This window comes from Desulfosarcina cetonica JCM 12296, from assembly GCF_001311845.1.
Lineage (GTDB): Bacteria > Desulfobacterota > Desulfobacteria > Desulfobacterales > Desulfosarcinaceae > Desulfosarcina > Desulfosarcina cetonica.
Window position 1 is genome coordinate 1 of sequence record NZ_BBCC01000037.1, and the last position, 41200, is coordinate 41200.

Here is a 41200-nt window from a genome sequence, read left to right on the forward strand (position 1 = left end):
TTCTCGGATACCGGTGTGGCCACCGGTATCCACGTGGCCCGCGGTGAGCCGGCCAGCGGCATCGCCGCACGCGCCGATGCCGTCGATGCCGATCTGATCGTCATCGGTACCCATGGTCGGATGGGCCCCGAAGGGTTTTGGTCGCACAGCATTGGTGCCCGGCTGTTGGCGCGAACCGCGCGGCCGGTATTGTTGGTGCCGGTTTGAAACCCTTTCTTTTTTCAATTTTTGGAGAATCGTGATGATGCCGCATCTCTTGTTACCGGCCATGGGGGGGTGCTTTTGCTCATGGGCCGACGACTGTTCTGGCTGTTCGTCGGCGTGTGCGGATTCGCCGTCGGTATCCAGGCGGCGCCACTGCTGTTCGGCCCCCAGCCATTCGCGGTGATTTGGGCCATTGGACTGGGCTGCGGCATTCTCGGCGCGCTGCTGGCCCTCTTTGCCCAACAATTGGCCGTGGTTGTGGGCGGCTTTCTGGCCGGCGCCACCCTTGCCCTGAACCTTCTGCCGCCGGCCGGCGCACAGACCTTCCCCTGGGTGGTCCTTGTCTGCGCAGTGGTTGGTGCCGTGGCCACCTTTCTGCTTTTCGACTGGGCCCTGATTGTGCTTTCGGCCATGCTGGGCGCCGCCCTGATCGTCGACGGCATGGGCTTGCAATGGTCCGTTGCCGTAGCGATCTACTTGGTATTGATCCTCATCGGCGTGGTTGTGCAGGCCGGATGGATGCGCCGCCACAGACGGGTGCCCTGACAAGTTTCCGCTGATGATTCCCGGGGATCGGATTTGTTCGCTTCTTCTTCGATTGGGCCTTGAAAAAAATAAGAAACAATAAATAAGACGCAAAAAACAGCCTTGCTTGTATTGGCCCGGACAGGAGTATCGATGAAAAGCGAACATGCGTCGTTTAAGATGGTGGTCCGGCTGGTGGTCGGCCTGACGATTGTTTTTGCGCTGCCGCGGCCTCGGTAGCGGCCCAGCCCGTATCCTCTTTTTCCAATCTGGTGAAGAAAGTCGGACCCGGCGTGGTCAATATCGTGGTGGTCAAAAAAGTCCAGGCCGCCGATCCGGAGCAGACGCCCTTTGGGCCGGACGATCCCTTCAAGGATTTTTTCGAACACTATTTCGGCAACCGCATGCCCAAGGATTACAGCCAGGGGACCCTGGGCACCGGGTTCATCATCGATGCCGATGGGCTGATTCTGACCAACAATCACGTGGTCGAGGATGCCTCCGACCTGAAGGTGAAACTTGCCGATGACCGGGAGTTCCCGGCGGATGTGGTCGGCCGGGATCCCAAAACCGACGTGGCCCTGATCCGCATCAAAACCGATGATGCGCTCACGCCGCTGCGTCTGGGCGATTCGGATAAATTGGAGGTCGGGGACTGGGTCGTGGCCATCGGCAACCCCTTCGGCCTGGGCAACACCGTGACCTCGGGGATCGTCAGCGCCAAGTACCGGCAGATCGGCGCCGGTGCCTATGACAATTTCATTCAGACCGATACCCCCATCAACCCGGGCAACAGCGGGGGGCCGCTGATCAACATGGATGGGGACGTCATCGGCATCAACTCGGCGATTTTCTCACAGTCAGGGGGCAGTGTGGGAATCGGGTTCGCCATTCCCATCAACATGGTCAAGGATCTTCTCCCTCAACTGCGCCAGGGCAAGGTCCGGCGGGCCTACCTGGGCGTGATGGTCCAGGACGTCACCCCGGACCTCAGGCGCAAACTGGGGCTTGAAACAGACCGCGGCGCGCTGGTCTCCGATGTGCCCACGGACAGCCCCGCCGCTGCCGCCGGCATTCAGCGCGGTGACGTGATTCTGTCCGTGGATGGCAAGTCGGTGAAAAATTCGCGGGAACTGCCCCTGATCATCGCCACCAAGCCCATCGGCAAATCCATCGAGATCAACGTGCTGCGTCGGGGAAAAACCATCGCCCTGACCGCAGTGACCCGTGAGTTGGAGGAAGAGATTCCCAGCGCCGACCCGGAAGAAGCGGCCGGTGCCCGGCTGGGCCTGTCCATGCAGACCATGACCGCCGAAGTGGCCAATACCTATGGCCTCAACCGTGTCACGGGGGTGTTGGTCCTGCAGGTGGAAGCGGGCTCTCCCGGCGCCGATGCCGGTTTGGAACCGGGCGATGTAATCATCGAGGTCGAGCAGCAGCCGGTCAATGATGTGGCGGCCTTTCAGCGCATTGTCGGCCAATCGGTTAAGGACAAGATTCTTCTGATACTGGTCGATCGCGGCGGCAGTACGTTTTTTCTTACCCTGACTTTACCTTGAGTCTATACCGTCGACAACGCGGCACGGTACTCAGCCACCGGCAGCACGCGCCACTTTTCCCCGCCGCGCAGCTCCAGAACCCGATCGTGGTAGTCGAGCAGGGTCTCGCGGTGGCCCACGCTGATGTAGCGGATTCCCGTTTGCGCAAAAGGTCGTAGAGGTGGGCCTCGTTCTCCCGGTCGAGGGCGCTGGTGGCTTCGTCCAGCACGGCAAACCCCGGCCGGTGGACCAACAAGCGGGCGAAGGCCAGCCGTTGCTGCTCGCCCAGGGAGAGCACATCGGCCCAATCCGTTGTCGCGTCGAAGCCGCCCATGCGCTCGGCCAAATCTTCCAAGTGTACCTGTTCCAACATCCACTGCAATTCGGTGTCCTGCATGATTTTTTTAAGCTGTGGGTAGCACAACTGATCGCGCAGGCTGCCCAGGAGCATGTACGGTTTCTGGGGCAGAAAAAAGATTTCCCCCAGGGGGGGGCGACGAACGATGCCGCTGCCACGGGTCCACAGACCGGCGATGGCCCGCAGCAGGCTGCTTTTGCCCACGCCACTGGGGCCCACGACCACAAGGCTGTCGTTGGGGGCCAAGGCCACCGACAGGTCGCGGATCAGATTGCGCCGATTGTCCGGCGTCATCAGGGTCATCGCCTGCATGGCGAAGCCACCACTTCTCTCCGAGAAGATGCCTTGGGGAGGCGTCCGCTCGGCGGGAATCGCCTCGGCAAAGGTGGAGAGACGCTTGATCCCGGCGGCAAAGTTGGTGATGGATTCGATCTGGGAGACGATCAGGGAGAGTGCGCCGTACACCTGGGAAAAAGCGAAATTGGCCTGCACCATGTCGCCATATTCGATCTTACCCTTGAAGTAGGGACCGAAGAGCACCAGGAAAGGCAAAACCAGGGGCAGGTAGCTATAGGCCGTGGTGAAGAAGGAGAGGTTCCGCTGCCAGCCGATGAGCAGACTGAAATTTCTCAGTACGTTTTTGAAACGACCGCGGATCTGGGCTGTTTCCGGATCCTCACCCTGGTAGAAGGCGATCGATTCGGCATTGTCACGCACATGCACCAAGCCGTAGCGGAAATCGGCCTCGTAGCGCAGCTGGTTGAAATTGAGGCGTACCAGGCGCCGTCCGATGAGGGCGGTGAGCAGGGTGCCGACCACCGAATAGATCAGAACCACGCCCACCAATAGGTGTGACTTGGACCACAGGATCCCGGTGAACGAAACCAGATCCATCAGCGATCCGAGGATGATGAGCAAAAATGCCAGAGAGGTCCGCGTGAAGGAGCGGATATCCTCGCTGATTCGCTGGTCGGGGTTGTCGATGCCGCCGTCGGCCTCGATTTCATAGTAATTGCGGTTCTTGAAGTAGTTGCCGAGAAATTCACCGGTCATCCACTCCCGCCAGTGCATGCCCAGATAATCGCGAACGTACCCGTAAAAGGCAACGATGGGAATGCCGACCAAAAAACCGCAGAAATAGACGGCGACGTAGATATACGCCATCTCCTGATTTTTCTTGACCAGGGCATTGGTGAAGTAATTGCCGATATAGCTGAAGGCCACATTGATGCCGGTCACCGAGAGAGACAGCAAGAGCACCATCGCCAACAGCATCCAGGCCTTCCGGCGGGCCTTCAGGTGTCTGCGATAGCCACCGAAGACCAGCAGCGGAACGGCCAGGGCCGATGCGATCAGCAGCCATCCGCCGGAGGAGAAGAGGTCCTTGACCAAGGCCACCATGCCACCGGCGATCTTTCCCACCAGCGTCGGTGCCAGGGCGTTGCCCACGGCAACCGCACCGGCCACCACCACGCTGAGGATCCCGAAGAGAAAGATCATCAACACGGCCATGAGCAGGAGCGTGATCCACCCCCCACCGGGAATGCGCGGGAAGAAATAGGGCTGGGCGATACTGGCGAAGCGTCTCCACAGGGAAGGGGGCTTGGCGGCCATGGGCGCTGTTTCCTTTCCGGGCGTGATGAAAGATAGGGGCCTGAAACCAAATCGTCGCCAACCGTTGACCGGTTATGCGGCGACACGGAAATAATATAGCCCGCTATGAGGAATTGTCGAGCGTGATGTGCCGGAACAACCGTTGGTTAACCAAACGGTAATCGCTGGGAAAAGGATGGATGGCAGGCGACGGAGCAACAAAGACGGCCCCCGGGCAGCCCATGATTGATGACCTCGTCAAAAAGAAGCGCCACGCGTTTCAGCCGGCATTCTCCTGCAGGCCGACCAGGGCCTTGTCGGGTCCCAACAGGACGAGAATGTCACTGTCCTTGACCACGAAACGGCCGGTGGGGATCATGACCACGTTCTCGGGAACCAGTTCCTTGATGGCGATCACCTGGATGCCGAAGCGGTTGATCAGGTCCAGCTCGATGAGGGACTTGCCGATGAACGATGCCGGCGGGGCCAGTTGGACGATGCTGTAGCCCTCCATGAAGGGCAGGTAGTCGAGGACATTGGGGTTGTCCAGGCGCTGGGCGGCGGTCAGGGCCAGGTCCTTTTCCGGGAAGTAGATCTCATCGGCACCGATTTTTCTCAGGATGCGGCCATGGGCCTCGCTGACCGCCTTGGCGACCACGCGCTTGGCGCCCAGATCCTTGATATTCAAGGTGGCCAGAATGCTGTTGTTGAGGATGGAACCGATGCTGACCACCACGGCGTCCATCTTGGAGAGTTCCAGCTCTTTCATGGCCTGGGGATCGGTGGCGTCAGCGATTACCGCCCGGCTGACCCGGTCGCGAATCTCCTGGACCAGTTTGGGTTTGATGTCGATGCCCAGGACCTCGTGGCCCTTTTGAAACAGGGCGGTGGCCAGATAAAATCCGAAATTACCGAGTCCGATGACGGCAAACTGCTTTTTCATGGGATTATCCAATCATGATATTTTCTTCGGCGTAATGAAACCGACTGACCCGCTCGCGGCTGACCGCCAGGCCAATCACCATGGGTCCCAGGCGTCCGATGAACATGAGCAGCACGATGGTGATGCGGCCGACTGCCGACAGGCTGCCGGTCATGCCCGTGGAGAGGCCCACGGTACCAAAGGCGCTGATCGTCTCAAAGAAAAGCTCCAGAAAGCGGCCACGGGTCTGCGCATGGGAGAGTCCGCCCAACTCGCTCATCATCAGGACCATGATGGAAAGGGTGATCAGGGCCGCGCTGACCATCACCACGCTGGTGGCCTTGGACATGCTGGCTTCGGTCAGGGTGCGGCGGAATACCTGGGGATGGCTGTGGCCGCGCAGGCGTGAAATTCCCTGGATGACCAATCCGGCAATGGTGGTGGTCTTGACGCCGCCGCCGCAGGAGCCGGGGCAGGCGCCGATGAACATGAGGATGCAGAGAAAAAAGAGGGTCTCATTGGCCATGGCGCCGATGTTCAGGGTATTGAACCCGGCTGTGCGGGCCGTGATCGACTGGAACAGGGCCGCCAGGACGCGGCCGGGGATGCTCAGGGTCGCCAGGGTGTTGCCCCACTCCATGCAGAGGATCGCGACGGTGCCGATCAGGATCAGGATGGCGCTGGCCGACAGGGCCAGACGGCTGTGCAGGCTGAGTCGGCGTACCTGCTTGTGACGGTCCAGGAAGCGGCTCTTCACATCGGCGATCACCACGAAGCCGATGCCGCCGATGACGATCAGCATGGCCAGGGTGGTACTGACGATCCAATCCTCGCGATAGCCGATGAAACTGTCCGCGTAAAGGGAGAAACCGGCATTGCAGAAGGCGCTGATCGAATGGAAGATGGCCGGATAGGCGGCCGCCGACCATCCGCTTTGGGGGGCCATGCGCAGGTAGAGCAACAGGGCCCCCGCCGCCTCGATGGTGAAGGCCGTCAGAAAGATGGACCGGAGCACCGAAGCCACGGTCTGTTTGCCTTCGCCGTAGGTGAAGGTGTCCTTGATGATGGCCTGCCCGGAGAGCGTCGGGCGGCCCTTCATCATCATCAGGAGCAGGGTCGATAGGGTCAGGATGCCCAGCCCGCCCACCTGGATCAACGCCAGAACAACCAACTGGCCGAACTGGGTCAGCTGACTGCCGATATCCATCACCGACAAGCCGGTTACGCAACTGGCCGAGGTGGACATGAAAAGCGCATTCACGAAGCCGAGGGGCGCCGCGGTGCTGGCCGCCGGCAACATGAGCAATGCCGTGCCGGCGCTGATCAAAAGACCGAACCCCATAATTGACAAGCGTGCCGGGGAACGCAGCAGTCGTGCGGACAGGCGTGCGAAGGGTCTAAAACGATTCATGGCGTGGATTGATCGGACGATCCATGGAAACGGTTTTCCTCCATGGTGACGGATTGACCGGTATCGGTGCGGACCGCTTGTTCCGGATCCTCCCGCAGCCCCATGGGGCATCGGGTGGATCCCGCGTCTTTGCACTGATGACATCGGCTGGTATCGATACGCGCCATCAGCCGGGCGATGGCCTCCCGGTGGGTGGTGAAAACGTGTTCGGCACCGATTATTTTCATGGCGCCGCTACGGGTGAGCACGTCCCTTATTTCAGGTTTGATCTCGCAAAGGGAGAGACTCCCCCGTTGGGCCCGACGCCGTTGGGCTTCGCGGGATAGCATTTCCGCGCCGGCCACGTCAACCAGATTGATGCCGCACCCGACGATCAGGACATGCCGTTTATGCGTCAGACGCTTGTCGATGTTATGCAGGAATTCGTCCACATGGTTGACCGATCCGAAAAACAGTGGCCCGTCGATGCGGATGATTTTCAGGTTGGAACACTCCTTGTCCGTCTCTATCAGCGGCGGGCCGGTCGGCTCGGGGTTGGGTGCCAGGTTGGCGATGCGCGGATGGGCGGTGCGGTTCAGGTAGAGGATCAGGGAGAGCAGGACGCCGGCATAGATGGCGAACTCCAGGTCAAGAAAGAGGGTCGCCAGAAAAGTGGCCAGCATGACCGCCGTCTCCTCGCCACTGGTGCGGACGATCGTGCGTACATGGTTGAGGTCGATCAGGTTGTAGGCCACCAGTAAAATGATGCCGCCCATGGCCGCGATGGGCAGATAGGCGGTCAGGGGGGCGATGAGCAGGAGCAAGAGGGCCAGGAGACCGGCCGAGAAAACCGCCGACAGGGGGGTGATCGCCCCGATCTGATAGTTCATGCCCGAGCGGGTGAACGAGCCGGAACCGGCATAACTGGAGAAGAAACTGCCCACGATGTTGGACAATCCCTGCCCGATAAACTCCTGGTTGCCATCGATGGGCTGGCGCGAGCGGGAAGCGATCGACCGTCCGATGGAAAGGGCTTCGATCAACCCCAAGAGGGCCACGGCCAGTGCCTTGGGGGCCAGCACCTGGATGGTCTCGAAGGAAAAGTCCGGCAGTGACGGTGGCGGCAGACGGGCGGGCATCTGGCCAATCAATGGGACGCCGTGGTGGTCGCCGCCGATGAAGAGGCAGACGAGGCTGCCGATCAGCATGGCAAAAAGCATTCCCGGCCAGCGGGGAAGGGTGATGCGGAAAAAGATCGCCGCCGCCAGGGTGAGGGCCGCGACCACCAGAACATACGGGTTGATCTGAGTCGCCTGCCGGATCACCTCCAGCCAGGCATTCAAAAATGAATGGCCGCGGGGGATGACGATGCCCAGGACATGTTTCATCTGGCTGGTGGCAATCAGAATCGCCGCACCGGTGGTGAACCCGACCACGACCGAGTGGGAGACAAAGTTGACCAGGGCCCCCAGCCGGGCGAGGCCAAAGGCCAGCTGATAGATCCCGGCCAGGCAGGTGAGGGTCAACACGGCCTGAATGTAGGCCGCCGATCCCGGTTCGGCCAGGGGGCTGACCGTGGTGAAAACGACGATCGAGATGGCCGTCGTGGGGCCGGAGATAAGATGCAGCGAGGAGCCGAACAGGGCCGCCACGATGGGTGTCACAATGGCCGTGTAAAGACCATACTCGGGCGGCAGCCCGGCGATCATGGCAAAGGCCACCCCCTGGGGCAGCACCAGCACCGCGCCGGTCAGTCCGGCCAGAAAATCGGCCCTTAAGGTATCCCACCCGATGAAGTTCCACCAGCGCAGGAAGGGAAAGATGCGGCGCCACCAAGAGCGGGTTACAGGCGTGTATTCACCTTGATGATATCGGCTCATCCCCGCCTGCCCACCTGCCTTTGGACCCATTCAAATCGGCTGCGCATTACTCCTCCACCACAAAGGGGACGACATTGACCTGCAGGGATTCCACATCCGCCACCTTTTCAACCAGGCGTCGGACCTTTTCGGTAATGCTCTGTTCATCCACCAACGATCCGCGCACGTTGACAAAGACGTCGCCCGTGGCGGCATCGGCCGTCACGCGGGGATAGTCCTTGACCAGGGCGGCTTCCACCCGGGCGGCGAGGGCCAGGTCGTCGAGCTGCTGCCGGCTATTCGGCGTGCTCTGAAAACAGGGCAGGGACAAAGCGTTCAGGATGATGGCCACGGCGTCGTCCACCTGCATGTTCTGAAGGTGTAAAATCATGTCGTAGAGCAGCGGATTCCAGCTATCCTCGCCGAACAGGTGCATGCTCCATTTACGGCGCTCGGCATCGTCGTTCATCAGCATCGTGCGCGCCTCGTCGGCGGTGATGCCCTCGTGTTGCATTTCTTCATGCACCCGGTCTTCCAGGTCGGCACTGATGCGGATTTTCAGCACGTGGGGGATGCCTTGCAGGAAAAAATGGCTGGCCAGACCATGGAAAACAACGTTATCACGCTGTAGATGGGTAAGCAAGGCAGCCCTGAAAAAGGCCACGAAACGCTCTTTCCCCGAAGTGAAACGGTCCAGGATGGTTGGTGCGTCGTGGATCGCACGGCTCAGCTTGAGTTCGGGAATGTTGAACAGTTCCGATGCCTCGAGAATGATCTCCCGGGAGATGCACTCGTAACCGAGCGCTTGGGCCAGCTTTTCGGCCACATCCTTGCCCCGACTGTAGGAACCCCGTGAAATGGTGACGATGGACATGCTTGAATTTCCCGTTTTCCGGTGAAACCGTTTTTATGGTGATCGTTATAGCGCATCTTCCGGATCTCGGCAAACCCCGAGGGTGGGAACCCAGGGCAACCGTATTTGGATTTCATCCTTGCTGTTGGTGTAATGAGAAATCCGGGGTTTGGGATCAATCAATGCCAAATGCCAAAATCAAAATGCCAATTGAAGGCTGATATCGATTATAAATCGTCAGAATACCACCATTTTTCATTGGACATTTGATATTCCTACACGTCACCAACATCAAAAAAAATGACAATAAACCAAATACAGTTGCCCTGGCGGTCGATCCAGACAGCATGCCAAACCAAAATGGTATTGATTTAATTGATGGTGAATACTACTAACGTAAACTAACTGTAACTGTCATTGGATTCGCCATGCTGCGTCGTGTATTTCTGTGACTCAGTGTATCTGTCCAGTATCATTTATAAAATTACCCCCACTGCGGGGCGTGTTGACGATAAGTCCTGGCCTTGAATAAGCGTTTACCGCCACTTTTTCTCGCCATTCCCTGCTTTCTGCCGCTCTTGTGGCGACTGCTGCAAAAAGGCGCCTCCGAGCCGGCCGGCCTGGTTTCCGATGCTGCCTTCGGGCTGCTCGTCTTTTGCCTGGCCCTTTACCTGCCCCGGCTGATGCGCATCGCCCTGGTCGGCTTCTGGGCGCTGTTCCAGGCCGGTTCCCAGGAACTGCTGGCCTCCATGCAGCGCCTGCCCTCCTGGCAGGATCTGCACTATCTGGCCGACCCCAGCTTCATAAAGAACAGCACCCAGGGACTGCATTTGGCGTCGCCTGTGTTGAGCGGGGTATTACTGGTTTCGGCGCTACTTTCCGGTTTCTTTACCATCCGGCCGCCGGCAAAGCGTTTTTTTTTCATCGGCCTGACCTTGGCTGGCGTGCTCCTGGCCATTCAGGCACCGCTCGACCGGCATTTGGGGGAGGCCAGCATCGCCGCCCGTTACAACCCCCTGCATTGGTTCGTGGCCGACGCCATCGCCACCCCTTCCAAACAGGCCGACCCGGATTTGCCGATGACGGTCTTGCCAGCCAGCCTGAGAACCCTCGATCTTTCCGGCCGGTCCTTGTTGTCGGGCAAGGGGCGGGCAAAAAACGTGCTGATCATCACGCTGGAGGGCATACCCGGTCTCTACTATCCCCAGATCCGCCAGGCCATGGGCGTGCCCGCCGGTCCTTTTGAAATGCAGGAGTTGGCGCAAAATACACCGGATGCGACCCTGGTGCCCGATTTCGTCACCCACAGCCACCAGACCATCCGGGGGCTGTACGCCATGCTGTGCGGCGACTTCAGCAAATTTTCCTACGAGATGTCCAAGGCCTTCGAGGTGCAGACCAATGCGGCGCGGGCCGGCGCCTGCCTACCGGCCCAGATGGCCGAAAACGGTTGGGAGACCCATTACCTGCAGGGGGCGGGACTGGCCTTCATGAACAAGGACAAGGTCATGCCCGCCATCGGTTTCCAGCATGTGCACGGCAGCGAATGGTTCACCGAACCCGATCCCTATCCGTTCATGTGGGGCAAGACCGATCCGGTCTTTTTCCGGGGCGCGCGCCGCTATATTGCCGACCTGCAGGCCAAACACAGACCGTGGCTGTTGACCTTGCTCACGGTCGGCACCCATCAACCCTATGCGGCGCCGGACGCGATCGTGGCCCGCTACCCCAACCGCATGATCGCCACCAGTGCCATCCTCGACGATGCCGTGGGTGAATTTCTGCGCGGCATCCGCGAGGATGGCGTTCTGGAGGATACATTGGTGATCATCACCTCGGACGAGTCCCATGGCGATGCGATCGCCGATTGGATCAGCAGCTGGGGCTTGATGGTGATCCTCGCGCCGGAAGGAAAGGCTTTGCCGCGCATCAAAACCGGGAGTTACGGGATGCTCGACATCACCGCCTCGGTGCTCGACTACCTGGGCCTGCCGCCGCCGGCATCCATCATCGGCCGGAGTTTCTTCCGGGACTACACCACCCCCCGAGAGATGATCTCCTACACCACCAGCAAGCTGCGCTGGCACACGGCGGACAACCGGCGTTTTGAATGCACGGCCGGCGGGCCTTGCAACGTTGGCACGGCACCGAGCCTGATCGGGATTCCGCCTGCCGATTTCGGACCGGATCGCAAGGACCACGCACCGCAGCTTTTCGCCATGGCCGCGACCCTGGATCACAAACTGACCAGTCGGGCACGGATCCAGCGGCTCCATTTTGGCGATGGCAAGATCATCGATCTGCCGGAGACCCTCACCAACGAGTGGACCGACAACCTTGTCGGTGCCCAATACCTGGATTTCCCGGATCATTCAAAAGTTCACGTGTCGATCCGGGTCAAGGCCCTTGACGCCCCGTCCGAGGGGATCCAGCTTAAACTGACCCTACGGCAGTTCGAGAAGTTGGTCCAAGGTGTCGACCCGCCGGCCTTTCCGCGCCTGCATGCCGGCGAGGAGAGCCGCATCGCCTTCGACATCGACAATCCCACGCGCGCCAATCCTTCTCCTTTCACCTGACCGGGGCGGGCAAGGATGCCCGCATTCAGCTGGAGACCTTCGACGTCATCATCCATCGCGGTTGAGCGGGCAGCGTCGGCCTGCCTTTATTGCGAAGTGAACAGATCCTTCACGGTGGCCGGGATGTCGCCCTTGGGCGCCAGGGTGCCGTCCGCATCCACGGCGTAGATGCCGAACCACTCCTCGGGGTCATCGGCCTCATGCCGGCGGCAATCCGTGGGGTCCTCGCCGCTTTTCCACCATTCGTCCTGAAATTCGAAAAAGGTCAGACCGCAGAATTTTTCATGGCCGCGCGCCGTGCGGATATCGTTCCAGATCGCGCGTAACATCGCGGGGACATCCGTCACCCGATGGCCGCCAAAGCCCGGCACCCAGGCCTTGGGTTCGATCGGCGACGTGGACAGCCCCACCTGGGTCACCAGAATGGGCTTGTCCATCTCGCGAGCGAGTTGCTCCAGGTAGCCCTGGTAGGTCGTGCCGCTCACCGATCCCGGCGGCGAGGTCATCACCCCGCGCGCGTAGGTGTAGACGTTGAGGCAGATCAGATCCCCCATGTCGGCACGAGCACGCTTTTTTGCTCCACCTCGAGGTCCGGCCGATCGGCCAGCGGCCCGATGTGCGTCCAGCTGGTATGACAATAAAGATGGCGCCGGCCGTAGCGGGCCAGTTCATAGTCCATGGCCCCATCCACCAGCATGGCCATGGCGATTTCCGATGGCGTGCGCCGGGTCAGGGTCAGGTGTTTGCCATGGTAGTCGCGGACCAGCGGGTGGGCCGCATCGGTTTGGATTACCGAGGAGGCCTGCAGCTCGTCGCCGATGGAAAAAAGCACCAGCCGGTCGGGGCGGCCCGTGGTATAGGTGTGGTCGATGACCATGCGGATATCGGCAAGCGTCTTGGCCTGATAGGCCGGATCGAGCAGGTCTCCCTGATAGGGCCAGATCCAGACATCCTGGCCGTAGGCCATCCCGGTTTCATCCAGGGCGGTGAAGAAGTTGGCCGGCATCCGTTGGGGAAAGACATGCAGATAATTGACCCCCATCGCCTGCATGATCGCCAGATCCCGCGCATAGCGGCCGTCGTTGCCCGGCGGATCGCCGTAAAGGGGCGTCTCGCCCGGATGATAGGGCGAATATCCCATCCCGCGAAAGAAGACCGCCTGCCCGGCCTGACGGAGATCGACCAGAACGCCATCGCGGACCACGAATCGGGTTGGCGCCGGCGTGTGGGCGTCAATCCGCATGGTTTTCGTTTTACCTGTCACGGCGCCGAAAAAACAACTCGTCAAAAGCGCGCTGACCACCAGCAGGCCTGCCCATTGCACCCTTTTTTGGATGTTTCGCATGATTGCTGCTCCGTTGATCAAGCTTCCGGCTTGAGCACCTGTTCGACGGCCTGGGCGAGATCCTCGATGGGCACGATCGTCAGGTCGGCCTGGATATCCTCGGGAATTTCGGTCAGATCGACGAGGTTGCGGGCCGGCAGGACCACCGTGCGGACGCCGGCCCGGTGGGCGGCCAGCAGCTTTTCGCGGATACCGCCCACCGGCAGAATCCGTCCGGTCAGGGTCAGCTCGCCGGTCATGGCCGCATCGCGTCGGCAGGCGCGATGGGTGATCATGGAGAGCAGGGCCACGGCGATGGTCACCCCGGCCGAAGTGCCGTCCTTGGGGATCGCCCCGGCCGGGATATGAATGTGGATGTCATGCCGGTCGAAAAATCCTCGGCAATGGCGAATTCCGTCAGGTGGCTGCGGACGTAGCTCATTGCGCCTGGGCCGACTCCTTCATCACCGTGCCCAGCGACCCGGTCAGGGTGAGGCGGCTGTTGCCGCGCATGTGGGTGGCCTCTACGAAGACGATTTCGCCGCCGGTGCGGGTCCAGGCCAGACCGGTCGCCACCCCGACGCGGTCCTTGGCCTGGGTGACTTCATGGGCATACCGGCGGGGGCCCAGAAACGCGGTGACGGCTTCGGTGTCGATGGTCAGCGGGTCGTGGCCGCTGCCCTTGTCGACCTGTTCCAGGGCGATCTTGCGGCACAGGCTGGCGATCTGCCGCTGGAGACCGCGCAGCCCGGCCTCACGGGTGTAGTCGCGGATCAAATGCGTCACCGCCGCCGGCTCGAAACCGATCGCGCGGCCCTCGAGCCCGTTGGCCGCGATTTCCCTGGGGATGAGATGATTGAAGGTGATGCGGACCTTCTCCTGCTCGGTGTAGCCGGAGAGTTCGATGACCTCCAGACGGTCCAAGAGGGCCTCCGGAATGGTGTCGACGGTATTGGCCGTGGCGATGAACATCACCTTGGAGAGATCGAAGGGCAGATCCAGGTAGTAATCCATGAAATGGGTGTTCTGCTGCGGGTCCAACACCTCCAGGAGGGCCGCCGCCGGGTCGCCCTTGAACTCCTGGCTGATCTTGTCCAGCTCGTCCAGCATGAAGACCGGATTGATGGCTTCCACACGCCTCAGTTCCTGGATGATGCGGCCGGGCAGGGCGCCCACATAGCTGCGCCGGTGGCCGCGCAGCTGGGCCTCGTCCTTCATGCCGGCCAGGGAGATGCGCACGAAGCGGCGCTGCATGCTTTTGGCGATGGCCTGGCCCAGGGAGGTTTTGCCCGTGCCCGGGGGGCCCACGAAACAGAGCACCGGCCCATGGTGGTCCAGGCGGGTGCGTTTGTTCTGCAGGGCTTTGTCGACCGTGGTGCGGATCTCGTCGAGTTTAAGCGGCTTGGCCAGGAAATGGTAGGAGCCTTTTTGCATGGCTGACACGGCCGTGGCCACGGTCGCATAGCCGGTGATGATGATCACCTCGGTGTCGGGATTTTTCTGCTTGGCTTTTTCCAGCACCTGCATGCCGTCGGCCTGTTCCATCTTCAGATCGGTGATCACCACATCGAAGTCCTGCTCGTCCAAGAGGCGAATCGCCTCCAGGCCGTCCGCGGCGGTCTCCACCGGGTAGCCTTCCTTGCTGAGTACGTGCATGAGGTTCATGCGCGTGACCTTTTCGTCATCCACCACCAGCATGCGGTGGCGGCTTTCGGATTGCAGGATCCTGACCGCCAGATATTCCAGCACCCGCGTTTTGATCTCGCCGAGGCCTTCGTGGTGGTCGTCCAGAACCTGTTTGGCCGCCTTGAGATCGAGACGGTCCTTGGTCATACGGTTCCAGGGCAGGTGGGTCAGGTAATCGACGTAATTGATGCCGATGGTGTGCTCGGCGCTGCCGGAAGGCATCTTGGCGATGCGGTCGATCTCCTTCAGGGTGGTTTCGGCGGCCTCGGGGGGCATCCCGGCCTCGCGTACCGCCTGGCGATACTGGTCCATCTCGCTTTTCGGCGATTCCGGGGTCAACACGGGCGCTTCCTTCTTGAAAATCCGCATGGGGGGAACTCCTTGCCATAGGGTTGAACGGGCAGGTTGAAAAAATCGACCCTTCGTTTTCATCCGCATTTTCCAATACGCCAAAAACGCCCTGCAAGAAATGTTCACGTGGACGCCAGATCTTGGCATAAAAAACCGCTGGCCGATTTCCATTGGCGGCAGGCGATGGAAACGCCCGACGGTATGGGGCGCAGCACCGTTTCTGAATAATGCCCAGGCGGCGGATGCGGAGCGGCCAACCCCGGCGGCGGATGGTCAAACAGTGCTTGAAATTCGCTTTCGTTGCGATGTGCAACGCCTTCCCGCTTTTTCTGTAACACAGTTTAATATGCTGAAAAAACAAATATTATTTTTATCCCAAAATATTACGTTGCAAATAGCAACGGCTGCCTTTTTCTTTTCCCATGGCTTTAATTGATAACATTTCTTTTTAATCTTGGGGCGTTATATTTCATCCCGATGCATGGCACGTGAATTGATAAAGCTACTATCACGAAACCGATGCGGATCGCATCAGCACAATGGGATGATCCTATGAAAACCATTCTTTTTGCCACCGATCACCTGCCCCCGGATCCAAAGGCGTTGGATTATGCCTTGCTCTTGTGTCGCCGGATCACGGCCCGCTTGGATGTGTTGCATATCCTGCCCCTCGGTGGCGGGATTTCCGCTCCGCAGAAGCGGCAAAAAGCCATGGCCACGGACCGGTTCGCGCAGTTGCTGGGCGATCGGTCGCCAGCCCGGGTCAACTACCATTGCGAGGTCACCGGCGAAGCACCCGGAACCATTGTCGAACGCTACGTCAGAACGCATCGCAATATCGTCTTGACGGTCGTTGACCCGCGAGCACCCCAGGGTCGGGCCGGCAGAAAGGGAAAAACCATCCGCCCGGCGGGCAACTGGTCCATCCGCAAGCTGGCCATCCCGCTGGTGCTGGTGAAAAAGGCACCGTGAAATCCAAACCAATAGATCCCAATCAATAAACCAGAATCAATCAGGAGGCGTTACGACATGCGAAATCCATTCAGAAGAAGAGCAAAAAAGAACACCCTGAAAGATCAACCGGCGGCGGAACAACAACTCACCGCAAAGGCCCTGGATGCGGCCGTACCCGCAAATGAGCTCGCCGGGGGGGTCGAAGGCCGCCTGGTGGTGATGGGAAACGAAAGCCAGTTCTCCGATGAAGTCGTCGACTATGCCATCGATATGGCCCGCCGCATGTCCTACGAAATCGTGGCCCTGAACAGCGCGCCGCTTTCCTGCGACTCCTTTGGCCTGTTTTCGACATCCCGCAGCAAACTCTGTGATGAGTTTCAGTCCATTTGCAGCGTCAACGGCCAGACCTTTCGCCAGGCTGCCGAGGCGGCCGGGATCCCCTTTGTGCAGGTCGTCAAGTTCGACGAGCCGGAACAGGCCCTGTCCAGCCTCCAGCACGAATTCAGCAATATCGAGTTTGTGATTGCCGATTCCCAGCCCCAGGCGGAAACCACCGACCGGATTGCCCAGACCAACTCCCTGCGCAATGAGGTGCTGGTCTATTCAATGATCTAAGACTGCATTGGGCGATGTCCGAGCCAGCCTGCGGATATCCCCAATCCCTGGAGAACGATCGCGATGACTGGTCACTTCTATCTTTCCATCGGGTTGATCCTGGTTGCGTTCAGCCTGTGTTATTGGTTCCGTAATGAGAAGTAAGTCGCGGGCCTTTGAAAAACCCGCCGCCGGATCGATCCGCGGCACTTTGTTCGTATCGAAGAAGCGAGAGGAGTTTCCTGGATGACCCCCGAGATGATTCTGACCATGCTGATGCTGTCGTTTGCCGTGGTGCTGTTTGTTTTCGAATGGGTACGGGTCGATGTGGTGGGCATCATCATGATGGTGATGTTGCCGCTCACCGGCCTGATCTCGGCCAAGGAGGCCTTTGTGGGCCTGAGCAGTAACGCGGTTTGCTCGATTATCGCCGTGATCATCATCGGTGCCGGCCTGGACAAGACCGGCGTGATGAATCAGGTCGCCGGACCGATCATCCGGATGGCCGGTAACAGCGAAAGCCGCGTGATCGCTCTGATTTCCGGCGCCGTGGGAATCATCTCCAGCATGATGCAGAACATCGGCGCGGCGGCCTTGTTCATGCCGGCCACCCAGCGCATTGCCAAACGCATGGAAATTCCCGTATCGCGGCTGCTCATGCCCATGGGGTTCTGCGCCATCATTGGGGGAACCCTCACCCTGGTGGGCGCCAGCCCGACAATCCTACTTAACGACCTGATGACCCTGGGGGGAGAAAAGCTGGCGCCCTTTGGCCTTTTTACCCAAACGCCGATCGGTATCTGTCTTCTCGCCACGGCCATCATCTATTTTATCGTCTTCGGCAAGTTTATTCTGCCGGCGGCCAAGGGCGAAACCGACCGTGGGGTGACGGCGGCCCTCATGGAAGAGTACAAAGCCCTGGGAAACACCTTCGAACTGCTCTTGCCCCAGGATTTTGCCGGCCCCCAGACCCTGCAGGATCTGCATGTGCGCTCCAAATTTTTGCTCACCGTGGTGGCGATCAAACACGCCGGTGAAAAGCATATCAACATGACACCCAGAAGCCATAACGAGATCGATGCCGGTGACAGTGTTGCCGTGGTGGGCAAGGAGAAGAACGTCCGCAAGATGGCTGCCGAGCTGGGCTGGACCTTGAAGGACGGACTCGAGGCTTTTGCCGAAAGCCTGGCCCGGACCAGTGCCGGCATGGCCGAAACCGTGGTCTCGCCGCGTTCCGAGTTGATCGGCAAGACCATGAACCAGGTCAACTTCAAGGAACTGTACAATCTCAACCCCATCGCCCTGTTCAAGGGCAATCGCATCTACTACACCGGGCTGACCCAGATCGCCCTTTCCATGGGCGATACGCTCTTGTTGCAGGGCCCCTGGGAGCGTTTTCATCTGCTCAAGAACCAACCGCAACCGCGGGCCTTGACCTTCGCCACGCCCCTGGAAGGGGAGATCCTCAGGCCCCAGAAAGCCAAACTGGCCGTCTTCTGGCTGGCGTTGGCGCTCTTGCAGATCATCGCCTTCAAGATCCAGCTCTCCGTGGCGCTGATGTCCGGCGCCCTGGGCATGATCATCACCGGCGTCTTGAGTGTTGACGAAGCCTATCGCTCCGTGGATTGGATGACGGTCTTTCTTTTGGCCGGTTTGATTCCCCTGGGCATGGCCTTTGAGAAGACCGGCACGGCGGCCTTTATCGCCACCAAGATGCTGGGACTGCTGGGAAACCCGTCTCCCATCGTTCTCCTGGCGGCCGTGGGGGTGATGACCTCATGCTTCACCCTGTTCATCTCCAATGTCGGCGCGACGGTACTGCTCGTGCCCTGTGCATGAACATGGCGGTGATGGCCGGGGCCGATCCGCGCATGGCGGCGCTGGTGGTGGGATTGTCCGCTTCCAACACCTTCGTGCTGCCGACCCACCAGGTCAACGCCCTGATCATGCGTCCGGGCGGCTACCGCACCATCGATTACGCCAAGGCCGGTCTCGTCATGACCGCGCTCTTCCTGGTGGTGGAGTTGACCATTCTCTATTTCTTCTACGGCATCTGAGCAAAGGAGTTCACCGCTATGGCCATTATCACCATATCCCGGGGATGTTTCAGCCACGGCAAGCAACTGGCCGAGTGCGTCGCCGAGCGACTGGGCTACGAATGCATCAGCCAGGAAGTGCTGCTGGAGGCATCCAAAGCCTTTGACATCCCCGAAACCCGATTGTTCGACGCCCTCCACGATGCGCCCGGTTTTTTCGAACGCATCACCCATGTGCGCGAAGGGGTGATCGACCGGATTCAGGCGGCCTTGCTGGAGCATGTGGCCAGGGACAACGTGGTCTATCACGGTTTCGCCGGCCAGATGCTGCTCGAAGGCATTGCCCACGTGCTCAAGGTGCGCGTCATTGCCGACCCGGACGCGCATCAAGCTCGTGCAACGTCGCCAGCAGATTTCGCGGGAGGAAGCCGAGCGGCTGATCGGCCGCGAGGACCAGGAACGGGCCGAATGGTATCGCAGCATCTACCGCATCGACATGAACGATCCGCGACTCTACGACGTCTTGCTGCATATCGGGCGACTGACCATCGACGATGCCTGCGATACGCTTTGCCGCCTGACGGAAAGTCCGAGTTTCCAAACCACGCCGCAATCCCTGACCGCCCTTTCCGATCTGGCCGTCGAGAACCGTGTCAAGGTGGCCTTGGCCGGTGTCTGCAAGGCCGAGGTGCGTTGCAGGGAGGGGATCGTTCACCTCCGGGTGGAGGGCCAGAAGCTGATTCCTTCGGGCGCGGCCAGTCCCTCCCTGCAGCATCAGGTGCAGGACCAGATTCGTGACGATGTCTATCAGAAGATTGTCGGGATCGTGTCGGCCATTCCCGGGGTGAAGGATATCGATTGCGCGATCAACACGCCTTATTTCGTTTGATAATCCCCGCTGTCGGTGACGAATATGCGCGGCGATGGATCCGTTTTCCACCGTCGAGCGGCAAGGGATAACGGGGTCAGATCGCGCGTCTTTTCTTCAGTTCAGCTCTCGTCCCACCCATAGCGTTTGAGCTTGCGCCATAGGGAGACCCGGTCGATCCCCATGATCTTGGCCGCTTGGGTCTTGTTCCCGTCGGTTTTTTGCAGCACCCATTCGATGTAGTGTTTTTCCTGCTCTTCCATGGTCGGTATGGCATCGCCGGAACTGCGGTAGGTCTCGATGGTGAGGTTACACAGGTGATCGGGGAGCTGATCCACGCCGATCGTGGGCGTGGTGGCCAGGGCCACGGCCCGCTCGATGACGTTTTCCAGCTCGCGGACGTTGCCCGGCCAGCTGTAACCGCTCAACAGATCCATGACCTCGGCGTCGATGGCGTTGACCTCTTTTTTCATTTCGCCGGCGATGCGCACCAGGAAACGTTGGGCCAAAAGCGGAATATCCTCGCGTTGGGCCAGGGGAGGGATGTGAATGGTGATCACGTTGAGGCGGTAGTAAAGATCCTGGCGGAACTGCCCGGTGCGGGCGTCCTCATGCAGGTCACGGTGGGTCGCCGCCAGAAAGCGCACGTTCACCGGCACCGGATTGACGCCGCCCACGCGCATCAGCTCGCGTTCCTGCATGACCCGCAGCAGCTTGATCTGCATGGAAAAGGGCATGTCGCCAATCTCGTCCAGGAAGACGGTCCCGCCCTCGGCCACCTCCAGCAGGCCGGCGTGTTCGCGATCCGCGCCGGTAAAGGCGCCTTTTCGTGCCCGAACAGTTCGTTGGCCATCAACTCCTCGGTAAATGAACCGCAGTTGAAGGCCACGAAGCGTTTGGATTGACGATTGCTGAGCAGGTGAATCGCCTTGGCCACGATTTCCTTGCCCGTGCCGCTTTCCCCCAATATCAGGATATTGGTGTCCGAGGGGGCCACCTGCCGGATGGTGTCGCGAATTTTTTCCATCGCCTGGCTTTTGCCGATCAGCGCCGGCATGGGACGGCTGCGCTGCAACTCTTCCCGCAGGCGCTCATTTTCCAACTGGAGTCGCCGTTTGATCAGCGCTTCCCGCACGATCTTGCGTACCTGGTCGATCTTGTAGGGCTTGGCGATACAGTAGAACGCGCCATCCTTCATGGACTTGACCGCGATATCGACCGTGGCGTAGCCGGTGATCAGGATGACCTCGACATGCGGCTGCAGCGCCCTGCATTTTTCCAGCACCTGGAGCCCGTCCACACGGCCCATCTTGAAATCGGTGAGGACCAGATCGAACGGTCGCTCCTTTAATAACCCAACGGCCTTCTCCCCACTCTCCACGCCGACGACCGCGTACCCCTCACGTTCCAGGATGTGCACCAGGTTCTTGCGTGCCAGATCCTCGTCCTCCACCACCAATAAGGTCTCTTGCTGCGTCGTCATGATGTTTCCGAAGCCTGTCGATTGGGCAGGCAGACGGCAAATGTCGTCCCTTCACCCGGGCGGCTGTCCACCGTGATCCTGCCTTTGTGTAGTTCGATGATGCCGTGGCTGATGGAAAGCCCCAAGCCCGAGCCCCGGCCATCGGTTTTGGTGGTGAAGAACGGATCGAAGATTTTGCCCTGCATCTCCTTTTCGATGCCGGATCCGGTGTCGGTGATCCGAAAGCAGAATTGATTTTCACCGTCGGGCGGTTCGGCGCTGATGGTCAGGCGGCCGCCGTCGGGCATGGCCTGCGCCCCGTTTTGGATCAGATTGATCAGCACCTGCTGGATCCGCTGGGCATCCAGATCGACGCGGATCTGTTCGGCAATGTCCACCTCCAGGGTGATGTTGGCCGGCAAGTCACCCTTGAGCATCTTCAAGGTCTTGGAGACCAGTTCCTTGAATGCGGTGGGTTTGGGATTGAATGCGCCCCGACGGGAAAATTCCAGCAGCGCCTTGACGATGTCCCTGGCCCGCTCGATCTGTTTTTCGGTCTCTTCCAGCAGTTCGCGCTTGAACGCCAGGTTGTCGTCCTCCAATTCTTCGAGGAGGATCTGAACCGAGGTGGAGATATTGTTGAGCGGATTGTTCAGTTCGTGGGCGACACCGGAGGTCAGCGTCCCCAGGGACGCCAGCTTTTCACTTTGCACCAGCTGTTCGTTGCGCCGGTTCAACTCCTGGATCATGTGGTTCAGGCTGGTAATCAGGGATTCGAAAACATCCCCGCTGGCAATGGCCGGGATGCCGGCATAGGTTCCCGAGGCGATCTTGTCGATGGCCGTTTCGATGGATTTCAAAGGTGTGTTGATGTTGAAGTACATGAACACGGCGATGCCGAAGGTCACCACGAAGATCGCCGCCAGGGCAATATAAAGATAGTAGCCGGATTCGTGGACCAACTGGATGACCTGCCGCCGCTCCTGACTGAGCATGGACTCGAAGTCATCGGTCATAATGCGGCCCAGGTCGCGGATCCGATCATTGGGCGGCTCAGAGGCGCTCTCGTTGCCCGGGGAGGGCGTGAGGGCCTCAAGCGCACCCAGGTAATCCAAGAGGGCCTGGTGTTTCGCTTTCAGATCGCGTTCCGCGGTGTAGCGCCCGTGGACGGAGATAATCTCCTTGAGGCGGGCTTCGGCCAGTTTGATATAGTCAATGGAATGGGCCAGGTCTTCGGTGTTGTGAAAGAGAAAAAAGTTTTTCTCATACCGCCGGGCCTCGAGGATCATGTTGAACGCGTGATCCTTTTTCTCGATGATCTGCAGCTTCTCGGTGAGCAGCTGATATTTATAATAGTTGAGAAACCAGATCAGGGTGCTGGCCAGAATGAAGAGGGCGAAGCTGATGGTGATTTTTTTGCGGATACCGATTGTCATGGGACCTTCCCTGCGGATGGCTTTTCAGCGTTGAGGTTGTATAATCGGACGATGGAATCTGTCAACCGGTTGAAGCTGAAAGGGGCACAAGGCCATCCGCAAGGGGCTCTGGATATCCGCGGTCGGAAAGTCCGGATGCGCATCATGGGGATGCGATGGTGCCCATCTGATTGACCGCCCGGGCATGCTCGCGGGGTGCGTAGGTCAGCGACATATCGGGAAACTGGCCGGCCGCACGATCGTGAAGGCCCTGGCGGTATTGGGCGAAGTTCTGGAAAGCCATTTCCGTGGAGGGCTCGAACCGACAGCGTCGATAGATGTCGGCTTGAAAGAATTCGCTGCCGGGTCGGGTCTCCACCTGGCGAACACCATCGATCTGGCGGACATGCTGCTCGAGTTTTCGGGTTAGCCGGTTCAGCCGGAGTACCGGCCGCTCGACCGTCAGCCGGACATGGCCGTTCTCGCTTGCGACGGATACGGGGTAACCCTGCTTGCAGAGCTGTACCTGGATCTTGGCGGCCATTTGGAAGTCGGCCAGTCGATCCGGCGCGTCGTCCTGCGCCCGCATTTCAACCTGCACCAATTGCTCCAGAATCAGCCGGCCGGCCGCTTCACGATCCAAGCGGTCCGAAGGGACGACCACATCATAGGCGTCGGCGTCAAAGCGGTGGCCGTTGAACAGCTGCCGACACCATTTAAACTCGCGTCGATCCCGGCGATGGATAATTTTGCGGATCTGGCGTTCATTGGCCGGCGTGGTGTGAAGGGCCCGCTGCACACGGAAGCCTGGGTTGGCGGTGACCAGGACATTCATGAGCTGGGGAAGGGGACGGGGGCTCATCAGGCCCAGGACACCATGGAAAATGGTGGTTTCCTTTTCCAGCGCGTCCGCCAGGACCGCTTGGAGATAGGCCAGTGACCGTTCGGTGCCATGGGTCAATCGGCTCAACATGCCATCCGGCGCCTTGAGGAATCGCTCCAGCCGGCCGGCCGGAACGCCGAACCGCTGGCTGGCCATCTGGATCAGGTCGCGGTCGGTGAGGACGGGCCAGCCGGTACGGGAGGCAATCCAGTCAACAATTCGCTGCGTTCTGGTGAACACGTCCCCGTGGATGCATAGGTGTGTTGTCATGGCTGCTCCTTTGTTTGAGAATAACGAAAGGTGAGGATATCGAATTCGGATACGCAGCAACGCTTGTGCCAACAAACCCATGATACCTGTAATGATTGGAAAATGATCCGGAATTGACCGTTGATGACGAAGGTGGGGGATTGGATGAGCGTTACAATACGCAACGGGAATTGGCCGGATTTTGATTATTTATTAAAAAATCAATAGGATAAAAATAGTTGCAGATAAAACCAATCTCTGTTGCTATTTGCAATGCCTGCGTGGGTGGCCTGCGTCGTCGGCCTGTGTCGTCGGCCCGTGTCGTCGGCCCGTGTCGTCGGATCGCTCAGGCCGGTGCCGGTGCATTTCCCTTGATCTGTTTCAGCTTGCGCCACAGGGCGGCGCGGCTGATGCCGAGAATCTCCGCGCTTTTCGACTTGTTTCCACCGGTGGCATCGAGCACCTCCAGGATGTAGCGATTTTCCAACTCGGCGAGGGTCAGCGGATTATTCGGCAGGGTGGATGCGTTGGCCGACGTCTTTACGAAACGTTCCGGCAGGTGCCGCTTCTCGATGGCCGGTCCATCAGCCAGGATCACCGCCCGTTCGATGATATGGGCCAGTTCGCTGACGTTTCCCGGGAAGGGGTAGGCTGAAAGCGTTTCGATGACGTCCGGGGCGATGGATTCGACCGGTTTTTTGAATTCTTCACCGAAGTGGCGCAGGTAAAAGCTGCACAGCAGGGGGATGTCGTCCTTTCTTTCGCGCAGGGGCGGGATGATAAAGTTGAAAAAGGTCAGTTGGGCGTGAAGCTCGGGGTCGAAGCGCTTGGTGGCGGTCCGTTCGGCCAGGTCGACCTCCGTTGCCGCCAGGATGCGCAGATCGGTCGGATGATCACGGCCGGTATCGGCCTTGGCGCGATCAATGGCGTCGATGATGCTCGTCAGCTGCGTCTGCATGGAGAGCGGCATGGCTTCCACCTGATCGAGAAAGAGGGTGCCCACCTGTTCGACGGCGAACATGCCGCTGCGGGACCGGATGGCGTCGTAGAGGTCGTTTTTGCCATAGCCGAGCAGTTGGCGTACAAATTGTTCGTTTTCCAGATTCTCGCAGTCGATGGTCAGGAAGCGCTGATGGCGATGGCGGCTGCGGCTGTGGATGTGGCGGGCGATGCGCTCCTTGCCGGTGCCATTCTCACCGGACAGCATCACCGGACAATCCAGCGGCGCCACCCGCTCGATATTTTTGCGCAGCTGCCGCATGACAGCGGTTTCGCCGAAAATTCGCAGCGGTGCATCGCCCTCGGCAATACCGGTGGCCTTTGTCGTCGCATGCGTGCCGTAGCCGCCCTCGGAAAAATCCTGCGGCGCATGGATCTCGATTGAGCCGGCATCCATGGCGATGGATGGGCCCGTGTTGCCACCGGCGGCACCGGTTGGGCGGATGATTACCACTTTGCCATCCGTGTTGAGGTTCTTGATGAACTGCCAGAAATCCCCCATCTCCTCTTTCTCGAAATAGAGCGTGTTGAGCGACTCCGTGGCCTGCCGCACCTTGTCATTGCCATGGCCGGTGAGCAGGATGGTTTTCAATGAGGGCTTGATCTCCTTCAGCTTGGTGATGGTCACCAGGCCATTCAAATCCGGCATTTGCAGGTCGACGATGGCCAGGTCGATGGGCGTCTTCATGGCGGTGTCGATGGCCGCCAGGCCACTGGTTGCCGTATGGGTCTCAAAACCTAGCATGGTCAGCCGCTGGGAGATGGATTTAAGCAGTCGCTCTTCGTCGTCGACCAGCAGAACGCGTTTTGGCTGCGCAGTCATGTCTTTTCTGTATCTCCTACATGGATCTCCAATGGGAATGATTCCGCAAGCAACGCCCGTGCTGGATCAATCGCGCCGTACCGGGCGGGCAGGCGGATGCCGACAAACGCAATGGACTATATCATAGATTAACAATTGCCAGGAGTAAAGTGTTTACAAATTAAACTTTTTATTTTATAGAGACCGTATACTTTTCATTTTCGTGCAAGCTAATCCAAAATGGTTGCATAATGAAACATTATGATCTATTAATCGTTGATGACGAGCAACGCTACGCCGACATGCTGGCCCGGCGGCTGGGGCTGCGCAACCTGACCTGCCAGGTCTGCTACGATGGCCGTTCCGCCATTGAGTGCCTCGCAGAGGCAGCCTTCGCGGTGATTATCCTCGACCTGCAGCTTCCCGATTTGTACGGCACGGAAGTGCTGGCCCAAATCAAGCAGCGTCGCCCCGACAATGTCGTCATTATTCTCACCGGGCATGGCACCGAGAAGGACAAGCAGGCCTGCCTGGCCGCGGGCGCGCATGCCTTTATGAACAAACCCCTGGATATCGATCGGCTGTTGACCATTATGAACCGACTCAAGACGCGTTCGGCATGATACCCACAGCGAAAGACTTTCTTGGTGCCATCTGGCCGCCGTTCCGTCACAAGGACGACGCGCTTCTCACCCCCTATTACACCTTCCATGACTATCGGCAGATCTGGGGCATGGGCATCTTTATTCTCATGGCCGCCGCGCTTCTGCCGCTTCTCGTCATGACCCTCATCTATTACCAACTGACCGAGCAATCCATTGATCGTGAAGCCATTTTGCGCACCGAACGGGTGGCTTCGAATGCCCGTCGGGCGGTGACCTATTTCCTGGAAGAGCGTCTGGCGGCCCTGACCTTCACGGTGAATGAGATGGGCTATGACCGCCTGACCGACCCGGGACGCCTGAAGGAGGTCCTGAGCAACCTCAAACTGGGGTTCGGTGGGCTTACCGATCTATCGGTGATTGCCGATGACGGCACCCAGGTGGCCTACGCCGGACCGTTCAATCTTGAGGGCAAGAACTACAGCACCCAGCCCTGGTTCATGGAGTGCAAGCAGAGCAGTGCCTGTGTGAGTGAAATCTATTTGGGTTACCGTGACGTTCCGCACATGGTCGTGGCGGTCAAATCCCTGCGCGCGGATGGGCGTTTCTTCATCCTGAGGGCCACCCTCGAGACTGAACGCCTGATCCAGACGCTGGATTCCTACCGGACCGGCGAGCATGCCGATATCTTTCTGGTCAATCATGCGGGGGTGCTTCAGACGCCTTCCAAATACTACACCGGGCCCGACCAGCGGTTGACCCTTGCCTTGCCACCGTATTCGGAACGAACCCAGTCCCTCGTGGCCAGCGATGCGGCCAAACGCGCGGTGGTCATCGGCTATGCCTACATCGACACCAAGATCGCGGCGACATCCTTCATCCTCATGGTGGTCAAGGAGCGCGCCGGCATGATGAAGGTCTGGCTGGACCTGCGCCATCAGATCAACTGGTTCCTGGCCGTCAGCGCCGTCATTATCACGGTGGTGATCATCCTGACCTCGACCTTCATGGTCAACAAGATCTTCCATGCCGACCGGGAAAAGGCCAAGACCATGATGCTGGCCGAAAGCAACGCCCAGCTGGCCTCCATCGGTCAATTGGCCGCCGGGGTGGCCCACGAAATCAACAACCCCCTGGCCCTGATCAATGAGACCGCCGGATATATAAAGGACCTGTTCCTCATCGAGGATCGCTACAAGGATGATACGGAAATGGTCGAGCATATCGACTCGATCATCGAGGCGGTTGAGCGCTGCGGCACCATTACCCGACAACTGCTCGGATTCGCCCGTCATTTCGACGTTCAGGTCCAACCCATCAATCTGAAACGCATGGTCGACGATGTGGTCAATTTTCACAAGAAAGAGGCGGAATACCGCAACATTTCCATCCATGTGGATATTCCCGAGAGCATTCCGCTGATTGAGACCGACCGCGGCAAACTGCAGCAGATTATCCTCAACCTGGTCAACAACGCCTTTCAAGCCATCAGCAACGGCTGTTTTCTGGATATCCGCGCCAAGATGGATGACGCCCAGCATGTGTGCCTGTTCATCCGGGACAATGGCTGCGGTATTTCAAAGGATCATCTCAACAAGATTTTTGAGCCCTTTTTCACCACCAAGAAGGAGGGCAAAGGCACCGGCCTCGGTCTTTCGATCACCTACGGTCTGGTTAAAAAACTGAGCGGCAACATCACCGTGGAGAGCCAGACGGGCGAGGGGACGACCTTTATGGTCCGGTTGCCCATTCGCATGGAGAAGGAAATCCCATCATGAAGGTACTGCTGGTCGATGATGAACAGAAATTCGCCCTTATGCTGGCCAAACGGCTGAGCCTGCGGGGATTTCAAACGGACGTCTTTTTTGCCGGTGAGCAAGCCCTGAAGGCGATCGACGAGGAGGGCCGACGCTACGCGGTCGGTCTCCTGGACGTCAAGATGCCGGGAATCGGCGGCATCGAACTGGGCCGACGCATCAAGGCCCTGGACCCGGCGATGAAGATCGTCTTTCTTACCGGACATGGGTCCGACATGGACTACCAGGTGGGGGCCAGTGAGGCCGATGGGTATTTGCCCAAACCGATGAAAATCGAGGACCTCATTGATACATTGAACCGCTTGAAGGATGAGGGGTGATCGCGCCTTCCGGCAGCCGCACCGGCGACATCAGTGCCAGCGGACAGGTTCCGGCCGGAAGCACGGATTTCCTCCAGGGGAAGGTATGGCGAAGATAAATGATCTATTCGGGTATGACAGCCTGGCGTTCTTTGGAAGGGTGAACGCCTCGATTTCCCATGAACTGAAAAACATCATGGCCATCATTTCGGAGACGGCCGGGCTGCTCAGCGATTTGTCGGCCATGGCCCAGGCCGGCACGCCGATCAGCGCGGACATGATCACCAGCAGCACCGAAAGCATCATCGAGGAAATTCAGCGGGGATTCACCACCATCCGGCAGATGAACCGGTTTGCCCACAGCGTCGATACACCCGTGGTTTCCATCGATCTGATGGAGATTCTCGATTTGGTGCGCAATCTTTCCGAATATCTCTCCTTGCCGGCAAGACAAACCTGCATGGGGTCCCCGGGGGCACGCCCATGGCCCAAACCAGCCCGTTTATTCTGCAGGCGATCCTTTACCAGGCGGTTGTTCAGACCTTTCAGCATACCGGTCCCCAGGCGAGTCTGGATATCTCCGTTCAAGCGCCGGATGCGTCGACCTGGCGGATCCGTTTTGACGGCTTCAGCGTCAAGGAGTTCGAAACCTTTCCCGACGCGCGCACTGAGCGCATGGCCGAATCCATCGGCGTTGCGATCCATTGGGACCGGGCGACCGATCGGTTGGAGATCGATGTTCCGGTGAGCGCGGAGGCCTTGGCGAGCTTGCGACGGCACCGAAGGCCTGACCTGGCGCGAATCCGAGAAAACAGAATCGAATCCAAGCGATTCGTCGGTATTTTGGAACGATCAACTCAACGGATAGGAGTGGCACATGTTGGTGAAGGTATTTCCTTTTTTGGCGTGGTTTAAAAACTACGACAAGGCATCTCTGCAACTTGACGCACTTTCAGGGTTGACCGTGGCCCTGGTTCTGATTCCGCAATCCATGGCCTATGCCCAACTTGCGGGGTTGCCGGCGTATTACGGACTCTACGCCTCCTTTCTGCCACCCATGATCGCCGCGCTCTTTGGATCGAGCCGCCAGCTGGCCACCGGACCGGTGGCGGTGGTTTCGCTGATGACATCCGCCTCGCTGGCTCCCCTGGCCACCGCCGGCAGCCCGGGGTACATCGCCTACGCCGTTCTGCTGGCCCTGATGGTCGGCATATTTCAGCTCAGCCTGGGGATCTTGAGACTGGGACTGGTGGTCAATTTTCTCTCGCATCCGGTGGTCAACGGCTTCACCAACGCCGCCGCCATCATCATCGCTTCCTCCCAGCTGTCCAAGATGTTCGGTGTCTATGTGGATACCGCCCCGCATCATTACGAGACCATCATCAATGTGGTCAAGGGGGCCATCCATTACACCCACTGGCCGACCCTTTTCATGGGCGTCTTCGCCTTCGGCATCATGTATGGACTCAAGTGGCTGTCGCCGCGGATCCCCAACGTTCTCGTGGCCGTGGTCATCACCACGACCATCTCCTGGGCGATGGGTTTCCAGCACGATCAGACCGCCGGCATCGACGCCATCGAATCTCCCCAAATTCGCCAGCTCATCCAAAAGTTCAACACCGCCGCCGCGTCGGTACCGCCCCTGGCCGAGGAACGGACCCGCATCGGTGAGACCTTGAGCACGGCCAAACAGAGCCATGACGCGATCGGTGTCCTGGATGCCACCCACGACGTCGACGTGGCCAATGTGAACATCGCCCGCCTGCAGGCCGACGCCCATCGCTTCCGCGAAGAAATCCGGGCGGCCCTGTTGACCGGCGTGCCCCAGGCCGACGGCGCCCTGAAGTTCTATCCCCAGGATGCCATCCCGGCCGGCATGAAGAGCGATGGCCGAACCTGGCGCATCAAGGTCGGCAACGAGCCCCTGGTGACCACCAAGCTCAAGATGATGGGCGGTGGCGCCGTGGTCGGCACCATTCCCAAGGGGTTGCCGTCCATGACGATTCCGCCCATCAACATCGGGGTCATGCTGCACCTGTTGCCGTTTGCGGCGATTATCTCCCTTTTGGGCTTCATGGAGGCGATCTCGATCGCCAAGGCCATGGCCAGCAAGACCGGTCAACGCCTGGACCCCAACCAGGAATTGATCGGCCAGGGACTGGGCAATATGCTGGGGGCCATCGGTAAAAGCTACCCTACTTCCGGGTCCTTCTCCCGTTCGGCGGTCAACCTGCAGGCCGGGGCGGTGACGGGCCTGTCCAGCGTCTTCACCAGCATGGCGGTACTGATTGCGCTTTTGTTTTTTACGCCCTTGCTCTATCATCTGCCCCAGGCCGTATTGGCCGCCGTCATCATGATGGCCGTCATCGGCCTGGTGAACGTTTCCGGTTTCATCCATGCCTGGAAGGCCAAGTGGTATGACGGCGCCATCTCCATCATTTCGTTTATCTGTACGATGGTCTTCGCCCCCCATCTGGACAAGGGCATCATGGTCGGTGTGGTTCTTTCCCTGGGGGTTTTCCTATACAAGAGCATGCGTCCCCGGGTGGTCTTCCTCTCCCGTTCCGAGGATGAGGAATTGCGCTGTGTGACGACCCACGGATTGGATGAATGCCCCTATGTGACCCTGGTGCGGTTCGATGGCCCGCTCTTTTTTGCCAATGCCAGTTACCTGGAGGATACGATCACCGAAATGATCCGCACCAAGGAGGGGCTCACCCATATCCTCATCGTCGCCAACGGGATCAACGACATGGATTCGTCGGGTGAGGAAACCTTGTCGCTACTGGTCGATCGGGTGCGCAGCAACGGGATCGATATATCCATGTGCGGCGTTAACGAAGCGGTCATGGAAGTATTTGACCGGACGCACTTTCTGGCCAAAATCGGAGAGGATCACATTTTCCCGACCCTGGAAAAAGGCATCGTCGCCATCCATGAAATCGCTCATGAAAACGATCCGGACGCGAATTGTCCCTTATTGAACGCCTGCCGACTCGTTGAAGCCTAAAAGGAGGAACATTCCATGCCCGTCATTACCTTGTTCAGCGGCAGTTACTGCAATGAGAAAGAGGTCGTCAAGGAGATCGGTGCCCGGACCGGCTACCAACCGGTTTCGGACCAGGAGATCGTGGCTGAGGCCAGTCAGCTTTCCCGCATTCCCGAAAACCGGATCGAACGGGTTTTTACCGACAAGACATCGGTCTTCAACCGCCTGACCCATGAGCGGGAGCGTTCACTGGCCTACCTGCGGGCCACGCTGGCCAAACGGCTTTCCGAAGAGGGCTTGCTGATCAGCGGGTTCGCCTCCCAGCTGATTCCGCGCAATATCAGTCATGTGCTGCGGGTCTGCCTGATCGCCGACATGAACGCGCGCGTCGCCACCGCCGTCGACGTACTCAAGGTCGGTCAGGCCGAGGCACTCAAGACCATCCACCGCGACGATGAGAAGGCCGCCGCCTGGATGCATGCCCTGCACGGCGCTAAGGATCCATGGAGCGCCGAACTCTACGACATCTGCCTGCCGACCGACAAGACATCGTCCCGGCAAATTGCCGACCTGGTCGAAAGAGGCATTTCGGCTTCCGCCATCAAACTGGCCAGCGGCGCGCGACAGGCCGTGGATGACTTCAAGATTGCCGCCAACGTCGAAATCGCATTGGCCAAGAAAGGCCATTCGGTCGATGTCGAGGTCAAGGATGGGGTCGTCACGTTGACGATCAACAAGCATGTGCTCATGCTGGGTCGCCTGGAGGAGGAACTCAAGGAGATCGCCATCCGGGAATCCGGGGTCAAGGCCGTCGAGACCAAGGTCGGTCCGGGATATTACCAGACCGATGTCTACCGTCGCCAGGATTTCGCGGCTCCGTCGAAAATCCTCTTGGTGGACGATGAGAAAAAATACGTTCAAACCCTGTCTAAGCGGTTGATGATGCGTGAGCTCGACTCGGCGGTGGTCTACGACGGCGAATCGGCCCTCGAGCTGGCCCAGGATGACGAGCCCGATGTGATGATCCTGGATCTCAGGATGCCCGGCATCGACGGCATCGAGGTCTTGCGGCGGGTGAAGCAGACCCGCCCGCAGATCGAGGTGATTGTCCTGACCAGCCAGGGATCCGAGGAGGATCGCAAGACCTGTATGGAACTGGGCGCCTTCGCCTTCCTGTCCAAATCCGTCGATATCGATGAACTGAGCCAGACCATCAAGGCCGCCCATGAGAAAATCCAGCAGGAGCGCCAGCAGCCGTGAAGGCTGCCCCTTGATTTTCCCTCATATCCGTGGATAATGGAGGGAGATACGGATCAGGTGGCGATTATTCTCAATCCAAATTGGCGGAGGGGCCATGGAAGAAGCAAACACGATGAAAATCCTTTTGGTCGATGATGAAGTCAAGTTCTTGAACGCCATCGCCGAGCGTTTGACCATCAAAGGCTTTACGGTTACGACGGCGGCCAACGGCGAAGAAGCCATCGAGGCAGCCAAAAAAGGCGGTTTCGATGTGGCTGTGGTTGATGTGCAGATGCCCGGCACCGATGGCGCCGAGGTGTTGAAACTTCTCAAGCAGAATCATAAGTTCATCGAGATCATCATGCTGACCGGACACGCCACGGTGGACTCGGCGGTGGAATGTACCCGCTTGGGCGCTTTTAAGTATCTGGAAAAACCATACGATTTCGATAAACTGGTCGAAGCCCTCAAGGAAGCTTACCAGGCCCGGATGAACAAGAAGTTCGAACACAACCAGCAGCGCATGGAGATGATTCAAAAGCTCTCCATGGGCCAGTCGCCCTTGGGGCTGCTCAAGGAGTTGGCCCGTCTCGACGACGGTGTGAAATAAACATCGCCCTATCGGTGAATGAATTCGGTATTTCAAGTGAACATGCGCCGTGCGTTTCAGCGTGCATGGCAGGTGTAACCGGCAATGGCAGCCGCCGGCGCCCAGACGCCGGTCGCTGGGCCGGCCTCTGGAACGGCGTTGCATCTGCATGGGATCCGGTACGTATCCTCTTTTTGCTGATCCTGTGGGGTGCCGGCGCGACAGTGACGGCCGCGCTCCCGCTCGCCAGACAGGCGGCAGGGGTGCTTGTGCCGGCCGTTTATCATCGCCTGGCGGTGCCCGATCGGTCCCAGGACGCCTGTCGGTCCGCGAATCCTTCGGCACTGCCGGTGCATGGCGCCTCCAAGCGTTTAAACCATCCCCGGGCTTTCCATCTTGCCGTTGATGCGGATACGTCGGACGGTGATCCGAGTCCGGCCGTTGCGCCTCGTGGGATGGTTGCTGCCCTTTTTAAACCCGGCATGCCATTGCCGTCAGCCGGCCATTGCCGGTGGATGGTAAACGCCCTGTACCTCCTTAATCAAGCCCTGCGCTGTTAGCATCTTCCTTACACAGTCGTTTGCGACCCTTTGCGCGATACCGGTTCCGGACCGATTTCGCGCAAAGGAGAATTCCCCCATGACTGCCTGCACCGGAAACGGTCGCTTTTAAGGAGATGCCGATGCGCACCGAATTGTTTCATGTTTTTCGAAATACCCCGCTGGGCCGGGAAACCCTGATGCAATCCATCTATTTTTGTGGCACCCTGGATGTGGGGCTGACGGTCTACATCCCCAAGACCACGCAGTTTATGATGTACTTCGACCACGATGCCGTTCAGGTCGATCTGGACCGGACCTATTTGCGGGCGCCACAGACGGCCGAGGAACGGGCACGCCAACTGGCCGAGGAAGCGGGTCTCGAGGTGCGCTTCATCGCACCCGTCAACCGCACGGCCAGCACCCTGCCGGACCTGCCGACCCATTTCACCTTCATGTGCTGCCCGCGGGCCATGAGCGATCGGACCTCCAAGATCGGACTGGGCTACATCGGCCCCAAGGTGCGGCGCATCATTCGTTCGGCCACGTTTCCCGTACTCATGAGCTCGCCTGTTTTCAAGCCTTGGACCAGTATTGCCGTTCTCTTCGGCGGATCGGACAGCGCCCTGAATGCCCTGCGGACCGGGATTGAATTTTCCCGGCGCTCAGGCTATCCTCTGGACCTGTTCATTCAGTTGGAACAGGATGCCGCCGTCTATGAGGAGCGGATCAGGGCGGCGGGTCTCGAGAAATCCCTCCAACGCTGCTGCCGTCAGCATTTGCTGTTTGCCGACGGCATGTTCGACCAAAATCTGTATCAACTGCCCCACGATGCGCTGATTCTCTCCGGTGCCTATGGTCATGGATGGGCCCACAGCCTGGTTTTCGGCAGCAAGATGGAGATTGCCCAGAACACCCTGACCAACAGTATGCTGGTCAACGGTCCCCAGGCGACGGCGCACCTGAACTGAGGCTGGCGGACGAATTGATGAGGAGCTCCCATGCAAAAAACAAAACGGCATGGATCGGGCCAATCTTTGGCATCCTGCTGTTCTCCTTGGCCATGGGAGTCTTGCACCATGAATTGGCCGTTCACCGGCTGACGGACATCCTTTATCAGATCAAAGCCATTCCTCCCACCCGGGTGGTCCTGGCCCTGATCCTGACCCTGGCGGGGTATGGGGTCATGACCGTGTACGACCTTCTGGCCCTGCGCTACCTGCACCAGTCGCTGGCCTACGCCAAGATTGCCATGGCGGCGTTTGTCGGCGCGGCTTTCAGCAACACCATCGGGCTTTCCATGCTTGCCGGAGCCTCGGTACGCTACCGGCTCTATTCGGCCTGGGGGCTTTCGGCGCTCGAGATTACCAAACTGGTCTTGTTTTGCACCATTACCCTGTGGTTGGGGTTCCTGACCACCAGTGGTATCGTTTTCGTCGTTCACCCCCTGGCCCTTCCGGCACCGATGCATTTGCCCGGCATTTCCACCCGTCCGATCGGATTCCTGATGGGGTTGGCCGTGGCCGTTTACCTGCTGGCGGGTTGGCGGGTCCAACGACCGCTCAGATTGCGGGACTGGCGGGTCGATTTGCCGGACCGCAAGACCCGCATGCTTCAGGTGGGTGTGGGTGCCGCCGACTGGCTTTTGGCCGGCAGCGTGTTGGTGGCCCTGCTGCCGCCGACACCCGGGGTCTCCGGCATGGTTGTCCTAGTGGCATACATGCTCGCCCAGTTGGCCGGATTGATCAGCCAGGTTCCGGTGGGTTGGGGGTTTTCGAAACGGTCTTCATGTTGCTGATCGGCGGAAGGATCCCCACCGAAACCGTATTGGGCGCCCTGCTTGTTTTCCGGCTGACCTACTACCTTTTGCCCTTGGCGCTTTCCATGATCCTTTTGGCGGGCAATGAAATCGCCCTGCACCGGCCGTCGACGCGCAGGATCGTGGAGAGCTACCGGCGCTGGAGCGCCCCTGTCGTGCCGCCGGTACTGGCCTTGACCACCTTTGTCGCCGGTGCGGTGTTGCTTTTTCGGGGGCCATGCCGACGCTCGAACCGCGGCTGTTCTGGCTAAGGTCGGTGCTGCCGCTGCCGTTTTTGGAGCTGGCCCATTTTGTCGGCAGCACCATCGGTATGATGCTGCTGCTGCTGGCCCGCGGTCTCCAGCGCCGGCTCAACGGCGCCTACTGGGCCAGCCTGACATTGCTGGCCCTGGGGTTGACGGCGTCGCTGTTCAAGGGGCTGGACGTCGAGGAAGCCTTTCTGATGGCCGTGCTGCTGGTGGCCCTGTGGTTCAGCCGGCGTTTTTTTATCGCCGCAGTTCGCTGTTGGACCAGCGCTTCACCCCCGCCTGGATGGCCGCCATTGCCATGGTGGCCATCAGCGCACTTTGGCTGGGCTTTTTCTCCTACAAGCATGTGGCTTACAGCGGCGATTTGTGGTGGCAGTTCGCTTTTAACGCTCACGCGCCCCGTTTTCTGCGTGCCTCGGCCGGTGCAGCGGCGGTATTGCTCTGTTTTTCCATTGCCCGGCTGCTGCGACCGGCCGTCCACCGACCGGCCCAGACCAGCGATGCGGAACGGCAGCAGGTGACCGGGATCGTCGAACGCTCGCCCGTGCCGGCCGCCAACTTGGCCTTTTTGGCGGATAAATCCTTTCTCCTGTCGCCGCACCAGGAGGCCTTCATCATGTATGCGGTTCAGGGGCGGAGCTGGATTGCCATGGGGGATCCGGTGGGGCCGGAAACGGCCTGGTCCGAACTGATCTGGCGGTTTCGGGAACAATCGGACGATTTCGGTGGCTGGGCCCTGTTTTATCAGGTGGCCCCGACCGGGCTGCCCTATTACCTGGATTTGGGCCTCACCCTGACCAAACTGGGCGAGACGGCCCGGGTTTCCCTCGACGGGTTTTCCCTGGCCGGCAGCCATCGCAAGGGCCTGCGCAGCACCCGGAACAAACTGGAGAAGGCGGGCTACCGATTGGAAATTCTTTCACCCGAAGAGGCCGTGGCGCGCATGGATGCGCTCAGACGCATCTCGGACAGTTGGCTGGCTGATAAAAACAGCCGGGAAAAGGGCTTTTCCCTGGGCCGTTTCGACGAAGGCTACCTGAGGCGGTTCGACATGGCCGTGATCACCAAGGACGACACCGTCGTGGCCTTCGCCAATCTCTGGAAAGGGGCCGACAAAACGGAACTTTCCATCGACTTGATGCGGCATGACCCGGCCACGGCGCCAACGGGGTAATGGACTTTCTTTTCATCCAGCTCATGCAATGGGCCAAGGATCAGGGCTATGCGTGGTTCGACCTGGGCATGGCACCCCTCAGCGGCCTGGCCGACCACTCCCTGGCGCCCTTGTGGAGTCGACTGGGCACATTTCTGGCGCACCGCGGCGGTCACTTCTACAATTTCGAAGGGCTCCGGCAGTACAAGGACAAGTTCGGGCCTGTGTGGGAGCCGCGCTACCTGGCTTCCCCCGGCGGCTTGGCCCTGCCGTTGATCCTGACCCACCTGGTGCAACTGATTTCCGGTGGGGGCAAGGGGGGCGCGGACCGGTAGGGAACAACGCCTTCTTACGCCTTCATCTGCTTCGAAATCATCATGAACGTCCGGTCTTGAGCTGACGATAGCGCCGAATGAGCGCATTGGTGGAACTGTCGTGGGTCAGGGCCGGATCCTCCACGCTTTGCAGCTCGGGGGTGGTCCGTTGGGCCAGGACCTTGCCCAGTTCCACGCCCCACTGATCGAAGGGATTGATGTCCCAGATGGCGCCCTGGGTGAACACGCTGTGCTCGTAGAGCGCCACCAGCATTCCCAGGGTCTCCGGCGTCAGGCGTTCGACCAGGAGGGTGTTGCTGGGGCGGTTGCCCTCGAAGACCCGGTGCGGCGCGAGCCAGTCCGGCGTACCCTCGGTTTTGACGTCCTCCAGGGGCTTGCCGAAAGCCAGGGCCTCGCTTTGGGCAAAAAGGTTGGCCATCAGAAGATCGTGGTGCTGGCCCTGTGGGTTCAAGCTCTGGCAGAACCCGATGAAGTCGCAAGGGACCAACCGGGTTCCCTGGTGGATCAGCTGGTAGAACGAATGCTGGCCGTTGGTGCCGGGTTCGCCCCAATAGACCGGGGCGGTCTGGTAGCCGATGCGTTTGCCGTCCAGGGTGACGCCCTTGCCATTGCTTTCCATGGTCAGTTGCTGGAGGTAGGCCGGAAAGCGGTTGAGATACTGGTCGTAGGGCAGCACCGCCACCGTGGGCGCCTCCAGGAAATTGGTGTTCCAGATGGTCAGAAGCCCCATGAGTACGGGCAGGTTTTCGGAAAAGGGCGCCCTGCGGAAATGCACGTCCATTTGATGAAAGCCGGCCAGCATCTCCCGGAAGCCCTCGGGCCCGATGGCCAGCATGGTGGACAGGCCGATGGCCGAGTCCATGGAGTAGCGCCCGCCCACCCAGTCCCAGAAGCCGAACATGTTGGCCGTGTCGATGCCGAAGCGGGAGACGCCCTCGGCGTTGGTGGAAACGGCCACGAAGTGCCGGGCCACGGCGGCCTCATCACCCAGTTTGGCAATGCACCACGCCCGGGCGGAATGGGCGTTGGTCAGGGTCTCCAGGGTCGTGAAGGTCTTGGAGCAGATGATGAAGAGCGTTTCGGCCGGGTCCAGGTCGAGGGTCGTCTCGGCAAAGTCGGTACCGTCGATGTTGGAGACGAAGCGCACCGTCAGGTCGCGTCGGCTGTAGTGGCGCAGGGCTTCGTAGGCCATGACCGGCCCCAGGTCGGAGCCGCCGATGCCGATGTTGACGATATTGCGGATCGGCAGGCCGGTGAACCCCTTCCAGCGGCCGTCACGCACCCTTTCGGCGAAGGCGGCCATGCGATTCAGCACCGCGTGCACCTCGGGCACCACGTCGGTGCCATCAACCATGATCCGTTCACCTTGAGGCGCCCTTAGGGCCGTATGCAGCACGGCGCGCTTTTCGGTCACATTGATCGTCTCGCCGCCAAACATGGCCTCGATGCGTTGGCGCAGTTCGCATTCATCGGCCAGTTGAATCAACAACCGCAGGGTTTCGTCGGTGATGCGGTTTTTGGCGTAGTTCAGGTAGATGCCGGCGGCCTCGGCGCACAGACGCTCGCCGCGATGGGGGTCTTCGGCGAAAAGCTGCCGCAGGTGCAGATTGCGGATCGCGGTGTAATGCGCCGACAACGCCTTCCAAGCCGGGCGATCGGTCAACGACTGCCGTTGTTTCAAAGGATTCTCGTTCATTCTGTTCTCTCCTTCATGAGACGGCCAGGCCATGCCCTGGCGGCCAGATCATCAATCAGATCATCAATCAGATCATCAGGCGGACGCCGACCTCGATCACCTGGTCGGCCGGCACCTTGAAAAACGAGGTCGCGTCGGTCGCATTGCGCGACATGAACATGAACAGGTTCCCGCGCCAGCGGGCCATGCCGGGGGGGTGGCCCATGACCAGATTCTCGCGGCCGATGTAAAAACTCGCCGTTTGCGGATTCAGATCCAGGCCCTGTCCACGGGCCAGGGTGAACACATGATCCAGGCTGGGATCTTCCATAAAACCGTAGCGCGCGATAATGCGATGGAATCCCCCGCCTAGTTTCTCGGTCTGAATTTTCTCCAGGTTGGGAACCCGGGGAACATCTTCAACCCTGAAGTGCAGCAGCACCGTGCGGCTGTGCACCACCTGGTTGTGCCTGACATTCTTGGCCAGGGCTACGGGCACGACGCTCCGGCTTCCCGTCAGGAAGATGGCGTCGCCCTCGATGCGATGCGGCGGATGGCTGCTCAGATCGACGATGAAGCGATGCACCGGCAATGCGGCCGATTGGAGACGCGCGGCCAGGATTCGGCGCCCCTCGGCCCAGGTGCGCATGAGGGTGAAGAAAGCGGCGCCGATGACCAGCGGAAACCAGGCGCCATGCAGGATCTTGCTCAGATTGGCCATGAAGAACGGCACGTCGACGAGCAAAAAGAGACCTGCCAGGGGGGCCGCCCAGGCCAGCGGCCAGTTCCAGCGATGGCGGGCCACCACAAAGAACAGCAGGGTGGTGATGATCATCGTGGAAGTTACCGCCACGCCATAGGCGGCGGCTAACCTGCTGGAGGTCTGAAAGCCTGCCACCAGGACGATGGTGCAGAGCATGAGCATCCAGTTGACCGGGGCGATATAGATTTGGCCGATCTGCCTTGCCGACGTATGGCGGATGGTCAGGCGGGGCAGGTAGCCGAGCTGGATCGCCTGGCGGGTCATGGAAAAGGCGCCGCTGATGACTGCCTGGGATGCGATGATCGTCGCCAGCGTGGCCAGGATGACGGTGGGAACCGTGCCCCATGACGGTACCATGGCGTAAAAGGGATGGGAAGACGCCTCGGGTTGGCGTAAGAGCAACGCGCCCTGACCGAAATAGTTGAGCACCAACGCCGGCATGACAATGGCGAACCAGGTGAGCCGGATGGGCCGGGTGCCGAAGTGGCCCATGTCCGCATAGAGCGCCTCGGTCCCCGTGACCACCAGAAAAACCGCGCCCAGGACCACGAAACCGTGCAGTTTGTTGACGAGCAGGAACCGCAGCGCGTACCAGGGGAGCATGGCCGCCAGCACCTGCGGGTTGCGGGCTACCTGAACCGCACCGGTAACCGCCAGAAAGAGGAGCCAGACCAGGATCACCGGGCCGAAAAGACCGCCCACATGGGCCGTGCCATGGCGTTGGATCAGAAACAGACCGATGAGAATGACAATGGTGATCGGGAGCACGTAGGGGGTGAACACGGGCGTGATGATGCCGATTCCCTCCACGGCGCTCAAGACGGAGATGGCCGGGGTGATCATGCCGTCCCCGTAGAGCAGACAGGCCGCGAAAAGTCCCAGGCCGACAACGGCCAGGGCGGATTTTTTGGCAGTCTTTTCGCTGTGGCCGCGGATCAGGGCGGTCAAGGCGATGACGCCGCCTTCTCCACGGTTGTCGGCCCGGAAGACGAATACCAGGTATTTTACCCCGACAATCATGACCAGGGACCAGAACATCAGTGAAAGAACCCCCATCACATTGACCGGGGTCACCGGAATTCCGTATTCCCCGTGAAAGCATTCCCGGATGGCGTATATCGGGCTGGTGGCGATATCGCCGAACACCACCCCCAGGGCGGCCAGGGAAAGCTGCAGCAGACGGCCGTCGATCCCTGCCGGGAGGGTTTCAGAAGCTTTCTTCGCGTTTGTCGGTTCGGTCATTTCTCCGCCTATATGCGACGATGGGGTTGGGATTGTCAACTGCGGATTCGGGTGCTGAGAGGGCCTGGCCGGCCATGGGCACGGCGAATCTTCGCGCCCCCGCACCTGTATTGTGTTGACCGGCATTTGTGGTATATAGGGAGCAACATCCGGGCGAGGCGACCGCCTATTTTGTGCCGTATCACGCTGGGGCAGACCTCGCCGGCACACAAAGGAGGAACCACCTATGAAACGGTCGAACGCTTTACGATTTGTCGCCTTACTGGTGATCAGCGTTGCGAGCATGGCTTTCGTCGGATGCTATACGCCCATGGGGGCGACCGGATTATACCGCCTCGGGGGGCGCTGGCCGGTGCCGCCACGGGCGCGGTGATCGGCAGCATGGGTCATCGTTCGGGGCCTGGTGCCTCGTGGGCGGTGCCGTCGGTGCCCTCGTGGGCGGGATCATCG

37 protein-coding genes and 3 pseudogenes are annotated in these 41200 nt (G+C 59.7%); 23 read left to right on the forward strand and 17 right to left on the reverse strand.

All coding sequences use genetic code 11. The annotated features are described in order from the left end of the window. The 3 genes from JCM12296_RS10820 to JCM12296_RS10830 all read left to right on the forward strand — a co-directional run. Nucleotides 1-207, forward strand: a 207-nt coding sequence (locus JCM12296_RS10820; protein ID WP_172683850.1) for a universal stress protein, incomplete at its 5' end; no start/stop codon positions are given. A gap of 21 nt (nucleotides 208-228) precedes the next feature. Continuing rightward, on the forward strand, nucleotides 229-750 hold the full coding sequence (locus JCM12296_RS10825; RefSeq protein WP_281491974.1) for a TM7S3/TM198-like domain-containing protein: 522 nt from the start codon (nucleotides 229-231) through the stop codon (nucleotides 748-750). A gap of 251 nt (nucleotides 751-1001) precedes the next feature. Then, nucleotides 1002-2288 carry a DegQ family serine endoprotease gene (locus JCM12296_RS10830; RefSeq protein WP_172683851.1) on the forward strand — a complete coding sequence of 429 codons (1287 nt, stop codon included), beginning with the start codon at nucleotides 1002-1004 and terminating at the stop codon, nucleotides 2286-2288. Here JCM12296_RS10830 and JCM12296_RS10835 read toward each other — a convergent pair. The 5 genes from JCM12296_RS10835 to JCM12296_RS10855 all read right to left on the reverse strand — a co-directional run bounded on the left by JCM12296_RS10835 (nucleotide 2269) and on the right by JCM12296_RS10855 (nucleotide 9263). Next, complete coding sequence (locus tag JCM12296_RS10835; RefSeq protein ID WP_218188042.1) at nucleotides 2269-4239, reverse strand: ABC transporter ATP-binding protein/permease; 1971 nt, start codon at nucleotides 4237-4239, stop codon at nucleotides 2269-2271. The genes JCM12296_RS10830 and JCM12296_RS10835 overlap by 20 nt on opposite strands. Before the next feature lie 259 nt (nucleotides 4240-4498). Then, complete coding sequence (locus JCM12296_RS10840; RefSeq protein WP_054692558.1) at nucleotides 4499-5161, reverse strand: potassium channel family protein; 663 nt, start codon at nucleotides 5159-5161, stop codon at nucleotides 4499-4501. Between the two features lie 4 nt (nucleotides 5162-5165). Next, a complete protein-coding gene (locus JCM12296_RS10845) occupies nucleotides 5166-6551 on the reverse strand; it encodes a TrkH family potassium uptake protein (protein ID WP_172683852.1) in 1386 nt (461 codons plus the stop codon). After that, on the reverse strand, nucleotides 6548-8410 hold the full coding sequence (locus JCM12296_RS10850; RefSeq protein WP_083456052.1) for a SulP family inorganic anion transporter: 1863 nt from the start codon (nucleotides 8408-8410) through the stop codon (nucleotides 6548-6550). Before JCM12296_RS10850 ends, JCM12296_RS10845 begins: the two co-directional genes overlap by 4 nt. 46 nt (nucleotides 8411-8456) lie before the next feature. Then, nucleotides 8457-9263, reverse strand: a complete 807-nt coding sequence (locus tag JCM12296_RS10855) for a cytidylate kinase-like family protein (protein ID WP_054692563.1) — start codon at nucleotides 9261-9263, stop codon at nucleotides 8457-8459. 503 nt (nucleotides 9264-9766) lie between these two features. Here JCM12296_RS10855 and JCM12296_RS10860 point away from each other — a divergent pair. Then, nucleotides 9767-11818 (forward strand): LTA synthase family protein, encoded by a 2052-nt coding sequence (locus JCM12296_RS10860; protein ID WP_054692568.1) that lies wholly within the window; start codon nucleotides 9767-9769, stop codon nucleotides 11816-11818. 86 nt (nucleotides 11819-11904) lie between these two features. Here JCM12296_RS10860 and JCM12296_RS10865 read toward each other — a convergent pair whose 3' ends face one another. From JCM12296_RS10865 to JCM12296_RS10875, 4 genes are read right to left on the reverse strand one after another with little or no spacing between them, the layout of a single operon-like run. Further along, complete coding sequence (locus tag JCM12296_RS10865; RefSeq protein ID WP_054692571.1) at nucleotides 11905-12372, reverse strand: hypothetical protein; 468 nt, start codon at nucleotides 12370-12372, stop codon at nucleotides 11905-11907. Beyond that, entirely contained in the window at nucleotides 12360-13163 is an 804-nt protein-coding gene (locus tag JCM12296_RS10870; protein ID WP_054692574.1) for a hypothetical protein, read from the reverse strand. The genes JCM12296_RS10865 and JCM12296_RS10870 overlap by 13 nt, the downstream gene beginning before the upstream one ends. A gap of 17 nt (nucleotides 13164-13180) precedes the next feature. After that, nucleotides 13181-13555, reverse strand: a complete 375-nt coding sequence (locus JCM12296_RS47340; RefSeq protein WP_172683856.1) for a S16 family serine protease — start codon at nucleotides 13553-13555, stop codon at nucleotides 13181-13183. 25 nt (nucleotides 13556-13580) lie between these two features. Next, nucleotides 13581-15197: a response regulator gene (locus JCM12296_RS10875; protein ID WP_172683853.1), complete on the reverse strand. Its 1617-nt coding sequence runs from the start codon at nucleotides 15195-15197 to the stop codon at nucleotides 13581-13583. 100 nt (nucleotides 15198-15297) lie between these two features. Between JCM12296_RS10875 and JCM12296_RS38155 the strand changes: the two genes are divergently transcribed. The 6 genes and pseudogenes from JCM12296_RS38155 to JCM12296_RS50390 all read left to right on the forward strand — a co-directional run bounded on the left by JCM12296_RS38155 (nucleotide 15298) and on the right by JCM12296_RS50390 (nucleotide 19652). Beyond that, entirely contained in the window at nucleotides 15298-15615 is a 318-nt protein-coding gene (locus tag JCM12296_RS38155; RefSeq protein ID WP_157067532.1) for a hypothetical protein, read from the forward strand. A gap of 116 nt (nucleotides 15616-15731) precedes the next feature. Continuing rightward, nucleotides 15732-16151, forward strand: coding sequence for a universal stress protein (locus JCM12296_RS10880; protein WP_054692578.1), 420 nt, complete (start codon nucleotides 15732-15734; stop codon nucleotides 16149-16151). Nucleotides 16152-16208: 57 nt separating this feature from the next. After that, the gene (locus JCM12296_RS10885; protein ID WP_054692581.1) at nucleotides 16209-16748 is read left to right on the forward strand and encodes a universal stress protein; all 540 of its coding nucleotides are present in this window, start codon (nucleotides 16209-16211) and stop codon (nucleotides 16746-16748) included. Nucleotides 16749-16973: 225 nt separating this feature from the next. Then, complete coding sequence (locus JCM12296_RS10890; protein ID WP_246804150.1) at nucleotides 16974-18566, forward strand: SLC13 family permease; 1593 nt, start codon at nucleotides 16974-16976, stop codon at nucleotides 18564-18566. Then, the gene (locus JCM12296_RS44160) at nucleotides 18563-18784 is read left to right on the forward strand and encodes a hypothetical protein (RefSeq protein ID WP_246804151.1); all 222 of its coding nucleotides are present in this window, start codon (nucleotides 18563-18565) and stop codon (nucleotides 18782-18784) included. The genes JCM12296_RS10890 and JCM12296_RS44160 overlap by 4 nt, the downstream gene beginning before the upstream one ends. 18 nt (nucleotides 18785-18802) lie before the next feature. Continuing rightward, a pseudogene (locus JCM12296_RS50390) lies at nucleotides 18803-19652 on the forward strand (cytidylate kinase-like family protein). 101 nt (nucleotides 19653-19753) lie between these two features. Here the strand turns inward: JCM12296_RS50390 and JCM12296_RS50395 are convergent. From JCM12296_RS50395 to JCM12296_RS10915, 5 genes and pseudogenes are all read right to left on the reverse strand, one after another. Further along, nucleotides 19754-20104 (reverse strand): AAA-type ATPase lid domain-containing protein, encoded by a 351-nt coding sequence (locus tag JCM12296_RS50395; RefSeq protein WP_422698678.1) that lies wholly within the window; start codon nucleotides 20102-20104, stop codon nucleotides 19754-19756. An 86-nt stretch (nucleotides 20105-20190) separates the two neighbouring features. Then, nucleotides 20191-21114 (reverse strand): annotated as a pseudogene (locus JCM12296_RS44175) (sigma-54-dependent transcriptional regulator); the annotation flags it as partial. Further along, nucleotides 21111-22529, reverse strand: a complete 1419-nt coding sequence (locus tag JCM12296_RS10905; protein ID WP_054692587.1) for a HAMP domain-containing sensor histidine kinase — start codon at nucleotides 22527-22529, stop codon at nucleotides 21111-21113. The gene JCM12296_RS10905 and the pseudogene JCM12296_RS44175, both read right to left, overlap by 4 nt. Nucleotides 22530-22671: 142 nt before the next feature. Beyond that, nucleotides 22672-23661, reverse strand: a complete 990-nt coding sequence (locus JCM12296_RS10910; protein ID WP_054692589.1) for a cytidylate kinase family protein — start codon at nucleotides 23659-23661, stop codon at nucleotides 22672-22674. Between the two features lie 325 nt (nucleotides 23662-23986). Continuing rightward, nucleotides 23987-25462 (reverse strand): sigma-54-dependent transcriptional regulator, encoded by a 1476-nt coding sequence (locus tag JCM12296_RS10915; protein WP_054692591.1) that lies wholly within the window; start codon nucleotides 25460-25462, stop codon nucleotides 23987-23989. A gap of 230 nt (nucleotides 25463-25692) precedes the next feature. Here JCM12296_RS10915 and JCM12296_RS10920 point away from each other — a divergent pair, with 230 nt between their 5' ends. The 7 genes from JCM12296_RS10920 to JCM12296_RS10955 all read left to right on the forward strand — a co-directional run bounded on the left by JCM12296_RS10920 (nucleotide 25693) and on the right by JCM12296_RS10955 (nucleotide 32997). Beyond that, nucleotides 25693-26064 carry a response regulator gene (locus JCM12296_RS10920; RefSeq protein WP_054692593.1) on the forward strand — a complete coding sequence of 124 codons (372 nt, stop codon included), beginning with the start codon at nucleotides 25693-25695 and terminating at the stop codon, nucleotides 26062-26064. Next, nucleotides 26061-27821, forward strand: a complete 1761-nt coding sequence (locus tag JCM12296_RS10925) for an ATP-binding protein (RefSeq protein ID WP_054692597.1) — start codon at nucleotides 26061-26063, stop codon at nucleotides 27819-27821. The genes JCM12296_RS10920 and JCM12296_RS10925 overlap by 4 nt, the downstream gene beginning before the upstream one ends. Then, nucleotides 27818-28180, forward strand: coding sequence for a response regulator (locus JCM12296_RS10930; RefSeq protein ID WP_054692598.1), 363 nt, complete (start codon nucleotides 27818-27820; stop codon nucleotides 28178-28180). The genes JCM12296_RS10925 and JCM12296_RS10930 overlap by 4 nt, the downstream gene beginning before the upstream one ends. Before the next feature lie 85 nt (nucleotides 28181-28265). Next, nucleotides 28266-28907 (forward strand): sensor histidine kinase, encoded by a 642-nt coding sequence (locus tag JCM12296_RS38160; RefSeq protein ID WP_157067533.1) that lies wholly within the window; start codon nucleotides 28266-28268, stop codon nucleotides 28905-28907. Nucleotides 28908-29036: 129 nt separating this feature from the next. Then, nucleotides 29037-31169 carry a SulP family inorganic anion transporter gene (locus JCM12296_RS10945; RefSeq protein ID WP_054692601.1) on the forward strand — a complete coding sequence of 711 codons (2133 nt, stop codon included), beginning with the start codon at nucleotides 29037-29039 and terminating at the stop codon, nucleotides 31167-31169. 15 nt (nucleotides 31170-31184) lie between these two features. After that, nucleotides 31185-32408 (forward strand): response regulator, encoded by a 1224-nt coding sequence (locus JCM12296_RS10950; RefSeq protein WP_054692610.1) that lies wholly within the window; start codon nucleotides 31185-31187, stop codon nucleotides 32406-32408. A 94-nt stretch (nucleotides 32409-32502) separates the two neighbouring features. After that, nucleotides 32503-32997, forward strand: coding sequence for a response regulator (locus JCM12296_RS10955; protein WP_083456055.1), 495 nt, complete (start codon nucleotides 32503-32505; stop codon nucleotides 32995-32997). 56 nt (nucleotides 32998-33053) lie between these two features. On the opposite strand, the gene JCM12296_RS38165 is transcribed toward JCM12296_RS10955, so the two are convergent. Then, complete coding sequence (locus JCM12296_RS38165; RefSeq protein ID WP_157067534.1) at nucleotides 33054-33332, reverse strand: hypothetical protein; 279 nt, start codon at nucleotides 33330-33332, stop codon at nucleotides 33054-33056. 326 nt (nucleotides 33333-33658) lie between these two features. On the opposite strand from JCM12296_RS38165, the gene JCM12296_RS10965 reads away from it, so the two are divergent. The 5 genes and pseudogenes from JCM12296_RS10965 to JCM12296_RS44180 all read left to right on the forward strand — a co-directional run bounded on the left by JCM12296_RS10965 (nucleotide 33659) and on the right by JCM12296_RS44180 (nucleotide 37070). Next, nucleotides 33659-34486 carry a hypothetical protein gene (locus JCM12296_RS10965; protein ID WP_054692617.1) on the forward strand — a complete coding sequence of 276 codons (828 nt, stop codon included), beginning with the start codon at nucleotides 33659-33661 and terminating at the stop codon, nucleotides 34484-34486. A 17-nt stretch (nucleotides 34487-34503) separates the two neighbouring features. Continuing rightward, entirely contained in the window at nucleotides 34504-35313 is an 810-nt protein-coding gene (locus tag JCM12296_RS10970; protein WP_054692620.1) for a lysylphosphatidylglycerol synthase transmembrane domain-containing protein, read from the forward strand. Continuing rightward, on the forward strand, nucleotides 35304-35585 hold the full coding sequence (locus tag JCM12296_RS10975; protein ID WP_054692623.1) for a hypothetical protein: 282 nt from the start codon (nucleotides 35304-35306) through the stop codon (nucleotides 35583-35585). The genes JCM12296_RS10970 and JCM12296_RS10975 overlap by 10 nt, the downstream gene beginning before the upstream one ends. Then, complete coding sequence (locus JCM12296_RS39770) at nucleotides 35552-36103, forward strand: hypothetical protein (protein WP_172683854.1); 552 nt, start codon at nucleotides 35552-35554, stop codon at nucleotides 36101-36103. Before JCM12296_RS10975 ends, JCM12296_RS39770 begins: the two co-directional genes overlap by 34 nt. A 23-nt stretch (nucleotides 36104-36126) precedes the next feature. After that, nucleotides 36127-37070: pseudogene (locus tag JCM12296_RS44180) on the forward strand (GNAT family N-acetyltransferase). Nucleotides 37071-37110: 40 nt separating this feature from the next. On the opposite strand, the gene pgi reads toward JCM12296_RS44180, so the two are convergent. Further along, the gene (pgi, locus tag JCM12296_RS10990) at nucleotides 37111-38766 is read right to left on the reverse strand and encodes a glucose-6-phosphate isomerase (protein ID WP_054692634.1); all 1656 of its coding nucleotides are present in this window, start codon (nucleotides 38764-38766) and stop codon (nucleotides 37111-37113) included. Between the two features lie 67 nt (nucleotides 38767-38833). Next, on the reverse strand, nucleotides 38834-40750 hold the full coding sequence (locus JCM12296_RS10995; RefSeq protein WP_054692637.1) for a potassium transporter Kup: 1917 nt from the start codon (nucleotides 40748-40750) through the stop codon (nucleotides 38834-38836). A 171-nt stretch (nucleotides 40751-40921) separates the two neighbouring features. Here JCM12296_RS10995 and JCM12296_RS41690 point away from each other — a divergent pair. Further along, nucleotides 40922-41200, forward strand: a 279-nt coding sequence (locus JCM12296_RS41690) for a hypothetical protein (protein ID WP_218188043.1), incomplete at its 3' end; no start/stop codon positions are given.

Excerpts from the sequence above, each read along its gene's own strand:
- JCM12296_RS10835 (WP_218188042.1), bottom strand. The coding sequence starts at position 4,239 with ATGGCCGCCAAGCCCCCTTCCCTGTGGAGACGCTTCGCCAGTATCGCC.
- JCM12296_RS10840 (WP_054692558.1), bottom strand. The coding sequence starts at position 5,161 with ATGAAAAAGCAGTTTGCCGTCATCGGACTCGGTAATTTCGGATTTTAT.
- JCM12296_RS10845 (WP_172683852.1), bottom strand. The coding sequence starts at position 6,551 with ATGAATCGTTTTAGACCCTTCGCACGCCTGTCCGCACGACTGCTGCGT.
- JCM12296_RS10850 (WP_083456052.1), bottom strand. The coding sequence starts at position 8,410 with ATGAGCCGATATCATCAAGGTGAATACACGCCTGTAACCCGCTCTTGG.
- JCM12296_RS10855 (WP_054692563.1), bottom strand. The coding sequence starts at position 9,263 with ATGTCCATCGTCACCATTTCACGGGGTTCCTACAGTCGGGGCAAGGAT.
- JCM12296_RS10865 (WP_054692571.1), bottom strand. The coding sequence starts at position 12,372 with ATGGGGGATCTGATCTGCCTCAACGTCTACACCTACGCGCGCGGGGTG.
- JCM12296_RS10870 (WP_054692574.1), bottom strand. The coding sequence starts at position 13,163 with ATGCGAAACATCCAAAAAAGGGTGCAATGGGCAGGCCTGCTGGTGGTC.
- JCM12296_RS10875 (WP_172683853.1), bottom strand. The coding sequence starts at position 15,197 with ATGCGGATTTTCAAGAAGGAAGCGCCCGTGTTGACCCCGGAATCGCCG.
- JCM12296_RS38155 (WP_157067532.1), top strand. The coding sequence starts at position 15,298 with ATGTTCACGTGGACGCCAGATCTTGGCATAAAAAACCGCTGGCCGATT.
- JCM12296_RS10880 (WP_054692578.1), top strand. The coding sequence starts at position 15,732 with ATGAAAACCATTCTTTTTGCCACCGATCACCTGCCCCCGGATCCAAAG.
- JCM12296_RS10885 (WP_054692581.1), top strand. The coding sequence starts at position 16,209 with ATGCGAAATCCATTCAGAAGAAGAGCAAAAAAGAACACCCTGAAAGAT.
- JCM12296_RS10890 (WP_246804150.1), top strand. The coding sequence starts at position 16,974 with ATGACCCCCGAGATGATTCTGACCATGCTGATGCTGTCGTTTGCCGTG.
- JCM12296_RS44160 (WP_246804151.1), top strand. The coding sequence starts at position 18,563 with ATGAACATGGCGGTGATGGCCGGGGCCGATCCGCGCATGGCGGCGCTG.
- JCM12296_RS50395 (WP_422698678.1), bottom strand. The coding sequence starts at position 20,104 with ATGAAAAAAGAGGTCAACGCCATCGACGCCGAGGTCATGGATCTGTTG.
- JCM12296_RS10905 (WP_054692587.1), bottom strand. The coding sequence starts at position 22,529 with ATGACAATCGGTATCCGCAAAAAAATCACCATCAGCTTCGCCCTCTTC.
- JCM12296_RS10910 (WP_054692589.1), bottom strand. The coding sequence starts at position 23,661 with ATGACAACACACCTATGCATCCACGGGGACGTGTTCACCAGAACGCAG.
- JCM12296_RS10915 (WP_054692591.1), bottom strand. The coding sequence starts at position 25,462 with ATGACTGCGCAGCCAAAACGCGTTCTGCTGGTCGACGACGAAGAGCGA.
- JCM12296_RS10920 (WP_054692593.1), top strand. The coding sequence starts at position 25,693 with ATGAAACATTATGATCTATTAATCGTTGATGACGAGCAACGCTACGCC.
- JCM12296_RS10925 (WP_054692597.1), top strand. The coding sequence starts at position 26,061 with ATGATACCCACAGCGAAAGACTTTCTTGGTGCCATCTGGCCGCCGTTC.
- JCM12296_RS10930 (WP_054692598.1), top strand. The coding sequence starts at position 27,818 with ATGAAGGTACTGCTGGTCGATGATGAACAGAAATTCGCCCTTATGCTG.
- JCM12296_RS38160 (WP_157067533.1), top strand. The coding sequence starts at position 28,266 with ATGGCGAAGATAAATGATCTATTCGGGTATGACAGCCTGGCGTTCTTT.
- JCM12296_RS10945 (WP_054692601.1), top strand. The coding sequence starts at position 29,037 with ATGTTGGTGAAGGTATTTCCTTTTTTGGCGTGGTTTAAAAACTACGAC.
- JCM12296_RS10950 (WP_054692610.1), top strand. The coding sequence starts at position 31,185 with ATGCCCGTCATTACCTTGTTCAGCGGCAGTTACTGCAATGAGAAAGAG.
- JCM12296_RS10955 (WP_083456055.1), top strand. The coding sequence starts at position 32,503 with ATGGAAGAAGCAAACACGATGAAAATCCTTTTGGTCGATGATGAAGTC.
- JCM12296_RS38165 (WP_157067534.1), bottom strand. The coding sequence starts at position 33,332 with ATGCACCGGCAGTGCCGAAGGATTCGCGGACCGACAGGCGTCCTGGGA.
- JCM12296_RS10965 (WP_054692617.1), top strand. The coding sequence starts at position 33,659 with ATGCGCACCGAATTGTTTCATGTTTTTCGAAATACCCCGCTGGGCCGG.
- JCM12296_RS10970 (WP_054692620.1), top strand. The coding sequence starts at position 34,504 with ATGAGGAGCTCCCATGCAAAAAACAAAACGGCATGGATCGGGCCAATC.
- JCM12296_RS10975 (WP_054692623.1), top strand. The coding sequence starts at position 35,304 with ATGTTGCTGATCGGCGGAAGGATCCCCACCGAAACCGTATTGGGCGCC.
- JCM12296_RS39770 (WP_172683854.1), top strand. The coding sequence starts at position 35,552 with ATGCCGACGCTCGAACCGCGGCTGTTCTGGCTAAGGTCGGTGCTGCCG.
- pgi (WP_054692634.1), bottom strand. The coding sequence starts at position 38,766 with ATGAACGAGAATCCTTTGAAACAACGGCAGTCGTTGACCGATCGCCCG.
- JCM12296_RS10995 (WP_054692637.1), bottom strand. The coding sequence starts at position 40,750 with ATGACCGAACCGACAAACGCGAAGAAAGCTTCTGAAACCCTCCCGGCA.